Raw genomic sequence first — 54,856 nt, 5'->3', positions numbered from 1 at the left:
GATCACCAGGCCGAGGACGACGCCGAGGAGGAAGGTCAGCCGCCAGCCGACGTTCATCGCGAACAGGTCGGTGTCCAGCGCGACGATCGACAGGAGCGAACCGGCGATCGCGCCCAGCCAGAAGCTGCCGTTGATGATCAGGTCGACGCGGCCGCGGTACTTGGACGGGATCAGCTCGTCGATCGCCGAGTTGATGGCCGCGTACTCACCGCCGATGCCGAAGCCGGTCAGGAAGCGGAAGAGGAAGAACCACCAGGTGGAGAACGAGAACGCCGTCATGGCGGTCGCCGCCAGATACACGGCCAAGGTGACCATGAACAGTTTGCGGCGGCCGAAGATGTCCGTGAGGCGGCCGAAGAACAGGGCGCCCGCGCACGCTCCGGCCACATAGAGCGCCGCCGCCATCCCGGTGACCTGCGCGGCCGAGATCGGCAGACCGCTGCCCGACTCGGAGAGCCGGCCGGCGATGTTGCCGACGACGGTGACCTCCAGACCGTCCAGGATCCAGACGGTGCCGAGACCGATGACGATGGTCCAGTGCCAGCGGGACCAGGGCAGCCGGTCCAGCCGGGCGGGCACGGCGGTGGTGACGGCTCCGCTGCCCGCGGATCCAACGTCGGTCACTGCCATGGCGCCCTCCTGCGGCTCGGGGATACCTGCCCGAGTTCCCCGAAGCGCCCCCCTCTCACCTGCCACTTCTCCCGCCGGCGGGCGCCCCTTCGGTGCGCGCTCACGCCCCCAGTGCCTGCGACACCGTATAGATCAGCAGGCCCACCAGCGAGCCGACGACCGTGCCGTTGATCCGGATGAACTGCAGGTCGCGGCCGATGTGCGCCTCGATCTTCTTCGAGGTGTGCTCGGCGTCCCAGCCGGCGACGGTATCGGTGATCAGGGAGGTGATCTCGTCCCGGTACGTCGTCACGACGTACACCGCGGCGCCCTCCACCCAGCCGTCCACCTTGGCCTGGAGCCGCTGGTCGGTGGCCATCCGCGCGCCGAGCGACAGCAGCGAGGCCCGCACGCGCAGCCGCAGCTCGCTGCGCTCGTCCTCCGCGGCGGACACGATCATCTGCCGTACGGAGGACCAGGCGGACGCGATCAGGTCCTGGACCTCACCGCGGCCGAGGACCTCCCGCTTGAGGTTCTCCACCCGCGCCCGGGTGTCGGTGTCGGACTGGAGATCGGAGGCGAAGTCGGTGAGGAAGCGGTCGAGGGCGCCGCGCGCCGGGTGGGCGGGCATGTCACGCATCTCGGTGACGAAGCGCAGCAGCTCCTTGTAGACGCGCTCGCCGACCTTCTTGTCGACGAAGCGCGGGGTCCAGCCGGGGGCGCCGCCCTGCACGGCGTCCATCACCTGTTCGTTGTGCAGGACGAGCCAGTCGTGGGCGCGGACGCACACCAGGTCGACGACGCGCCGGTGGCCGCCGTCCGCGACGACCTTCTCCAGCGTCTTCCCTATGCCGGGGGCGATCTCCGCGGCGTCGGCCCGCCGGTTGATGGCCTCGCCGACGACGGCCTGCACGTCCGAGTCGCGGAGCACCGCGAGGGCGCCGCGCAGCGCGGTGGCCAGTTCCGCGGTCACCCGGTCGGCGTGCTCGGGGTCGGCCAGCCAGGTGCCGAGCCGGCTGCCGATGCCGACGGAGCGCAGCCGCTGCCGTACGACGTCCTGGGAGAGGAAGTTCTCCCCGACGAACTCGCCCAGGGAGATCCCGAGCTGGTCCTTCTTGGTCGGAATGATCGCGGTGTGCGGGATGGGCAGGCCCAGGGGCCGGCGGAAGAGCGCGGTGACGGCGAACCAGTCGGCCATCGCGCCGACCATGCCGGCCTCGGCGGCGGCGGCCACGTACCCCGTCCAGCCGCCCGCGCCGGAGTTCCCGGCCCACTTGGCGAGTACGTAGACGACGGCGACCAGGAGCAGCAGGCCGGTGGCCGTGAGCTTCATCCGGCGGACCCCCCGGATCTTCTCCTCGTCGGCGGGGCTGAACGAGTTCATCGCCCGGTTCGGCGCGGCGCGGTCGGCCCCCGCGGAGCCCTTGGACCCCCCGGAGCCCGACGACCCACCGGAGCCCGGCGACCCCGTGGAACCCGGTGGCTCCGCGGAACCGGGTGATTCCGCGGAGCTCTTCGGCCCCGTGGTGTTCGCCACACCGTCAGGGCGGGAAGGCTGGCCTTCCGGGCCCTTTTTCCCAGGTTCATCCTGTTTCGTGCGTTCCATCCACTCCATCCGTTCCCGGTCCCCCATAACGCATTGTCCCAACCTGACCGACTCCTGGAACGGAACAGGAGTTCCCGGCGTCTGTCCGGGCGGGGAGTTTCAGCGGGGCCGTCGAGGCCCCGCGGACCCCGGCGGGACCTTGGGGGGTCCTGTCGGGTTCCTTCCACGCCATGCCTCATCATGGGGTGATCACATCGGAGCCATGGGCTCCCACTTTTTCCGAGGAGACACGCACCGCATGACCAAGCGTCACGGTTATGCCTTGCTGGCCGCGATCGTCGCAGTGATCGTCGTCATCTCAGCCGCCATATACGTCGGAGTCGCCGCCGACGACGGCGGGGAACCCACCGTGGCCGGTGGCCGCGGCACGAACAACGCGGCGGCCCCCGCCTCCGCCGGCACCTGGGTGGGCGCCTGGTCGGCGTCCCCGGCCGGACCGGAGCCGGGCACCGAGGTGAACGGCATGGCGGGCCGTTCGGTACGCAACGTGGTGCACGTGGGGATCGGCGGCACCTCGGCCCGGATCACCCTCTCCAACCTGTACGGACAGCAGCCGCTCACCATCACGCACGCCTCCGTCGCCCTCGCGGCCGGCGCGGACGAGGCCGCCGCGGCCACCGGCACCATGCGGCGCCTCACCTTCGGCGGCCGCCCCTCGGTGGTGGTGCCCGCCGGACAGCAGGTGATCAGCGACGCCGTACGGCTGCTGGTCCCGCACGACACGGACGTCCTCGTGACGACGTACTCGCCGATCCCGTCCGGGCCCGTCACCTACCACCCGCAGGCACGGCAGATCTCGTACACCGCGGAAGGCGACCGCACGCAGGACGTCAGCGGTGTCGCCTACACCGGGCAGACGCCCTACTGGCGCTATGTGACCGCGGTGGACGTGCTGAGCAACGAGGCACACGGCACGGTCGTCGTCATCGGCGACTCGCTCACCGACGGAAGCACCTCGTCCGTCGGCGAGAACCGGCGCTGGACGGACGTCCTCTCCGACCGGCTGCGCGCCCGCGACTCGGACGGGCCCCGCTACAGCGTGGTCAACCAGGGGATCAGCGGCAACCGGGTCCTGACCAGCGGACTCGGCCGCCCCGCCGAGAACCCGAGCGGGCTGGTCCGCTTCGACCGTGACGTGCTCGGCCGCACCAACGTCAAGGCCGTCGTGATCGCCCTCGGCGTCAACGACATCCTGCGCACGCCCCACGAGACCGACGCGGGCCGGATCACCGCCGGGCTGCGCGAACTGCGGCGGCTGGCCCACGCCCGGGGTCTCCGGGTCGTCGGTGTCACGCTGATGCCCTTCCAGGGGCATCGCGGCTACCGGCCCCACCTGGAGGAGACCCGCCAGGCCGTCAACGCCCGGATCCGCTCCGGCGGGGTCTTCGACGCCTACGCCGACTTCGACAAGGCGCTCCGCGATCCGTACAACCCGCGGCGGCTGCGCTCGCACTACGACTCGGGTGATCACCTCCACCCGAGCGACAAGGGGTACGAGCGTATGGCCGACGTCTTCGACCTCGAGTCCCTGAAGGGGGCGGCTCCGGCCCAGTTGTAGGGGGTCCTGCGGCCCGATGGGGGGCGGGCCGCGCAGTTCCTGGCGGCCCTGAGGGGGAGCAAAGGATTGCGCCGTTCCCCGCGCCCCCAAGAGCGAAAGACTGCGCCGTTCCCCGCGCCCCTGAAGGGGCACAAGATTGCGCCGTTTCCCGCGCACCTGAAGGGGGCGTTGTCCGTGCCCCTGGAGACGAAGAGGGCGGGCTCTCAGTCTCGGCGCGGGTTCAGTTCTCCTCGTCGTGCGGCTCGGCGGGCCTCCTTCAGGCGGTGTCGCTCCGCACGGGAGACCTTGCGCTCGATGCCCACCCCGCCCCAGAAGGCGAAGCCGGTCACCACGACCCGCGGAGCGCCCGGCTCACCGGGCACCCCCTCCTGCCCGTGGTCGAACCCGCCCATGATCCCGATCCCCCGGACGACGACCTCGACACCCGGCGGCACGATCACGTTCACCCCGCCCATGATCGCGAAGCAGTTGACGACCACCTCGCCCGCCGCGAAGTTCGCCTCACGCAGGTCGATGACACACCCGCCCCAGAAGGCGACGGAGTTGAACCTGCGCGGCGCCGTCCAGTGCCCCTTGCGCTCGAACCCCGACATGACCGCCACGCCCCACTGGGCCGGCGCCGAGGGGCCCGCGTCACCGACGATCCGGCTCGCCCAGTCCCCCGCCGCCGGCGGCCGCTTCACCATCGACACGGCCGGCGCGGGAGCGGCGACGCCCGGCGCGGGCAGATCCCGCGTGATCGGCTCCAACTCCCCGTACGTACGCGCCTTGTACGTCGCCTCCAGCCGTTCCCCGAACTCGTCCATGTCCAGGCGGCCCTCGGCGACGGCCTCCCTCAACACCTCGGCGACCTGTTCACGGTCGGCGTCGGAGGCACGCAGCTCGGGCAGCCCGCCAGGAGGTGGTCCGCCGACAGGTGGTCCGCCGGGGCGTCCGCCCGGGAGTTCGTCCGTCATGGCAGAAGCCTACGAGGTCGCCTTCGCCGCGGGTAAGGCTACGAGGCCGCCTTCTCCGCGTACATACGGCTGATGACCGCCTCGATGTCGGGTTCCCGTACCGACAGGTCCACCAGCGGGTACTCGGCCGCGATCCGCGCCACCAGCGGCGCCGCCGACTGCGCCGCCGGGAACGCGAGCCACTGCCGCGGCCCCTCCACCTTCACCACCCGCGCCGACCCCACGTCGATGGGCGGCAGTTCGCGCTCCAGGTCCACGACGAGCGTCCGCTCGCTCTCCCCTATCTCGTGCAGCCCGGTCAGCGGCCCGTCGTACATCAGGCGCCCGTGGTCGATGACCATCACACGCCGGCACAACTGCTCGATGTCGGACAGGTCGTGGGTCGTCAGGAGGACCGTCGTGCCCCGGTCCGCGTTGAGGTCCCGCAGGAACTCCCGCACCCGCACCTTGCTGACCACGTCGAGCCCGATCGTCGGCTCGTCCAGGTACAGCACCTCGGGGTCGTGCAGCAGCGCCGCCGCGATGTCCCCGCGCATCCGCTGCCCGAGCGAGAGCTGCCGCACGGGCACGTCCAGCAGGGCACCCAGCTCCAGCAGTTCCACGCACCGGTCGAGGTTCTCGGCGTACCGCGCGTCGGGGATCCGGTACATCCGGTGCATCAGCCGGTACGAGTCGATCAGCGGGAGGTCCCACCACAGGGTGGTGCGCTGCCCGAACACCACCCCGATGCGCTGTGCGAGCCGGGTGCGTTCGCGGGACGGGTCGATGCCCGCGACCCGCAGGCGCCCGCCGCTCGGCGTGAGGATGCCGGTGAGCATCTTGATGGTGGTGGACTTCCCCGCCCCGTTCGGCCCGATGTAGCCGACCATCTCGCCGCGCGACACGGTGAAGGAGATCGAGTCGACCGCCCGCACCTCCCGTCGCTCACTGCGCAGGAAACCGGTCTTCTTGCGTACGTCGAAGACCTTCTCGACGCGGTCGAGGTGGATGAAGCCGGTGTCGGGATGGGATGAGTGAGTACTGACGTCGGTGTCCACGAACTAGCTCCCCGTGCTCCGGTACGAACGAAGGCCCGCCCGCCAGGCGACACCCGACAGCAGGCAGCAGGCGGTGGCCACGAGCGGCGGCAGGAACGCCACCCACTGCGGCAGGTCGAGCGGATACGGCAGCCCCAGCACGTACAGCGCGGGCAGCCAGTTGACGAAGGCCAGCGGCAGCACGAAGGTCACCCCGCGCACCAGGTCCTTCGCGAAGACGGACGGCGGATACTGCAGCAGTGTGGTGCCGCCGTACGTGAACGCGTTCTGCACCTGGGACGCGTCCTGCGCGACGAACTGGAAGGCCCCGCCCGCCACGAACACCGCCCCGAAGATCGCGGCCCCGCTGACCACCATCACCGGCATCAGCAGCAGCTTCACCGGGGTCCACGCGATGTCGACCACCGTGAGCGCGTACCCGAGGACCAGCAGCCCCTGCGTGATCCGGCCCAGGCGGCGCAGCGCGAACCGGTCCGCGGCGACCTGCGCGAGCACCGGCGCGGGGCGGACGAGCAGCGTGTCGAGCGTGCCGTCGCGCACCCGCTGCCCCAGCCGGTCCATCGACCCGAGCGTCAGGTCGGCGAGGCCGAACGCGGCGCTGGACAGCCCGTACAGGAACGCCACCTCGCCCAGCGAGTAGCCGCCCAGCTCGTCGACCCGCGAGAACATCAGCAGGATCGCCACGAAGTCGAGCACGGTCCCCGCGAAGTTGCCGAAGAGGGTCATCGCGAAGGACGCGCGGTACGCCATCGTCGAGCGGATCCACATCCACGCGATCAGCCGGTAGGCGCGCAGCCCGCCCACCAGACGCGCGTGCCACTCCTGGCGTTCCTCCAGGTCAGCCACCCTGGACCACCACCCTGCGCGTCGCCGCCGACTGGACCAGCCGTCCCACCGCGAGCAGCGCGGCCGCCCAGGCGGCCTGGAAGGCGTACGTACGCACCAGCGCCCACCCCGTGCGCTCACCGAGGAACACGTCCGCGGGCGCCTGCAACAGCGCCGACCAGGGCAGCACACGGGCCACCTCACCGAGCGCGCCCGGGAACACGTTCAACGGCAGCGTCATCCCGGAGAAGAACAGCCCCGCCAGCACGGCCAGCTGCTGCACACCCACCCCGTCCATGAACCAGAACGCCGCCAGCGCCACCAGATAGCGGATCGCGTAACTCACCAGGACCCCGAGCACCACGGCGACGAGGAACGCCACCCAGGTCCCGGCACCGGCCGGCAGCGCGAGCGGGAAGACGAGCGCGCCGAACACCATCGGCACCACCCCACGCCCCAGCAACTGGAACGCGGCCCGCCCCGCGTCGGCCGCCAGCCACCACGACTGGAGGTCGACCGGCCGGTAGAGGTCGATCGCGATGTCACCCGTACGGATTCTCTCGATCAGCTCGTCCTCGAAGCCGCCGCCCATCACCGCGACCACCGACAGCAGCCCCTGCCCCACCCACACGTACGTCACCGCCTGGGACTGGTCGTACCCGCCCAGACCCGGCCTCTCGTCCCACAGCGCGATGTACGTGTACGCCAGGATCAGGCCGAAAACCGTGTTCGTGAACACTCCCGCGGCGGTGGCCACCCGGTAGGTCGCGTACCGTCGGAAGCCACCCGCCGCGACGGCCGCGTACAGCCTCCAAGCCCGCACCACTTGCCCTCTCCAGCCGTTCCGAGCCAAAGCGCTGGAGCCTAGTGGCGGGACCGGACCGCGCGCCACGCATTTTCTTCGCGCCCCCGCTCACGACGCGTGCCACGTGCCGGGAACGAATCGCCGGATGCGACAGTCTTCAAAGGGAGGGCGCACCAGGCGTACGAGGGCGTACCAGACGTACGACGTGAAACAGGAGCACGGCACACGATGAACGACCAGCCGCAGCCGCAGCAGCCGAGCGAGGGCTGGGCACCGAGGGACCCCGACAACGCCTCCGCGGCGGCACCGGGCACACCCGGCGGAGCACCACCGGACACACCCGGCTCCGATACCGGTTCCGACAGCGGTCCCCTTTCCGGTTCCGGTTCCGGTTCCGATCCCGGTTCCGATCCCGGTTCCGGCAAGAAACCGAAGCGACCCAAGCGCACGGGATGGAAGCGCGTGATCCCGACCTGGCGGATCGTGCTCGGCACGTTCGTCATCGGCATCCTGCTGCTCGTCGGCGTGTTCGCGCTCGGCTACCAGCTGGTGAAGATCCCGTCGGCGAACGCCACCGCGACCAAGCAGAGCAACGTCTACCTGTACGCGGACGGCAGCCAGCTCGCCCGCGACGGCGAGGTGAACCGGGAGAACGTGAACCTGGCGCTGATCTCCAAGGACGCCCAGCACGCGGTCCTGGCCGCCGAGGACCGCGACTTCTACACCGAGTCGGCCGTCGATCCCAAGGCGATGATCCGCGCCGGCTGGAACACCGCCACCGGCAAGGGCAAGCAGTCCGGGTCGACGATCACCCAGCAGTACGTGAAGAACTACTACCTGGCACAGGAGCAGACGGTCACGCGGAAGGTGAAGGAGTTCTTCATCTCGATCAAGCTGGACCGTGAGAAGAGCAAGGACGACATCCTCGAGGGCTACCTCAACACCAGCTACTTCGGCCGCAACGCCTACGGCATCCAGGCCGCCGCGCAGGCGTACTACGGCGTCGACGCCAAGGCCCTGACGGTCGGTCAGGGCGCCTACCTCGCGGCGCTCCTGAACGCGCCGAGCGAGTACGACGTCGTCGCGCACCCCGAGAACAAGCCGTCGGCCCTGGCCCGCTGGAACTACGTCCTCGACGGCATGGTCAAGAAGAAGTGGATCAGCGGGTCGAAGCGCGCGGCCGTCACGTTCCCCGCGCCCAAGGAGACGGTGATCGCGGCCGGGATGTCCGGCCAGCGCGGCTACATCGTCAAGGCCGTCAACGACTACCTCGCCGACCACAAGATCCTCGACGAGGACACCCTGAACGCGGGCGGCTACCGCATCACGACCACCCTGCAGAAGCCGAAGCAGGACGCCTTCGTGAAGGCCGTCGACGACCAGGTGATGGACGAACTCGACAAGAAGAACCGCAAGGTCGACAACTACGTCCGCGCGGGCGGCGCCTCCATCGACCCGAAGACCGGCAAGGTCGTCGCGATGTACGGCGGCATCGACTACACGAAGCAGTACTACAACAACGCGACGCGCCGCGACTACCAGGTCGGCTCCATCTTCAAGCCGTTCGTGTTCACCTCGGCCGTGCAGAACGACTCGGTCACGCAGGACGGCCGCACCATCACCCCGAACACGGTCTACGACGGCACGAACGAACGCCCCGTGGAGGGCTGGGACGGCGGCCGGTACGCACCCGAGAACGAGGACCAGGTCTCGTACGGCCAGATCCCCGTCCGCACCGCCACCGACAAGTCCGTCAACTCCGTGTACGCGCAGATGGCGGTGGACGTCGGCTCCGCGAAGGTCGAGCAGACCGCCGTGGACCTGGGTGTCCCGGCCGACACCCCCGACCTGAACGCGTCCCCGTCCATCGCCCTCGGGACGGCCACCGCCAGCGTCCTCGACATGGCGGAGGCGTACGCGACACTCGCCAACCACGGCAAGCACGGCACGTACACCATGATCGAAAAGATCACGAAGGACGGCTCGGAGGATGTGAGACTGCCCGGCAGGAAGACCAGGCAGGCCGTGAGCCGGGAAGCCGCCGACACCACGACCTCCGTCCTGCAGAGCGTCGTCGAGGGCGGCACCGGCACGGCCGCGCAGGCCGCCGGACGGCCCGTGGCGGGCAAGACCGGCACCGCGGAGGAGGACAAGGCGGCCTGGTTCGCCGGCTACACCCCGAACCTCGCCACCGTCGTCGCCGTGATGGGCCAGGACCCCGACACGGGCGAACACAAGGCGCTGTACGGGGCGCTCGGGCAGCAGCGCATCAACGGCGGCGGCTACCCGGCGCAGATCTGGGCCCAGTACACGAAGGCCGCGCTCAAGGGCGTGGCGGTCCAGGACTTCGACCTGGAGCTCCAGTCGGGCGCCGGGCAGCAGGAGCTCCCGCCGGCCGACCCCGGCGACGAGGAGACCGGCACGGGGGGCACCACCGGGGACGGCGGGACGACCACCGGCGGCGAGGAGACCCCGGACACCCAGGGCCAGGACAACGGCGGCACCACGACCGACGGCGGCACCACCGGAGACGGCGGGACCCCGACGGACGGCGGCACGACCGGCGACGGCGGCACGGGCGGCACCACCGGAGACGGCGGCACGACGACCGACGGCGGCACCACCGGCGACGGCGACACGGGCGGCACCACCGGAGACGGCGGCACGACGACCGACGGCGGCACCACCGGCGACGGCGCGGACGGAGGCACGGGGACGACGTTCGGGGGCTTCCCGTAGCCCCGGGCAGCCCAGCCGGCCCTGCTGGTGGCGAGAGGTCGCCCTCAGCCCGCCGCTGGTGGCCGGTGGTCGCCTTCAGGCCGCCGCTAGTGGCCGGAGGTCGCCTTCAGGCCGATGACGGCCACCAGCAGCAGGCAGACGAAGAAGATCCGGGCGGCGGTCGCCGGTTCACCGAGCACCGCCATGCCGTAGACCGCCGCCCCGGCCGCCCCGATGCCCACCCAGACGCCGTACGCGGTACCGATGGGCAGTGTCTTCGCCGCGTACGACAGCAGAAGCATGCTGGCGACGATGCCGGCACCGGTGAGCACGCTGGGCACAAGCCGCGTGAACCCCTCGGTGTACTTCATACCGACCGACCAGCCGACCTCCAGCAGACCGGCGACGACAAGCAGGACCCAGGCCATCAGGCACCTCCGTGAAGGAATCAACAGGGGTGCGTCGTCTTTGCCTGTCCCGGTACGGCGCGTCTCGTCGGGTACCTCAACGGTAGCAACGGGGAGCGGGAGACAGCCGGAAGGGGCTGGTGACAACGGTCATCAGCCCCTTCCGCACGCCGGGTACGCGCTGCGTGGCCGCGCGGGTCCGCGCTGCTCGGTGCGCGGTGTGCGCCGGTCTCTCAGAGATACAGCCCCGTGGAGTCCTCGGATCCCTCGAACCGGTCCGCCGCCACGGCGTGCAGGTCCCGCTCGCGCATCAGCACGTACGCGGTGCCGCGCACCTCCACCTCGGCACGGTCCTCCGGGTCGTACAGCACCCGGTCGCCCGGCTCCACCGTCCGCACGTTCTGCCCGACCGCGACGACCTCGGCCCACGCGAGCCGCCGGCCGACCGCCGCGGTCGCGGGAATGAGGATGCCGCCACCGGACCGGCGCTCGCCCTCGGCGGCGTCCTGCCGCACCAGCACACGGTCGTGCAGCATCCGGATGGGCAGCTTGTCGTCCTGGCTGCTGTGCTCAGTCCTCTTGGCGCTCACAGTCCGAACTTACCTGCCTTCGCGCCGCCCGTACGCAGGCGGGGTACGGGTACGTAGGTACGGTACGGCCGGGTGCACGGGTGGTTGCACTGGCGGGTGCACGGATGGGTTCGGCTGGGTTCAGCGCCTGCGGCGCCTGGTGCTCAGGGTCAGCAGGCCCACGACGCCGACCACCACGAGGGCCACCGGCACGATGCGGTCCAGCCGCGGCGCCCCGTCCTCCGTGACGAACCGCCCCTTCACATCACCGACGACGCGGTTGACGCCGACGTAGGCCCGTCCGAGGGTGTGGTCGACGCTGGACGCCATCTTGGCCTTGGCGTCCCCGACGATGGTCTTCGGGTGCACCCGCACACCGATCTCGTCGAGCGTCTCGGCGAGGTTGTCGCGACGGCGTTTGATGTCCGCCTCGATCTGCGCCGGAGTCCTGGTGTCCGGCGTGCTCGACGTGTCCGACACGCGCTGCCTCCGTAGTCGTGGTCGTTCCTTCTCGTGGCCTGTTCCCGTCGGCCCCGTCATTAATCGACGATCGACAGTCTGTCAGCTTCACCCCGCCGCGCACCGCCCGGCACCCCCATTACGCTCGGTTCCGTATCCACGACCTCGCAAGGAGACCGAACCGAGATGAGCGAGCGACTCCAGCCCGGCGACACCGCCCCCGCCTTCACCCTGCCCGACGCCGACGGCAACGAGGTGTCCCTTGCCGACCACAAGGGCCGCAAGGTCATCGTCTACTTCTACCCGGCCGCTCTGACACCGGGCTGCACGAAGCAGGCATGCGACTTCACGGACAACCTGGACCTGCTCGCGGCCGCCGGCTACGACGTCATCGGCGTCTCCCCCGACCAGCCCGAGAAGCTCGCCAAGTTCCGCGAGAAGGAGAACCTCAAGGTCACGCTGGTCGGCGACCCGGACAAGAAGGTGCTGGACGCGTACGGCGCCTTCGGCGAGAAGAAGAACTACGGCAAGACGTACATGGGTGTGATCCGCTCCACGATCGTGGTGGACGAGGAGGGCAAGGTCGAACACGCCCTTTACAACGTCCGGGCCACCGGCCACGTAGCCAAGATCATCAAGGACCTGGGAGTCTGAGCCCGGCGTCTCCTCGGCTCTCGCCCCCCTCCCGTCCCGGCCCCGGCCCGCCCCGCTTTCGCGGTGCGGGCCGCTCCTCATTCCGGACGTGACCATCCGATAACCGGTTCGTTACTCCGTACGAGGCGGCGAACACGCGGCCGGAACGGAGGGGGCCATGCCGGTCAGCCCGTACACGAGGACCCGACTGCACGAGGCAGCAAGCTCGTCACGAACACTGTCGGAGGCACTGGGGAAGCTGGGGGTGGATCCGAAGAGCCCGACGCGCGATTACCTTCGGGGACGCATGAAGAAGATGGGAGTGGACACTTCGCACTTCGAGCCGGAGGGAGCGAAGTGGACCAAGGAGATCCTCGAACCGGTGGTCGCCGCCTCCAGGAGTGTCAGCGAGGTGGTGCGGCGAATCGGGCTCGACTCCGTGGGCGGCCATCACACCAACATCGCTCGGCGCATCAAGGCGTACGGACTGGACATCTCGCACTTCACCAGGGTCGTCCGCACCGAGAAGATGCGCCACAACCAGCGCCGCAGGACAGCCGAGGAGATCCTTGTCGAGGACTCCTCCCCGCAGGCGACGCGTACGCCCGGCAGTCGGCTCAAGAGGGCGATGCGCGAGCTGGGTATCGAGGAACGATGCGCCTTGTGTTCGATCCACCCGGTATGGCTGGGCGAGCCTTTACCGCTCGAGGTCGACCACATCGACGGGAACTGGCGAAACAACCGGGCCGAGAACCTGCGCTTCCTCTGCCCGAATTGCCACTCCACTACGGACACCTATCGCGGCCGGGCCAAAGGGCGCACCCGGGGCAAAGCCGCATGAGCGACGGCGCCCACTACATCGATGGACAGGTGGGCTTTCGCCCTGGCCGCAGCCATCCCGAGCACGGGGCCAGACCCACACCCGACGATCTGCGCAGGGCGGTGACCGAAGCTGCCTCCATCGCAGAAGTGCTTCGTCGTCTCAACCGGCCGGACAACGGCGCACAGCGCCGGCTGCTGCACCGATGGATCACCGAGGAACAGCTCACCACGTCCCATTTCCTGGGCCGGAGACACAACCGTGGAAAGCCGGGCACGACCCCGGCCCGATCAGCGGATGCCGTACTGACCAGACACAGCGGAGAACGCCGGACGGCAACGAAGGTCCTCCGGCGGGCCCTTGCCGAGATCGGTGTGCCTGAGCGATGCGCCCGGTGCGATACCCCACCGGAGTGGCTCGGCAGGCCGATGACACTGGAGGTGGACCACATCAACGGAGACCGGTTCGACAACCGCCCCGAAAACCTGCGGCTGCTGTGCCCCAACTGTCATGCGCTCACCAGGACCTGGTGCCGAGGGAGCAGCGGAAGCCGACGATCGGCGTGACACGAACTCGCACCTCCGGGCGGCCGGACGACCGGTACGATGTCAAGCGACTGGCGGCGGTGGCGCAGAGGTGACGCAGCAGACTTAGGATCTGTGGCCCGTGAAACGGCTTGAGGGTTCGAATCCCTTCCGCCGCACAGCAGCGGCCTGCGAATCAACCATCGATTCGCAGGCCGTTTTTGGATCTCCGCCCCGAGACGGTCGGACCCATCATTCGGCCGGCAGCGCGAACCACCGCAGCAGCACCGGCTTCGCGTCCGGCGGAGCGTCCTCCGGCCCCCGGGCGAACCGGGCCAGGAGCTCCAGGTACGCGTCGTGGAACTCGGTCACCTCGCCCTTCGTGAGGTGGCTGAGGCTTCGGGAACCACGCATCCACCCCCCGGACTCCGCCCGCCCCTCCGTGAACCGCTCGGCCAGCGCGATGTCCTCGTCGAGCCGCATCCGGTCCAGGGCGCCCGCCACCGCCCGCTCCCCCTCGGTCATCTCGTCCTGCGCCGGCCTGCGTACGTCCAGTCCGCGTACCGCCCGCCACCAGCGCTCACGACTGTTGGGCCGCTCCGGTACGTCTTCGATGAAGCCGCCGCGCTCCAGGCGGCGCAGGTGGTAGCTGAGGGTTCCGGTGTTCTCCCCGAGGGCGCCGGCGAGGGTCGTGGAGGTCGCCGGGCCGGAGACCGCGAGGTGACGGAGGATCCTCAACCGCAGCGGGTGGGCGAGGGCTTTGAGAGCCGCCGGGTCACTGACCGTGCGCCGCTGGCCGCCCCCGTTCACATCCGGGCCCGTAGCGGGGTCCGGGGCCGTGACGGGGCCCGGGTCCGGGTCCGGGTCCGGGTCCGGGTCCGCAACAGGTTCCGCATCCGTGGCGGGGGTCGGCGCGGGCTGGAGCTCGCCTTCATCGCTCATGCCGGCAGCCTACCGTTCGGCACAGCCGAAGCTCTGCAGAGTGAATTCTGCAGAAGTTTCTCTGCAGATCTTCCCTTGCAGAGGAAACGCTGCAATCGTTGAGGCAGGCGGACGCTTCTGCCCGACTCGTCGTCACACATCACTCACGCGTCACTTGTCACGCATCGCCCGTCACACCACAGGAGGCCCTCATGTTCCGTGCCCGACGTCGTCTCGTCATGGCGTTGTCCGCCGTCGCCCTCGCCACCGCGAGTGTGAGCGCGGCGACAGCGGCGCCCGCACACGCCGGTGCCAGTGCCGACGCCAGTGCCGGCGCGGACGCGCAGGAGCGGGCCTTCCAGGACTGCCCCGCCCTCGCCGAGCTGCCCGACGGCGCCCGACCGGCGGACTGGCGCTGCGAGGCGATGACCGCCGTCGGGCATCTCACCCTCGGCCGGGTCGAGGTGCCCATCGACGAGCCCTTGGCGATCACCTTCGCGGAGGGCACGGTCGACGGCGAGTTCCGTCAGGTGTTCGGCGCGATGGCCGCCACTCCCCTACGAGTTCGGGGAACACCTCTGTCGATCACGCCCCGGTACGGCGGGTACTCCGACTTCGAGAGCAACGACGAGCGGCGGGGCGAGCTGGATCTGACGTTCGGGATAACCGGGCCCGGCCTGCCGTCCGGTTGTTCCATAGGCAGCACGACGGCCCCGGTCCACCTGGTGCTGCTGGAGACGGACCCGCCGAAGGTCGTCACGCCGGATCCGCTGGTCGTCACTTTCGGGGTCGAGGACAACCGCTTCGCGATACCCAGGACTTCGGGCTGCGGCCTACTGGGCCCCGTGCTCGACAAGGCGCTGCGGCTTCCGGCACCGGCGGGGGTGAACAGCATCGACCTGGACGCCCGAGTGACGATGCGCTCGTACAGCGAGAGCTAGGAGGAGCGGTCGGGGACGCATCCCCGGGGCGCGGCCCGGCCCGACGCCTGCCCGGCCCGACGCCTGCCCGGCCCGGTGACGCCTCAGCCCAGCCGTTCCTCAGCCCTGTGGCCCCTCAGCCCAGTAGTTCCTGCACCACCGGGACCAGTTCGCGGAACGCCTTGCCGCGGTGGCTGATCGCGTTCTTCTCGTCGGGGGACAGTTCCGCGCAGGTGCGGGTGTCGCCGTCGGGCTGGAGGATCGGGTCGTACCCGAAGCCGTTGGCGCCGGCGGGCTCGTGGCGGAGCGTGCCCCGCAGGCGGCCTTCCACCACGCGTTCGGTGCCGTCGGGCAGGGCGAGGGCGGCGGCGCAGGCGAAGTGGGCGGCGCGGTGTCCGTCGGCGATGTCGCCGAGTTGGGCGAGGAGGAGCCTGAGGTTGGCCTGGTCGTCGCCGTGGGTGCCGGACCAGCGGGCGGAGAAGATGCCGGGGGCGCCGCCGAGCACGTCGACGCAGAGGCCGGAGTCGTCGGCGACGGCGGGAAGGCCGGTGGCGCGGGCGAGGGCGTGGGCTTTGAGGAGGGCGTTCTCGGCGAAGGTGACGCCGGTTTCCTTCACGTCGGGGATCTCCGGGTAGGCGTCCGCGCCGACGAGGTCGTGCTGCAGACCTGCGGCGGCGAGGATCGCCCTCAGCTCGGTGATCTTTCCGGGGTTGCGGGTGGCGAGGATCAGGCGGCTCATGGTGCTCACCCTAGCCAGGTGGGCGGTGTCGCCGGGGTGCCGCCCGTCACCGTCCACCCGCCGCCCACGGGCGGTCGAGGTCATCGCCGCCGGTGACGTCACCGCCGGCCGGTCGAGGTCACCGCGGACGGTCGACGTCACCACCGGCCACCGGTGTGACCGCCGGCCGATGCTGTCCCGGGCCGTTCGCGCCGCCCGGTGCCTTACGGGGTGCAGACCTTGGTCAGCTCGCCGGCCGCGTCGGTGACGGAGCCGATGTCCGGGGTCGGGTCGCCGTCCCTGATGGCGGTCCGGACGTCAGTGACCGCAGCCTGGAGGTCGTCCACGGCCTTGTTGATGTCGGTGTCGTCGGTCTTGTCGCCGATGGTGTCGAGGTTCTTGTCGATCGAGTCGAGTGCCTCGTCCGCCTGGGTCGGGTCGTTCGAGGCGTTCTCCACGGCCTGCTGGAGGTCGGTGACGCTGTCGGCGATCGTGTCGGCGGTCTGGACGCAGTCGAGGGCCTTGTTGACGGCATCGCAGCCGGTGGTCAGTCCGGCGGTCAGTGCGACGGCTGCCACGGCCGCGGCGACGGCGGTGATGCGGCGGGGTCGGCGGCGGCTCGCGGCCATGGAACGGTCCTCCCGTTGGTCAGGCCCGCGGAGGGCCCCCGGTTCGGTACTGGCCGGGCGGCACTCGTGTGCCGTGCGCCCGCATCTGTAGGGACGCGGCGGCCGGTGCCGTGGTTGCCCGCGACCTCCGGCCGACTTGGTACGTCCTTTACCTTTCGAGGACGGTATCAAGTGCCGTGCGCTGGGCGACAGCGAGTTCCGTGCAGCCGAGGACGGCGAGGTCGAGAAGGGAGTTGAGCTCGTCGCGGGCGAACGGCTCGGCCTCGGCGGTGCCCTGGACCTCGACGAAGCGGCCGTCGCCGGTGCAGACGACGTTCATGTCGGTGTCGGCGCGGACGTCCTCCTCGTAGCAGAGGTCGAGGAGGGGGATGCCGCCGACGATGCCGACGGAGACGGCGCTGACCGTGCCGGTGAGGGGCTGGCGGTTGGCCTTGATGAGCTTCTTGCCCTGCGCCCAGGAGACGGCGTCCGCGAGGGCGACGTAGGCGCCGGTGATGGCGGCGGTGCGGGTGCCTCCGTCGGCCTGGAGGACGTCGCAGTCCAGGACGATGGTGTTCTCGCCGAGTGCCTTGTAGTCGATGACGGCGCGCAGGGAGCGGCCGATGAGCCGGCTGATCTCGTGGGTGCGGCCGCCGATCTTGCCGCGGACGGATTCGCGGTCGCCGCGGGTGTTCGTGGCGCGGGGAAGCATGGAGTACTCGGCGGTCACCCAGCCCTCGCCGCTGCCCTTGCGCCAGCGCGGGACGCCTTCGGTGACGGAGGCGGTGCAGAAGACCTTCGTGTCACCGAAGGAGACGAGGACGGAGCCCTCGGCGTGCTTGCTCCAGCCGCGTTCGATGGTGATCGGGCGGAGCTGTTCGGGCGTGCGGCCGTCGATGCGAGACATGGCGTCGAGCCTAGTCGTTCACGGGTGAGGGGCCGCCCCCGAGAGTGGAAGCGGCCCTTCGAGGGTGAGGGTGGGGTTACATCATGTCTTCGATGTCCGCGGCGATCGGGTCCGCGTCCGTGCCGATGACGACCTGGATGGCCGTGCCCATCCTGACGACGCCGTGGGCGCCCGCGGCCTTCAGGGCGGTCTCGTCGACCTTGCTCGGGTCGACGACCTCGGTGCGCAGCCGGGTGATGCAGCCCTCGACCTCTTCGATGTTGTCGATGCCACCGAGCCCGGCGACGATCTTCTCAGCCTTGCTGGCCATGTCCTACTCCCTGATCCGAACCGCTTTGTCGCAGCGCTTTGTCGCAGTAACCCACAGTTGGCCCATCTTCGCGAGCGGTTCCGTCGCGCCTGCCGAAGGATGGCGATCACGACAGCGCAACCCGTTCGCAAACCGTTCGCCGACTGGTCTACACCAGTTTTCGACGGCCGCCAAACCCGCCCTGTTCCCGGGCTGCGGAGGGCGCGCCGGAGGGACGCAGGAGGACAGCCATGAGTGCCGACAGTGCGGCCGTGCCCGCGCGTTCCCGCTGGAGCGATCTGTTCCAGGGCCTGCAGAAGATGGGGCGCAGTCTGCAGCTGCCGATCGCCGTGCTGCCGGCGGCGGGCATCCTCAACCGTCTGGGGCAGCCGGATGTGTTCGGCGCCGACGGCCTCGGCTGGACGAACGTCTCCAAGGTGATGGCGGGTGCGGGGAGCGCGCTGCTGGACGGTTCGCTCGGTCTGCCGCTGCTGTTCTGTATCGGTGTGGCCATCGGGATGGCGAAGAAGGCGGACGGTTCGACGGCCCTGGCGGCGGTGGCCGGTTTCCTCGTCTACTACAACGTGCTGCGGCAGTTTCCCGAGGACTGTGCGGACCAGGCGAAGGCGGTGGCCGCGGGCTGTCAGGCGGAGGACGGCACGGTGGCGGCCTTCACGTACCAGAATCCGGGTGTCTTCGGTGGCATCGTCATCGGTCTGCTGGCGGCGTTCTTCTGGCAGCGGTACCACCGCACCAGACTCGTGGACTGGCTCGGTTTCTTCAACGGGCGGCGGCTGGTGCCGATCATCATGGCGTTCGTGGCGATCGCGTTCGCCGCGCTCTGTCTGTGGGTGTGGCCGCCGATCGGCCGGGGCCTGGAGGACTTCAGCGACTGGCTGGTCAGTCTGGGCGCGTGGGGTGCGGGCGTGTTCGGTGTCGCCAACCGGGCGTTGCTGGTGATCGGGCTGCACCAGTTCCTGAACGTGCCCATCTGGTTCCAGTTCGGCAGCTACACGAAACCGGACGGGTCGGTGGTCCACGGTGACATCAACATGTTCCTGGCGGGTGATCCGGACGCAGGTCAGTTCACGTCGGGGTTCTTCCCCATCATGATGTTCGCGCTGCCGGCGGCGTGTCTGGCGATGACGCACTGCGCGAAGCCCCATCGCCGCAAGGAGATCGGTGGGCTCATGCTGTCGATCGCGCTGACCTCGTTCGTCACGGGCATCACGGAACCGATCGAGTACTCGTTCGTGTTCATCGCTCCGGCGCTGTACGCGGTGCACGCGGTGCTCACCGGTGTGTCCATGGCGGTGACGTGGGGTCTGGGCGTGCATGACGGCTTCAGTTTCTCGGCGGGTCTGATCGACTACGTCATCAACTGGAACCTCGCCACGAGACCCTGGGCGATCATTCCGATCGGCCTGTGTTTCGCGGTCGTCTACTACGTGATCTTCCGTTTCGCGATCACGAAGTTCGATCTGCGGACTCCGGGGCGGGAGCCGGAGGACGAGGTCGAGGACGTGACGAAGGCGTAGGGCGCGGGAGGTAACGCGCCGAGGGGCTACCGGACTTGTCGGTCCTGGGGCCCTTCGGCGCGTAGTTCTGTCGCCTTCACCCGGACATGCCGGGACTTCCGCCGCTATGGTCCAGGCCACAGAAATCACGGGTTCCTTATCTCACCTTCACCGTGCTACAACAGGTCTACACCACTGAGTGGTGTAGACCACGCGGTCGCTGACCGCGTTCCCCCGAAGACGCCGCCGTCTCCCTTTTGCCTGTCCCCAGGCGGCGCTTCGCCCTCCCCCGGCCGCCTCGCCGGGGGGACACCCAGGAGGAAGTTGTGTCCACGGCCAGCGCCGCTCCCGCGGCTGCGAAGAAGAAGGGCTCCGGCGCGATGGCTGTCTTGCAGCGCATCGGCCGCAGCCTCATGCTCCCCGTCGCCGTCCTGCCCGCGGCCGCGCTCCTGGTGCGTCTCGGCAACACCGACATGCTGGGCCGCGAGTCGTTCCCGGCGTTCATCACGAAGATCGCCGGCTTCATGGCGGCGGGCGGCAACGCGATCCTCGACAACATGGCGCTGCTGTTCGCCGTGGGCATCGCGATCGGCTTCGCCAAGAAGTCGGACGGCTCCACCGCCCTCGCGGCCGTCACGGGCTACCTGGTCTTCAAGAACGTGCTGGCCACGTTCACCGACAAGAACCTGCCGCAGGTCGCCAAGGCGGTCGACGGCAAGGTCGTCATGGTCGACGCGCCCGTGGACGCCAAGGTCCTCGGCGGTGTGGTCATGGGCATCGTGGTCGCGCTGCTCTACCAGCGCTTCCACCGCACCAAGCTGCCCGACTGGGCGGGCTTCTTCAGCGGCCGCCGCCTGGTCCCGATCCTGTCCGCCTTCGCGGGTCTGCTGCTCGGTATCGTCTTCGGCTACATCTGGCCGGTCCTCGGCACGGGTCTGCACAACTTCGGTGAGTGGCTGGTCGGTTCGGGCGCCGTCGGCGCCGGTATCTTCGGTGTCGCCAACCGCGCGCTGATCCCGATCGGCATGCACCACCTGCTGAACTCCTTCCCGTGGTTCCAGGCCGGTGAGTACGAGGGCAAGAGCGGTGACATCTCCCGCTTCCTGGCCGGCGACCCGACCGCCGGACAGTTCATGACCGGCTTCTTCCCGATCATGATGTTCGCGCTGCCCGCGGCCTGCCTCGCGATCGTCCACTGCGCCCGTCCGGAGCGTCGCAAGGTCGTCGGCGGCATGATGTTCTCGCTGGCGCTGACCTCGTTCGTCACGGGTGTGACCGAGCCGATCGAGTTCACCTTCATGTTCATCGCGCCGGTCCTGTACGGGATCCACGCGGTCCTCACCGGTGTGTCCATGGCACTGACCTGGGCGCTCGGTATGAAGGACGGGTTCGGGTTCTCGGCCGGGGCGGTCGACTTCGGCCTGAACCTGGGCATCGCGACGAACCCGTGGGGCCTCGTCCTGGTGGGTCTGTGCTTCGCGGTCGTCTACTACGCGGTCTTCCGCTTCGCGATCACCAAGTTCAACCTGCCGACTCCGGGCCGCGAGTCGGACGAGGAACTCGCCGAGCTGCAGAAGGCGGAGGCCAAGTAGCCCCCGCCGTCTCCTCGAACGTCCGGGATGCCCCGGACCGCCCGCGGGCGGTCCGGGGCATCCCGCGTTCAGATCTCGTACGTCGCCCTCGGCGCCGCCAGCTCCACCGGTCCTGCGAACACCTCGCGGGCGTCCACCAGGTTGGCCTGGGGGTCCGTCCACGGCGGGATGTGGGTGAGGACGAGGCGGCGGGCCCCGGCGCGGGCCGCGGTCTGGCCGGCCTCGCGGCCGTTGAGGTGGAGGTCCGGGATGCTCTCCTTGCCGTGCGTGAACGCGGCCTCGCAGAGGAACAGGTCGGTGTCGCGGGCCAGTTCGTCGAGCGAGTCGCACACGCCCGTGTCCCCGGAGTACGTCAGCGACCGCCCGCCGTGCTCCACGCGGATGCCGTACGCCTCCACGGGATGGCTGACCTTCTCGGTGTGCACCGAGAAGGGCCCGATCTCGAACGAGCCCGGCTTGACGGTGTGGAAGTCGAAGACCTCGCTCATGGAGGAGGCGGAGGGGGTGTCCGCGTACGCGGTGGTCAGGCGCTGCTCCGTGCCCTCGGGTCCGTAGACCGGGATCGGATCGCAGCGGCCGCCCTCGTGGCGGTAGTAGCGCGCGACGAAGTACGCGCACATGTCGATGCAGTGGTCGGCGTGCAGATGGCTGAGGAAGATCGCATCCAGGTCGTAGAGACCGCAGTGGCGCTGCAGCTCGCCAAGGGCACCGTTGCCCATGTCGAGAAGCAGCCGGAAGCCGTCGGCCTCGACGAGGTAGCTCGAGCAGGCCGATTCCGCGGACGGGAACGACCCCGAGCAGCCGACGACGGTGAGCTTCATAGAGCAGAAACCTCCGCTGGCGGGGAGAGAGACGGGGGTCGTGACGGGGGTCGTGCGGTCCGTCGAGCGTAAGGCGCGAAAGGGCGGGTCGCTCCTCCGTCGAGGGCTGTTGTGGGGGAACTCACCTGCGGTGTCACCGGTTCGGGGGCCTGCGGGAGCGGGCAGGCGTGCGGTGGGGCACGCCGGGTACCGTCGTACGCATGAACACGTCGTGGTGGTTCGCGCTGGCGGCCGTCGTGCTGCTCGCGGGCGTCGCGACGTTCGTGGACGGGTGGGGGCGCGGGCGCAGGCCCTCCCGCAAGCCGCCTCGCGGGCCGTCCGCCGGGCCGCCGGGGCGGTCCGACCGGGTCCGTGGCCCGTCCCGGCCCCGGCCGGCGGAGATCTGGTGGGCGAACGTGCCGTACGAGGACGGGGACGGGGCGAAGGACCGGCCCTGTCTCGTGTTGTCCGTGCGGGGGCGCGGGGCCGTGGTCGCCAAGATCACCACGAAGCGTCACGACGAGCGGGGCGGGGTCATTCCGCTGCCCGCGGGGGCCGTGGGGGATGCCCACGGGCGGGCGAGCTTCCTGGAGACGGAGGAGTTGCGGCGGGTGCCTGTGCGGGAGTTCCGGCGGCGGGTCGGCGAGGTGGACCCCCGGGTCTGGGCCCAGGTCCGCCACCTGTCCCGGTAGAACGTTCCTCGCCCCCGCCGCCCCCACCCTTCCCGTCCCTGGGGGCTGCGCCCCCAGACCCCCCTGTCGCGCTGCGCGCTCGTCCTCAATCGCCGGACGGGCTGGATTTTCCAGCCCGTCCGGCGTTTGAGGACCGGGGGTTCGGGGGCGGAGCCCCACGGGCTAAGCCCAGAGCTGGCCCTGCAGCGTCGCGATCGCTTCCTCCGTCGTCGCCGCCGTGTAGACCCCCGTCGACAGGTACTTCCATCCGCCGTCGGCCACGACGAAGACGATGTCGGCGGGCTCGCCCGCCTGCACGGCCTTGCGGCCGACCCCGATCGCGGCGTGCAGCGCGGCCCCGGTGGACACCCCGGCGAAGATGCCCTCCTGCTGGAGCAGCTCCCGCGTACGGGTCACCGCGTCGGCGGACCCGACCGAGAAGCGGGTCGTCAGCACCGACGCGTCGTACAGCTCCGGTACGAAGCCCTCGTCGAGGTTGCGCAGGCCGTAGACGAGGTCGTCGTAGCGCGGCTCGGCCGCGACGATCCTGACGTCCGGCTTGTGCTCGCGCAGGAACCGGCCGACGCCCATCAGCGTCCCCGTGGTGCCGAGCCCGGCGACGAAGTGCGTGACGGAGGGCAGGTCGGCGAGGATCTCGGGGCCGGTGGTCGCGTAGTGCGCGCCCGCGTTGTCGGGGTTGCCGTACTGGTAGAGCATCACCCAGTCGGGGTGCTCGGCGGAGAGCTCCTTCGCCACGCGCACCGCTGTGTTCGAGCCGCCGGCCGCCGGGGAGGGGATGATCTCGGCGCCCCACATGCCGAGCAGTTCGCGCCGTTCCTGCGAGGTGTTCTCGGGCATGACGCACACCATGCGGTAGCCCTTGAGCTTGGCGGCCATGGCGAGCGAGATGCCGGTGTTGCCGGACGTCGGTTCGAGGATGGTGCAGCCGGGGGTGAGCCGACCGTCCTTCTCGGCCTGTTCGATCATGTGGAGCGCGGGGCGGTCCTTGACCGAGCCGGTCGGGTTGCGGTCCTCGAGCTTCGCCCAGATGCGGACGTCGGCGGACGGCGAGAGCCGCGGCAGGCGCACCAGAGGGGTGTTGCCCACCGCGGCCAGCGGGGAGTCGTAGCGCATCAGCGATCAGAGCCCGGCAGGCCGGTCAGACCATGCCGCCGGCGACGGCCGGCAGGATGGTGACGCTGTCGCCGTCGGTGAGCTTGGTGTTGATGCCGTCGAGGAAGCGGACGTCCTCGTCGTTGAGGTAGACGTTCACGAAGCGGCGCAGCTCACCGCCGTCCACGATGCGGGCCTGGATGCCCGTGTGGCGGCTCTCCAGGTCGGTGAGGAGCTCGGCGAGGGTCTCCCCGCCGCCCTCGACCGCCTTCTGGCCGTCGGTGTAGGTGCGGAGGATGGTGGGGATGCGGACCTCGATGGCCATGGTTGCGGGCTCCTGTCGGAAAGGGGAGGGCGGGTCGTCTCTGGGCGCCCGCGGCAGCGCGGGAAGGGCACCGGGAAGGGCAGGGGGCACGCCGGTCGCGGCCCCGCCGAGCCGTGTCTCACGGCTGTACGGCGGCAGGGATCAGCGCGTACAGATGGCGCTCTGCAGCCTGCACAGGTCGACGTGCAGCCGCGCCACGAGCAGCATGCCCGGCGTCTTGTCGCTCACGTCGTGGGAAACCATGGGCTCATCGTACCGATTCCCTGTCCGGGTCCCGGAATGTGATCTCAGATGGTGGATGAATTCTGACCGAAGGATGGGATTCGCCGGGTTCAGTACGTCTCCACCACGGTGACGTCCTCCTCCGTGACCTCGCCGTCGACGATCCGGAACGAGCGGAACTGGAAGTCGCCGAGCCCGTCGGTGTCCGCGGTGGAGACGAGGACGTAGTGGGCGTTCGGCTCGCCTGCGAGGGAGACGTCGGTGCGGGAGGGGTATGCCTCGGTCGACGTGTGGGAGTGGTAGACGACCACGGGTTCCTCGTCGCGGTCGTCCATCTCGCGGTACAGCTTGAGCAGGTCCCCGGAGTCGAACTCGTAGAACGTGGGTGACATGGCCGCGTTCAGCATGGGGACGAAGCGCTCGGGGCGGCCGGTGCCCTCCGGGCCCGCGATCACTCCGCACGCCTCGTCGGGGTGGTCCCGGCGCGCGTGCGCGACGATCTGGTCGACGAGGGCCTGGGTGATGGTCAGCATGGGGTCAGGATAGGCAGACGGCGGCCCCGTACCGAAGAGTGGTACGGGGCCGCCCACATGCTGGGCCACGGGCCGGGCACGCCTGGCGTGGCACGGGACCGGACTCCGTCAGTTGACCTGCTCGAACTCCGGCTCGCGGCGCTCGGTGACCTCCGGGTTCCGCGACTTCAGCACGGCCCAGCCGACGCCGAGCGCGGCCGCCCAGCCGGCCATCACGTACAGGCAGACGCGGGAGTCGGCGTCGTAGGCGATGAGGCCGGTGACGAACAGCAGGAACGCGACCGCGACCCAGCTGAACTTCGCACCGCCGGGCGCCGGGAAGGGCGAGGCGGGCAGCCGGCCGGCGTCGACGGCGCGACGGTACAGGATGTGGCTGATGAGGATCATGAGCCAGGTCCAGATGCCGGCCGCCGTGGCCACCGAGACGACGTAGCCGAAGGCTTTCTCCGGGACGATGTAGTTCAGGACGACGCCGATGCCCATGAAGAGCATGGAGACGGTGATGCCGAAGGCGGGCGTCCGGGTGGCGGACAGCTTGGTGAAGATCTTCGGGGCCTCGCCGTTGTCCGCCAGGGTGCGCAGCATGCGGCCCGTGGAGTACATGCCGGAGTTGCAGGAGGACAGGGCCGCCGTCAGGACGACGAAGTTGACGATGCCCGCGCCCGCCGGGATGCCGATCTTCGCGAAGGCCGCGACGAAGGGGCTGACGCCCGGCGCGAACTCCGTCCACTTCACGACGCAGAGGATGACCGTGAGGGCGCCGACGTAGAAGAGGGCGATGCGCCAGGGCAGGGTGTTGATCGCCTTGGGGAGGGTCTTCTCCGGGTTCTCGGACTCCCCGGCGGTGACGCCGACCAGTTCGACGGCGAGGTAGGCGAACATCACGCCCTGGAGGGTCATCAGGGACGAGCCGATGCCCTTGGGGAAGAAGCCGTCGAAGGCCCAGAGGTTGGACACGGCGGCGGTGTCGCCCGCGGAGCTGAAGCCGAAGGTGAGCACGCCGAGCCCGATCACGATCATGCCGATGAGGGCGGTGACCTTGACCATCGAGAACCAGAACTCGATCTCGCCGAAGAGCTTGACGGAGATCAGGTTCGCCACGAAGAGCACCAGCAGGAAGACCAGGGCCGTGACCCACTGCGGGATCTGCGGGAACCAGTAGTTGACGTAGATCGCGGCGGCGGTGAGTTCCGCCATGCCGGTGACGACCCACATCAGCCAGTACGTCCAGCCGGTGAAGTAGCCGAAGAACGGGCCGAGGAACTCGCGGGAGTACTCCGCGAAGGAGCCCGAGACCGGGCGGTAGAGCAGGAGCTCTCCGAGGGCCCGCATGATGAAGAAGATGATGACGCCTGCGAGGGCGTACATCAGGATGAGGCTGGGGCCCGCCTTGGCGATGTTGGCCCCGGCGCCCAGGAAGAGGCCGACGCCGATCGCGCCGCCGATCGCGATCATCTGGACCTGACGGCTGCCGAGCCCGCGCTCGTACCCCTCTCCGGGAGCGCCCTCTCCGGAGACGCCCCCTTCGGAGGCACCGTTTGCGGAAGCACCCTTGCCGCCGCGCTCGTCGTCGTGCTTGCCGACCTGCACCGAGGTCATGTCTCGTGCGCCTTTCTCCACGCCGGTCCGAGCCGTCGTCGGCTTCGGACCGAGTTCCGATCCCCCCGGATTCCTGGAGCGGAGCGGTCTCTGGGAGACCGCTCGTGCCTGGCCGGCGGTCGCCGGCTCGGTGGCGCACCCGGCTGGACGCGGGTGGTGTCCCGCCGGGCGATCGTGAAGATTTATCACGCCTGCAACGTCGGCCGCCCGTGCTTCCTGTAGCGCACGCCACAGGAAGAAGCGGACATAGAACGCCCGGGCCCGCATAGCAGGCCCGGGCGTTTACATGATCGTTATCCGGATTTGAGCGTCCGCTGAGCGAACGTCTCCTGTCAGGTCATCAACGTCTCGACCAACGTCTCCTGCAGTCCGCCGAGCCACAGGTACGCCATCACCATCGGCTTGCGCGGGTCCTCGTCCGGCAGCCGGTACAGGAGGTCCGTGTCCTCCTCGTCGACGACGTCCAGCCGGGAGCCGATCGCCAGGCGCAGGTCGTTGAGGGAGCTGAGCCACTGCTTCGACTCCTCGGGGGTCAGCTTCAGGACCGCGCCCCCCTCCCCCGTGGCCGCGACGGAGTCCAGGGAGCGGATCACCACGAGCGCGTTCTCCCGCTTGCCGGCCCTCAGGTCGTTCTCGGTGAAGCGGCGGAACTCCGCGGAGTACGCGCGCTGCTCCTCGGCCTGCTCGGGTGAGGCCGCCTCGACGTCCGGACCGCTGTAGGCGTCCGGGAAGAGCCGCCTGAGCACCGGGTCGGCGGGGGGCTCACTGGGCCCCTCCGCGAACAGCTCGGCGAGCGGGTCGTCTGAGACGTCGCCGCCCGGGCCCGGTCCGATGAGCTCCAGGAGCTGTACGGCGAGGGAGCGGATGATGGAGATCTCGACCTCGTCGAGCGCGACGGCCGCGCCGCCGCCGGGGAGCGGTTCGAAGTGTCCTGGCATCAGGTTGCGTCGCTACTTCCAGTGCTGCGCGGATGTCGGGCGGGTGCGGGGGCGGAAGCCGGCGGGGCCGTGGCCGGCCGGGTCAGTTCCGGTCGTGCTGGAGCGTGGCCCACAGGCCGTAGCCGTGCATCGCCTGCACATCGCGCTCCATCTCCTCACGGGTGCCGCTGGAGACGACGGCCCGGCCCTTGTGGTGGACGTCCATCATCAGCTTGGTGGCCTTGTCCTTCGAGTACCCGAAGTACGACTGGAAGACGTAGGTCACGTAGCTCATCAGGTTGACCGGATCGTTGTGGACGATGGTCACCCAGGGGACGTCGGGCTCGGGTACGGCGAAGACCTCCTCCGCCGACTCGGTCTTCTCGGTCTCTAGGGGTGCGGGAGCCGTCACACGGCCCATGCTGCCACTTCGAGCGGGTGCCCGGCCAAACGAGCCCGACAAATCGCGGGCCCTACAAATCGTCAGAGTGACGAGATAGGGGGTAGCATCTCCTGCCATGAACACTGCGGACCTAGGGCTGCCGGTGGACGTCCCGTCGACCGCGCTCTTCACGGACCACTACGAGCTGACCATGCTGCAGGCCGCCCTCAAGGGCGGTACGGCCGACCGGCGTTCCGTCTTCGAGGTCTTCACCCGCCGCCTGCCCGAGGGCCGCCGCTACGGCGTCGTCGCCGGCACCGGCCGGGTCCTGGACGCGGTGGAGAACTTCCGCTTCGACGCCGACGTCCTCAATTTCCTGCGCGAGCGCGGCGTGGTGGACGAACCGACCCTGGAGTGGCTGGCCTCGTACCGCTTCGGCGGTGACGTCTGGGGCTACCCGGAGGGCGAGGTGTACTTCCCCGGCTCACCGATCCTGCGGGTCGAGGGCTCCTTCGCGGAGTGCGTGCTCCTGGAGACCGTGATCCTCTCCATCCTCAACCACGACTCGGCCATCGCCGCCGCCGCGTCCCGGATGGCCTCGGCCGCCGGCGACCGCCCGCTGATCGAGATGGGCGCCCGGCGCACCCACGAACTGGCCGCGGTGGCGGCGTCCCGCGCGGCGTACGTCGGCGGCTTCACGACCACCTCGGACCTGGCCGCCGGCTTCCGTTACGGCATCCCGACGGTCGGCACGTCCGCCCACGCCTTCACCCTCGTGCACGACACCGAGCGGGACGCCTTCCGCGCCCAGGTGGACTCGCTCGGCCGGGGCACCACGCTGCTGGTGGACACGTACGACGTCGCGGAGGCCGTCCGGCTGGCCGTCGAGGTGGCCGGACCCGAGCTGGGAGCCGTCCGCATCGACTCCGGCGACCTGCTGCTCGTGGCGCACCGGGTGCGCCAGCAGCTGGACGAGCTGGGCGCCACGGGGGCCCGGATCATCGTGACCTCGGACCTGGACGAGTACGCGATCGCGTCGCTGGCCGCGGCGCCCGTGGACGCGTACGGCGTCGGCACCCAGCTGGTGACGGGTTCCGGCCATCCCACCGCCTCGATGGTCTACAAGCTCGTCGCGCGTGCCGAGTCGGCGGACCCGAAGGCTCCGCTCGTGCCGGTGGCCAAGAAGTCCTCGGGCGGCAAGACGTCCATCGGCGGGCGCAAGTGGGCCGCGCGCCGGCTCGACGGGTCCGGTGCCGCCGAGACCGAGGTGATCGGCACGGGCGCCGTCCCCGCCGAGCTCGGCGACAGCCTGCTCCAGGTGCAGCTCGTCAAGGGCGGCCAGGTCGTCGCCCGCGAGCCGCTGGACGTCGTACGCGAACGGCACGCGCGGGCCCGCGCGAACCTGCCCCTCTCGGCGACCCAGCTGTCGCGGGGGGAAGCCGTCATTCCGACCGAGTACGTGTGAGACACGTGAGCCCCGGGCCGCGACGGCCCGGGCTCACATCCGTGGCCGACGCCCTTCCCCCGTACGCCCGTACGGGAGTGAACGGGCGGTGAGCCGGGAAGGGGCAACGGCAACGACCGCACGCCCCGCCCCGCCCGCCCGCGCCCGTGAGGGGGCTCGGGACCCTGCCGACCTGCGCCTGTCTGCCAAGCCGAAGGACACCGACCATGCGCCGCGCCCTGATCGTCGTAGACGTCCAGAACGACTTCTGCGAGGGAGGCAGCCTCGCGGTGTCCGGCGGTGCGGATGTCGCCGCCGCGATCACGGAGCTGATCGGGCAGGCCCCGGCCGGCTACCGCCACGTGGTGGCCACCCGCGACCACCACATCGCGCCCGGCGGCCACTTCGCCGACAACCCCGACTACGTCCACTCCTGGCCCGCGCACTGCGTGGCCGGCACCGAGGGCGTGGGCTTCCACCCGAACTTCGCTCCGGCGGTCGCCTCCGGCGCGATCGACGCCGTCTTCGACAAGGGGGCGTACTCGGCGGCGTACAGCGGCTTCGAGGGCGCCGACGAGAACGGCGTCGCGCTGGCCGACTGGCTGCGCACCCGGGAGATCACCGAGGTCGACGTCGTGGGTATCGCCACCGACCACTGCGTGAAGGCCACGGCTCTGGACGCCGCCCGTGAGGGCTTCCGCACCCAGGTCCTGCTGGACCTGACGGCGGGCGTCGCCCCGGACACCACGGCCCAGGCCCTGGAGGACCTGCGCGAAGCGGGCATCGAACTGAGCGGCAAGCCGGTCGTCTGACTCGCCACCTCAGTGACACCGCGCGCATGCCGGCCGCGACCCGGCGAGGGCTGAGCGCGCAGTTCCCCGCGCCCCTGAAGGGGCGCCCCTGGCGGGGCTTACAAGGGGGCGGCCGGTCGTCGCATCAGTGTGCGGATCGGGTGCCAGAGTTCCGCGGCGACCGCGTCCGCGCCGGGCGCCGTACGCCATATGAGCCCGTCAGGATGGTGCAGCACCGCGGTGATCTCGTCCGGCGTCGGCGGCTCGCCGTTGCCCCGCAGATACACCGCCCGCAGCCCCAGGTTCCGCAGCCGCGTCAGCGCGCGGGCGCGGTTCTGGGCATGCACCAGAACCCGGACCGGACCGCTGCCCGCGGCGAGCGGTCGGGGCAGGTTCAACGCCACCACGACGGTGCCGTTCGGCAGTCTGCTGAAACCTCCTGCGGCCATGCGGTCATACCCCCGTGCGATCCGGTGTCAATAAGAGAGTCACAGGACGCACCTAAACACGATCGGCCGCAACCCGCCAGAGGGTTGCGGCCGATCATGGTTTGACCTGGGAAAACGTCTCCCACTACTTCGCGGCGGAGACCTTCACCGTGATCGTCGAGCCGTCACGGGGCTCCTTGACGATCGCGATCTTGGTGTTGGTGTCAGTGATCTTGACACCCCCGGTCGGGTTGGCCGTGTCGTAGTAGGTGTTCGTGCGGTCGTTGAAGATCCGGTTGCCCGGCTGCGACGCGATCTTCGTCGCGACGTCCGCCTTGTGCAGCGTCAGGCCGTCCGTCCGGTACGAGCTGAACGGCGAGTCGTAGGACTGGATGCGGTTGCGCATCAGCGTCCCGTCCGACCACTTCAGCGCCTTCGGGTGGGCGTCCACCGGCAGCAGCAGCCCGGTGCCCGGGTGCTCGCTGACGTTGTTGTCCCGCTGGGAGGTGTCCCACTTCCAGATCAGCAGACCGTTCTGGTACGGGAAGTGCTCCACCCAGGACGGACGCGTGGACGCGAAGCCGAAGTTGTACGGGCCGACCTTCAGGGTCTTGTCGTACGACACGTACTGGCGGTTCTCGGCGATGTAGTACTGCGCGTAGTCCTTGGTGAAGGACGCGCCGATACGGGAGAAGCCGGTGGCCTTCCACGCGGCGTCGGCGCTCTCGGCGTTGTCCGAGAAGAGCGCGGAGCCGTCGGCGGTGACGGTGATCCGGTCCGCCGCGAAGCCCTTCTGGGCCACGCCGCCGTCGGTGGAGTAGCGGAAGCGCAGGTCGATCTTCTGGCCCGCGTAGGCGTCCAGCGGGTACGACAGCTTCTTGTACGCGTCCACCGTGCCGGTCAGCGCGGGGCTGCCGCTGGCGTCACGCGGGATCGGCGTACCGTCGACCGTTCCGTCGACAGCGGTCCACTTGGTGCCGCCGTCGGTGGAGACCTCGGTGTAGAGGTAGTCGAAGTCCGTCTCGATGTCGTAGAAGCCGTCGAGGGACAGCGTGGCCGAGGACTTGCCGGTGAGGTCCACGGAACGGGTCAGCGTGTTCTTGAGGTTGTTCGCGCTGCCGCTCCACCACTGGGTGGCGCCCTCGGCCGGGGCGACGACCTCGGTCTTCACTGCCTTCTTCGGCAGTTCGACCACCAGCGCCTGGGCCTTCCTGGTGTTGTACTCGGCCACGCCCAGCGTGTGGGTGGAGCGCGTCGCGGCCTTGGCCGTGTCGTACTTCAGCCAGCCGAGCTGCAGCTTGTCCCAGGCGGTCATGTCGCCGGGCAGGTCGCCGATGGCGTCCTTGCCGGTGCCGAGCCAGGAGCCGGAGGACATGAGCGTCCAGAACGCGGTGGAGTTCTCCGCGGTGTTGGTCGTGTCGTAGTGGTCCGGCAGACCCAGGTCGTGGCCGTACTCGTGGGCGAAGACACCGAGTCCGCCGTTCTCCGGTTGGATCGTGTAGTCGCCGACCCAGATGCCGGAGTCGCCGATCTGCGCGCCGCCCATCTTGTTGTTCTCGGGGCCGGTGGCGCCGGCGTCGGTGCCGAACGCGTACCAGCGGTGGGCCCAGATGGCGTCCTCGCCCTGGGCGCCGCCGCCCGCGGACTCGTCCTCGCCGGCGTGCACGATCTGGAAGTGGTCGATGTAGCCGTCGGACTCGTTGAAGTCGCCGTCGCCGTCGAAGTCGTTGCGGTCCCACTTGTCGTAGGCGGACAGCTCGGACTTGATGTCGGCGTCGGACTTGCCGGCCGCCTTCTGGGCGTCGACCCAGGCGGTGACACCGTCGGCGACGGCGTTCCACGCGCAGGTGTCGGGGTCGCACTTGTTGGAGCCGTAGCGGGCCTCGTTGTAGGGCACCTTGACCCAGTCGGAGACCGTGCCGTCGATGGAGTAGCGGCCCGAGGACTGCTTCTCGTAGTACTTCTTCATCGACTCGACACCCTTGCCGGTGCCGAAGTACAGGTCCTCGTAGTGCTTCTTGTTGTAGTCCGCCTTCCAGTCCGTGCTGTTGTCCTCGGCACGGTCGGGCTTGGCTATCTGGTTGTGCAGCGGGCCTGGGGTGCCGCCGTAGCGGCTGTCCACCTTGTCGCCGAACTCCACCAGGACGGTGAAGATCTCGTCGGTCTTCTCCCGGCCGAGCTCCACGTACTTGCCGTTCTGGAGCTTGACGACCTGCGAACCGCCGCGCTTCGCGACCTTCGCGTCACCGGAGAGGACCTTCTTGAGGGCCTCTTCACGCTGGGCTTCCTGACGGTCGGTCAGCGGGCCCTTCAGGTCGTGCTCGCGCTCGGCGCCGTGCCCGGCGCGTGCCGGGTCCTGCCGGTTCGCTGCCGCGGCCGGCCGGTCGCCGGAGTCGGCCTGCGCCACGGCGAAGGTCGAGAACGTGGCGGCGGCCGCCGTCATCGCCACACCCACGGCGGCTGCTCTGAACGTCCATGGTCTGCTGGTCACTTGATGCAGTCCTCCCTTGCGCCCGGGCGCGCGGAAGGAGGGTGTCCAGGTCATGGAGTCCGCGCGCGCTCTATGCGCGTCACAAGTGACGACATTCGATCGGAGTTGAAGGAGAAAAGACAGACCTTGACTTGCACAGGTCAAGTGGGTTATGCGCCGTCGATCGCGCGTCACGCACCGGCATCCGCCCGTTCACGGTTCATCCGTATACCGCTCAACAGGCGCGCCCGCAGGCAGGGTTGTCGGACGTCATGACTCCGTGCGCCCCCCGTGCACCGGCACCGTGGGTTAGCTCACGCTTACTGCTCGTTCCGCTCGGGCAGACAGGCGAATAGAGTCGTTTGGCGGCTCGCCGGATTTCCGGTGATTTGCCGAGCGACACCGTTGTCGCACCCGTGATTCCCATCCACCACCTCCCCCGTCGCGAGAGGCACCCGGGGGGAGACCCCACCCCGAGGACGGAACTGCCATGCCTCGTCCGACCGCCGCACAGCTCGCCTACGGTTCCTGCACCGTGATCCTCTCGACGCTCGCCATGCTGCTGCTGTCACAGACGAGTTCGGGCCCCGGAGTCGTGGTCATCGCGCTCTCCGCCCTCGTGCTCGGCCTCCTCGTGGCCATGACGGTTCCCGTTCCGAAGCCGTCCGCGTCCGCCGCGTCCGCCGCCCCCGTGGCGTCCGCCGCCCGCCCCTCGCCCGTCGCCGTCCCGGAACAGCGCGTTCCGGAACAGCGCGTCTCTGAACAGCATGTTCCGGTTCAGCGCGAGACCGTCTCCGCCGCCGCCCGCGCGCCCGAGCCGGTACGCGAACGCGCCTGAGGCCGGGTCCGGCCGGGCGCCGGCCCCGCGACCGTCCGTCGACCGCGCACCCGTGACACCGCGCATCCGTGACACCGCGAAACCGGCGGACCCGTACCCCACGGGTCCGCCGGTTTCGCGTGTGCCGGTTCAGCCGGTGCTGACCACCACCGTCTTCGCCGCCTTGTCGTGCAGGCCCTGCTTGTACGGCTTGTCGAAGAAGCTCCAGCCGCCCGTGATCGCGGTCCAGACGCAGGCGCAGCAGAACGCGAACGGCACCCACAGCACCAGGGCGCGCACCAGATTGGTCTGCACGGAGGGCGTGGAGCCGTTGTCGAGATTCGCCACCCGCAGGTGCAGCCACTTCTTGCCGAGGGTCTGTCCCGACCTGCTGGTCATGAAGGTGTCGTAACCGACGTAGAGCAGTAGGGCGATCAGGGACTGCCCGAAGGACTTGCCGTACTGGATCCGGTCCGCGTCCACGTCGTACTCGTTGACGCCGAAGCCCCACGTCAGCAGCCACACCACGATGACGACGAGGATCATGTCGATGATCCGCGCGAGCACGCGTCTGCCGCTGTCGGCGAGCGGCGGCATCCCGGCGAGCGGGTCGTTGGCGTACGGGCCGCCGCCGTAAGGGTCACCGCCTCCGAAGGCGTTACCGCCGCCGGAGGGGTCACCGCCCCCGAAGGCGTCTGCGCCTCCGTGGGGCGGCGGGGTGGCGCCGTACGGGGAGCCGGCGCCGTGTCCTTCGGGCGGCGGCTGCTTCTTGAACGGGTCCTCGCCCGGGGGCCTGCGGTACGGATCGTCGTCCGGAGGGGGCGGCGGCTCGGTGGTCATGTCCCGAGTCGACCGTGAACCCTCCGCCTGTGCAATGGGGGACGGCCGTCCGGGCTACCCGTCGGCCGTCCCGAAGGCACTCCTCGGGAGCAGTCCCGAAGGCACTCCGCACGCGTTCCCCGGCCGTCCGTCACCCGGCGACGAACGTATGGGCCGCCTTGTCGTGCCAGCACTGGCGCCACGGGCGGTCGAACAGCCCCCACACGACACCCACGACACCGATCACGAGGACGCCCGGAACGCTGTAGACGAGCCAGCGGCGCAGGGCCGGGCCGAACGACGGCGGGTCGCCGCCCTCGATGTCCCGGACCTGGAGGCCGAACAGCTTCTTCCCGAGGGTGCGGCCCCACTTGGCGGTGGGCAGTGCCTCGTAGAGGACTCCGAACAGGACGAGGACGGCGAGGACGACGCCGAGGTACAGCGCGGTCGTGCCGTCCAGGAGCCAGACCGTGACCGTCTGTCCGGAGAGCTTGGCCGCGTCGATCTTGTCGTTGACGTGGTCGACCGCCTTGATGCCCAGCGGCACGGCGGCCGCACCGGTCACCGCGGCCAGCACCAGCGTGTCCACCAGGCGGGCGGCGAACCGCTTGCCCAGCCCCGCCGGACGCGCGTTCGCCTGCGAGCTGGCGGCCGCCTGGAACGGGTCCTCCCGTACCGGCTTCCACGGCACGACGGGCTGGTCCTCGTCCGGCCCGGCCAGCCGGTGCACCTGCTGGGCCCAGGAGGGCTGTCCGCCCCCGGGGCCCGCGCTCATCGGCGCCTGGGCGTCCTGCGCGCCCAGGACACCGGGGGCACCTTGGACAGCTTGAGCACCTTGGACACCGGACTGCGGAGGCACGGTGGGGGTGGCGGAGGCCGCGGGTACCGCCGGGGTGGCCGGCGCGGCGGGTGCCGCCGGGGAGGTGAACGGGGACGACTGGGCGGGCGACGGTGCCGGAACACCGGACTCCGGGACCAGCCCCCGGGCCTGGGCCGCGGTGCGCGGCTGTCCCCCTCGCGGCGGCCTGGTCCTGAAGGTCATCGTGCCCTCGGAGGCGAGGGGTTCGCGGGAGCCGGGGACACCGGGCAGAGCGGGACCGGCCGCGGCCGCCGCGTCCGTGGAGTCCGCGGTGTCCTTGGCCGGCTGCCGGGTGCGCCCCGCGCCGGCACCGGACGTGCCCGCGACGTGCGCGCGCCCGGCGCCCATCGCACCGGCCGACCCCGCGGCCGCCGCCGGGCGTACGGGTCCCGTGGGCCTGCGGAACACCACGGTGCCGCCGGAGGGAGGAGGCGTCGGCGCCCCGGAGTCCTCTTCGGAACCGGACGGGTGGAACGTGGCCGTGCCGTCCGTGTGGTCCGACCTGCCGTCCGGCTGTGGGTGTGCCTGCGGCTGCGGCTGCGCGGGATGCACCGGCTGCCCCTGCTGGACGGGTTGCGCGGGTTGCGCGTTCGGTACCGGCTGGGCAGGCGGTGACTGCTGCGGTACGCGCGGGTCCGGCGAGCCCCAGCGGACCCTGCGGTCCGGGTCGCCTCCGAAGCCGGTCTGCCGGGAGCGGTCGGCGCCCCACGCGGTGGCCGGCTCGGGGCGGCTGCCGTGCTGCGCGTCGGCGGGCGAAGGGCCCGCGGGCGGCGGGTCCTCGTCGAAGAAGTGCGGGCCCGTCTCCTCCGTGGACACGGGCGCGGGCTGCGCCGCCGCGGGCGACGGGATCGCTTCGCCGCCGGCCGGCGCCGGCCGGCTGGTGCCCGGCACCCAGGAGGAGCCGTTCCAGTACCGGACGTATCCGGGAATGGACGGGTCCGGGTAGTACCCCTCACGGGGCTTGTCGTCGCCGGGGGCCGGGGTTGGGGCGCTCATGTCCGTCGTCCCGTATCTGCTCGGGGGTCGTGTTGGGCGTCCACATCTATCAGACCGGCGCGGGCGCCACTGCCGCTCCGGGCGTACCTCCCCCCTTCGAGCAAGGTTCCCGCACGTTTTGCGGACGGAGGAATTTCCCCGAACCGGCGTAATGCTGCGGGCTCCGCGCTCTCTCCACTCGTACGGGCCCGCCCACAGGGGCCCTTGACGCGGACACGAAGGGAACCGGACGACATGGACAACGACAAGGACACCGGCGAGAACGACGGCATGCACACCGTGGTGGAGCGCGAACTCGAACTCGAACTGGTCCTGTCCCCCGAGTGCAGCATCCCGGTCGCGGCCCTGCTGAGCTACCGCACCGACGACCCGTACGCCGTCCACGTCACCTTCCACACCGGTACCGATCACCCCGTGAACTGGACGTTCGCACGCGAACTGCTCGTCGAAGGGGTGTTCCGGCCGTGCGGGCACGGGGATGTGCGGGTGTGGCCCACGAAGGTCGCCGGACGCGGTGTCGTCCTGATGGCGCTCAGCTCACCCGACGGGGACGCCCTGCTCCAGGCGCCCGCCGCGCAGGTGTCGGCGTGGCTGGAGCGGACCCTGGTGGCGGTCCCGCCGGGTACCGAGTTCGGGCGGCTCGGTATCGACGACGGTCTCGCCGAGCTGCTCGCGCCCACCCCCGCCGACGACCTGTGGCTGGGCGACCCGTGGCTCCCGGACGACTTCACGGACGGGGAGTGAGGGGGGGAGGGTTCGTGGGGGGCTTTCTCAGAAGAGCTTGCCCGGGTTGAGGATGCCCAGCGGGTCGAAGGTGGCCTTGACCGCCTGGTGCATCTCCACCCCGACCGGGCCGATCTCCCGTGCCAGCCACTCCTTCTTGAGGACCCCCACGCCGTGCTCGCCGGTGATCGTGCCGCCCAGTTCCAGGCCGAGGGCCATGATCTCGTCGAAGGACTCGCGGGCGCGCCGGGACTCGTCGGGGTCGCCCGCGTCGAAGCAGACCGTCGGGTGCGTGTTGCCGTCGCCCGCGTGGGCGACGACCCCGATGGTCAGCCGGTGCTTCTCGGCGATCCGGTCGACCCCTTCGAGCAGCTCGGCGAGCCGGGAGCGGGGCACGCACACGTCGTCGATCATCGTCGTGCCCTTGACCGCCTCAAGGCCCGGGAGGGACAGCCGGCGGGCCTGCAGGAGCAGTTCCGACTCCGCCGCGTCCTCCGCCGGTACGACCTGGGTGGCGCCGGCCGCCTCGCACAGGGCGCCCACCGCGGCGAGGTCCGCGGCCGGGTCCGGCGTGTCGAAGGCGGCGAGCAGCAGGGCCTCGGTGCTCTCGGGGAGCCCCATGTTCGCCATGTCGTTGACGGCCTTCACCGTCGTACGGTCCATCAGTTCGAGGAGGGACGGCACATGGCCGCCCTCCATGATCCGGCAGACCGCGTCGCAGGCCGCCGTCCCCGACGCGAACTCGGCGGCCAGCACCAGCTGCTGGGGCGGCTGCGGCTTCAGGGCCAGGGTGGCCCGTACGACGATGCCGAGGGAGCCCTCCGAGCCGACGAAGAGGCGCGTCAGGTCGTACCCGGCGACGCCCTTCGCGGTGCGGCGGCCGGTCGACAGCAGGCGTCCGTCGGCCAGGACGACGTCCAGGCCGAGGACGTACTCGGCCGTCACTCCGTACTTCACGCAGCACAGGCCGCCGGAGGCCGTGCCGATGTTGCCGCCGATGGTGCACATCTCCCAGCTGGAGGGGTCCGGCGGGTAGCAGAGGCCGTGTTCGTTCACGGCGCGGGAGAGCGTGGCGTTGATGACGCCCGGTTCGACCACCGCGATCCGGTCGACCGGGCTGATCTCCAGGATCCGGTCCATCTTGACGAGGGACAGCACGACGCAGCCCTCGGAGGCGTTGGCGGCCCCCGACAGGCCGGTACGGGCGCCCTGCGGGACGACCGGTACGCGGAGTTCGGTGGCGACGCGCATGACGTGCTGGACCTGTTCGACGGTGCGCGGCAGCACGACGACGGCGGGGGTGCCGGCCTCGCAGAAACTGGCCATGTCGTTGGCGTACGAGCTGGTGACGTCCGGGTCGGTGAGGACGGCCTCGGCCGGCAGGCCCGCCAGGAGACGCTCGGCGAGGCCGTCCGGCGCCACCGTCGCCGCCGCCACGGTGTCTTCGTCGGGTCGGGCTTCGATACGGCTCATGATCACAGCGTCGCACTCGGGGCCATCGGTGTGAACCCCGCCCGCGTGAGGCTTTGCGTGCCGGGGTGGTGGGCGGATGTGCTCTTCGTATTGACGCACAGTGAGCGGCATGGAGAGCGGCGCGGGAAACGGCGTGCGGAACGGGCTGGAGAGTGGCCTGGGTGACGGCCCCTGTGACGGCCGTGGTGAGGGCCCGGGGGCCGGTCCGGGGGCCGGTCCGGTGGGCGGTCCGGTGGGCGGTCCGGTGGGCGGTCCGGTGGGCGGTCGGGGGGACGGCCCCGGGGACGGCCCGGTTCCCTTTCGGCGGGCTGTCGTCGGGGCCGTCGTGGGCTGTCTTCTGCTGGGGAGCGCGCTGGTGGCGATGCCCGACAAGTCGCACCGGGCGCCGCCCTCCCCCGGGCCCGTCGCGCGCGCCGCCACCGCGGTCGGGGCCGGGGCGCCCGCCTCGCTGCCCGACCTGGTCGCGCTGATCCGTGACCGCGAGGCGCATCTGCGGGGCCATCCGGGTGATGCGCGATCCTGGGCGGAGCTCGGCGCGGCGTATGTGGAGCGGGGCGAGCGGACCGCGGAGCCGCGGTACTTCCCGAAGGCCGAGGCCGCGTTGCGTACGTCCCTGAAGAGGGCCCCGAAGAAGAACACCGAGGCGTTGCGGGGGCTTGCCTCGCTCGCCAACGCCCGGCACGACTACCGGGCCGCGCGGAAGTGGGGCGAGGCCGCGGTGGCCGGTTCACCCAAGCGGTGGACGGCGTATCCGGCGTTGATCGACGCCTACCGGGGGGTCGGCGACCACAAGGCCGCCCGCAAGGCGCTGGACCGGCTGGTCGCGCTTCCTTCGGGCAGTCCGGCGGCGCGGGTGCGGGTGCTGACCGCTGCCGGGGCGGTCTACCGGGACCGGGGGTGGCGGGAGGACGCCGCTGCCGCGTTGTCCGACGCCGCGGCACTGGCCTCCGCACCGGCGGAGCGGGCCGACTGTCTCGTGCGGATCGGGGAGCTGGCCGGGGAGCGCGGCGAGCCGGCCGAGGCGTTGCGCGCCTACGAGGCGGCGTTGCGGGCGGAGCCCGGCGAGCACGCGGCGCGGGCCGGGCAGGGACGGGCGCTGGCCGCGTTGGGGCGGCACTCGGAGGCGCTGCGGGCGTACCAGGCCGCGCTGGCCACGCGGCCGTTGCCGCAGTACGCGTTGGAGCTGGGCGAGTTGTACGAGTCGCTGGGGCTGGACGGGGCTGCGCGGGCTCAGTACGACGTGGTGCGGGCGCGGGTGCGGGAGGGGGGTGCGGGGGGTGTTGGCGAGGAGCTGGTGCTCGGGGTGTTCGAGGCGGATCACGGCGATGCGGGGGCCGCCGTCCGGCGGTTGCGGAGGGAGTGGGCGCGGCATCCTTCGGCGGCTGTGGCGGATGCGTTGGGGTGGGCGTTGCATCGGGCCGGGCAGGACAAGGAGGCGCTCGTCTTCGCCACGCGGGCTACCGATCGGGTGCGTGGGGGTTCGGCTCGGGTTGCTCTGTACTCGTTTCACCGGGGGGTGATCGAGCGGGAGGTGGGGGACGTGGGGGGTGCTCGGCGGCATCTTGGGGAGGCGTTGCGGATCGATCCCTTCTTCTCGCCGCTTTTCGTGCCGGTCGCTCTGGAGGCGTTGGAGGGGGTGGGGGGTACCGCCGGGGTGTGACGGGGGCTCGGGTGTGTGGTCGGGGGCGCGGGCCGTGCCGGTACGTCGAGTCCGTCGCCTTCCGGGTGTACTGCCCCAAGGAGGAAAGGGGCGGGTTTTTTGCAGGAGCCCTACGCGACGGACTGCGACGTACCGGCACGGCCCGCTCCCGTCGTACGTCGGGTGTCTCGCCGTGGTGGTCTGTCGTGGGTGCGGCCCCGCGGTGGGGGCGCGGGGCCGCTGGGGGTTCGGTCAGAGGTTGCCTCGGCGTTCCTGCTCTCGTTCGATTGCCTCGAAGAGGGCCTTGAAGTTGCCCTTGCCGAAGCCCATCGAGCCGTGGCGTTCGATCATCTCGAAGAAGACGGTCGGGCGGTCCTGGACCGGCTTCGTGAAGATCTGGAGCAGGTAGCCGTCCTCGTCGCGGTCCACGAGGATCTTCAGTTCGCGCAGGGTCTCTACGGGGACGCGGGTCTCGCCCGCCCACTCGCCGAGGGTGTCGTAGTAGGAGTCGGGGGTGTCCAGGAACTGGACGCCCGCGGCGCGCATCGCGCGGACCGTGGCGACGATGTCGTTGGTGTTCAGGGCGATGTGCTGGACGCCCGCGCCGCCGTAGAACTCCAGGTACTCGTCGATCTGGGACTTCTTCTTGGCGATGGCGGGCTCGTTGATCGGGAACTTGACCTTGAGCGTGCCGTCGGCGACGACCTTCGACATGAGGGCGCTGTACTCGGTGGCGATGTCGTCGCCCACGAACTCCTTCATGTTCGTGAAGCCCATGACCTTGTTGTAGAAGCCGACCCACTCGTTCATCCGGCCCAGTTCGACGTTGCCCACGCAGTGGTCGATGGCCTGGAAGGTGCGCTTCGAGGGGGGCTCGACGATCGGGGCGGCGGCCGTGTAGCCGGGGAGGTACGGGCCCTCGTAGCCCTTGCGCTCGACCAGGGTGTGGCGGGTCTTGCCGTACGTGGCGATCGCGGCGAGGACGACCGTGCCGTGCTCGTCCTTCACCTCGTGCGGCTCGGTGAGGGGGCGGGCGCCGTGCTCCACGGCGTACGCGAAGGCGGCGCGGGCGTCCGGGACCTCGATGGCGAGGTCGACGACGCCGTCGCCGTGCTCGGCCACGTGCTCGGCGAGGAAGTTTCCCCAGGGGGTGGCGGGCTTGATGACCGAGGTGAGGACGAACCGGGCGGAGCCGTTCTCCAGGACGTAGCTCGCGGTCTCCCGGCTGCCGTTCTCCGGTCCGGAGTACGCGACGAGCTGCATGCCGAAGGCCGTGGAGTAGTAGTGCGCCGCCTGCTTGGCGTTGCCCACGGCGAAGACGACCGCGTCCATTCCCTTGACCGGGAAGGGGTCTGCCTGCCGCGCGGTGTCCGGGGTGTGGTGGGTTGTCTGAGTCATGGCCGCAGGTTCTCTCCGTTCCGCAGAGTGCGCAATAGTTTGCGTGTTCACTGGGCAATCTGTTCAGTGGATGGCGGCTTTCGGGTGGCGTTGTGTGCAGGGTGACCATCGGGGAGGGTCTGTGGGGATCGACCGGCTGGACGGGCGGCTTCTGGTGTTGCTCGCCGAGGAGCCGCGGATCGGGGTGCTGGAGATGTCCCGGCGGCTGGGGGTCGCGCGCGGGACCGTGCAGGCGCGGCTCGACCGGCTTCAGTCGAATGGCGTCATCCGGGGGTTCGGGCCCCAGGTGGATCCCGCGGCCCTCGGATATCCCGTCACCGCCTTCGCGACCCTGGAGATCCGGCAGGGGCAAGGCGCCGACGTACGCGCGCACTTGGCGACCGTGCCCGAGGTGCTGGAACTGCACACGACCACGGGTGGCGGGGACATGCTGTGCCGGCTCGTGGCCCGCTCCAACGCCGATCTCCAGCGGGTGATCGATCGGGTTGTCGGTTTTGATGGCATCGTCCGGGCCTCCACGGCGATCGTCATGGAGAACCCGGTTCCGCTGCGGATCATCCCGCTGGTGGAGCAGGCGGCGAGGGACCACGACTGAGCGAGGGAGTGGGGTGACTGCGGGTGAACTTCTGGGACTACCTCGGCAGTCGTCATCAGCAGCTTCTCGCCGACGCCTTTCAGCATGCCAGTGCCGTGTTCCAGTGCATGGTCGCCGCGACCTTGATGGGGGTCTTCATCGGGGTCGTCACCTACCGCAGCGACTGGGCGGGGAATCTGGCCACCACGACGACCGCGACCCTGCTGACCATTCCCTCGCTCGCCATGATCGGTCTGCTGATCCCGGTGGTCGGGCTCGGGGTCCCGCCCACTGTCATCGCCCTGACGCTGTACGGGCTGCTGCCCGTCGTCCGTAACTCGATCGTCGGGCTGCGCGGGGTCGATCCGTCGCTGGTGGACGCCGCCACGGGTATCGGGATGTCGCGGCTCGCCCGGCTCGTACGGGTCGAGCTGCCGCTGGCGTGGCCGCCGATCCTGACCGGGATCCGGGTCTCCACGCAGATGCTGATGGGCATCGCCGCGATCGCCGCCTACGCCTCCGGGCCCGGGCTCGGCAATGAGATCTTCCGCGGTATCGCCTCCCTGGGCAGCAAGAACGCGCTCAACCAGGTGCTCGCGGGCACGCTCGGGATCATCGTCCTCGCGTTGCTGTTCGACGCCGCGTACGTCGCTGTCGGGCGCCTGACCATCCCGAGGGGGATCCGTGTCTGAGACACCGGCGGTGCCGGACGAGCGTGTCGGTGGCGGCAAGCCCGCCGCCACCGGAGCCACCATCCGGTTGGAGAACCTCACCAAGCGGTACGCGGGAAGCGCCGATCCCGCCGTCGACAGCGTCAACATGGAGATCAACGCCGGTGAGCTGGTCGTCTTCGTGGGGCCCTCCGGGTGCGGGAAGTCCACCACCCTGAAGATGATCAACCGGCTGATCGAGCCCTCCGGCGGGCGGATCCGCATCGGCGGCGAGGACGTCACCCACATGGACCCCGTGAAACTGCGCCGCAAGATCGGGTACGCCATCCAGTCCTCGGGGCTCTTCCCGCACATGACCGTCGCCCAGAACATCGGGCTCGTGCCGAAGATGGTCGGCTGGTCGAAGGCGCGGGTCGCGGACCGGATCGAGGAGATGCTGGATCTGGTGGGGCTCGACGCGGGCGAGTTCCACGGCCGGTATCCGCGGCAGCTGTCCGGTGGGCAGCAGCAGCGGGTGGGGGTGGCTCGGGCGTTGGCCGCCGATCCGCCCGTGTTGTTGATGGACGAGCCGTTCGGTGCCGTCGATCCCATCACGCGTGATCATCTGCAGGACGAGCTGATCCGGCTGCAGCACGAGTTGCACAAGACCATCGTCTTCGTCACGCACGACTTCGACGAGGCCATCAAGCTCGGCGACCGGATCGCGGTACTGCGGGAGCGGTCGCACATCGCGCAGTTCGACACCCCGGAGGCCATCCTCACCAACCCCGCCGACGACTTCGTGTCCGGGTTCGTGGGCGCCGGCGCCGCCCTGAAGCGGCTGAACCTGACGCGCGTACGGGATGTGGAGATCACCGACTACCCGACCGTGACCGTCGACGATCCGCTGCAGGAGATCTTCAACAAGATCAGGGCGAGCGGTACCAACGAGATCCTGCTGCTCGACCGGCGGGGGCGGCCCTACAAGTGGCTGCGCCGCGGGGATCTGATGCGCGCCCGGGGCTCGCTGGCCAGGGCCGGCACGTTGGTGAACGACACCGTGACCCGGGACGCAACACTGCGGGACGCGCTGGAGGCCGTGCTCACGGACAACGCGGGGCGGGTCGTGGTGACCGGGCGGCGCGGCGAGTACACCGGCGTGGTGGACATGGAGACGCTGATGAACTCCGTGCACGAGATGCTGGAGGCCGACCGGCTCGACGCGATGGAGCACCAGCACGAGCTGGAGGAGGCACGCACCGAGCAGACCCGGCATGAGCAGGAGGGGGAGGAGAAGGGGAAGGGGGCTGCGGGTGGCGGTCGCGGTGCTGCGGCGGGCGGCCGCGGTGGGGAGGGGAAGGCGTGAGCACTCCCGGCTCCGGCTTCCGCTCCGGCCCCGGCCCTGGCCCCGGCTCGGGCTCGGGCTCCGGGAACCGACGTAATGGCGACGGGGGCGGCCGTAAGGGCGGCGGCGGTGGTGACCGCGCGGATGTCCGGCGCGTGCGTACGGGGTCCGAAGGCGACGCCCGCGGCTCCGCCGATGCCGGTCCCGAGGCCGGGCGGGAGGCCGCTTTCGAAGGGGACCTCGCCTCAGCCGCCGCCCCGCCGCGGGCGCCCAGGTTCGGCTGGCGGAAGCTGACCTTCCTGCCTGCTGTGCTCGTCGTCGGGCTGCTCGCCACCTGGGTCTGGTTCCAGCAGGCGGACCTGGACCCGCTCTCCGAGAACGCCCTCTCGAACGGGCAGGTGTGGAAGGCGCTGCGGCAGCACGTGGAGCTGACCGTGATCTCCACGTTCTTCGTGCTCGTCATCGCGATCCCGCTGGGTGTCGTGCTGACCCGCGGCGCCTTCCGCAGAGCCACCCCGATCGTCATGACCTTCGCCAACATGGGGCAGGCGACGCCCGCGATCGGCCTGCTGGCCCTGCTGGTGATCTGGCTGGGCATCGGGCGCCGGGCGGCGCTGATCGGCATCATCGCGTACGCCGTCCTGCCGGTCCTGTCGAACACGATCGCGGGGCTGAAGGCGAACGACCCGACGCTCCTGGAGGCGGCCCGGGGCATCGGCATGTCACCGCTGGGCGTACTGGGCCGCGTCGAACTCCCCCTCGCCGTACCGCTCATCCTCGCGGGCGTCCGTACCGCGCTCGTCCTGAACGTGGGTACGGCGACGCTCGCCACGTTCGGCGGGGGCGGCGGCCTCGGGGTACTGATCACGACCGGGATCACCAACCAGCGGATGCCGGTACTGGTCCTCGGGTCGATCCTGACCGTCGCGCTGGCGCTGCTCGTCGACTGGCTGGCGTCACTGGCCGAGCTGTTGCTCAGTCCGCGTGGGCTGGAGGCGGGCTCATGAGACGACGGATTACGGGTCCGCCGGCGGTGCTGGCCCTGCTGGTGGTGGTCTCCGGGTGCGGGCTGACCAGCGGGTCGCCCATGGTCGACGACGTGAAGCCGGGATCGGTCGGGCAGGGGCGGCCGCTCGAGGGCGCCGATCTCACCGTGACCTCCAAGGAGTTCACCGAGCAGCTCGTCCTCGGCGCGATCATGGGCATCGCCTTCCAGGCGGCCGGCGCCGAGGTTCTCGACCGCACGGGCATCCAGGGGTCCATCGGCTCCCGGGAAGCGGTCAAGAACGGGGACGCGGACGCCGGTTACGAGTACACGGGCACCGCCTGGATCACCTACCTGGGCAACAGCGAGCCCATTGCGGACCCGAAGAAGCAGTGGGAGGCCGTGCGCGACGCCGACCGGAAGAACGGGCTGACCTGGCTGGCGCCGTCGAAGCTGAACAACACCTACGCGCTCGCCATGAACCAGGCCAACTTCAAGAAGCACGGCACGAGGACGCTCTCCGACGTGGCCGCCCTCGCGAAGAAGGACCCGAGGGCCGTCACGGTCTGCCTGGAGAGCGAGTTCGCCAACCGGGCGGACGGGATGCCGGGCATGGAGAGGGCGTACGGGATGGAACTGCCCGCCGGGAACATCACGCAGATGGACACCGGGATCATCTACACCCAGGTGTCCAAGGGGAGTTGCACCTACGGGGAGGTCTTCACCACCGACGGACGCATCAAGTCCATGAACCTCGCGGTGATGGCGGACGACAAGAAGTTCTTCCCCAACTACAACGCGGCTCCCCAGATCAACACGGAGACCCTGAAGAAGTATCCGGCGATCGCCGGCGTCCTGGCCCCGATCACCGAGCGGCTGGACAACGAGGTGGCCCAGGAGCTGAACGCCCGGGTCGACGTCGACGGCGAGGATCCGCACGCGGTGGCACTGGACTGGATGAAGGAGGAGGGGTTCGTGAAGGAGGGCTGAGCTTCCGGCGGCAGGACCGAGCTCAGCAGGAGGGGACCGGCCCCTTGCCCTTCTCCAGCGCCACCAACGAGCTGACCGCGCCCTTCAGGGTCGTCACCGGGATGAGGCGGAGCCCTTTCGGCAGCTCCGACTGCGCGTCCGCGCACTCCGCCTTCGGGACCAGGAAGACCGTCGCGCCGTCGCGGCGGGCGGCCTGGGTCTTGAGGGCCACTCCCCCGACCGCGCCGACCTTCCCGTCGGCGTCGATCGTTCCCGTGCCCGCGATGACTTTGCCGCCCGTGAGATCACCGCCGCTGCCGTCGCCGTCCAGCTTGTCGACGATGCCGAGGGAGAAGAGGAGCCCGGCGCTCGGACCGCCCACGTCGGCGAGTTTCAGGGAGACCTCGATGCCGTCCGACTGCTCGCCGAGGTGGTTCAGGGCCGCCGCGGTGGCGGTGTCCTGGGACTTCCTCATCTCCTCGGCGTTGTACTTCTCGATCTCCTTGACGCTGTCCCCGTTGGGGTAGACCGAGTCGCGCGGCATCACCGCACGGTCCGTACGGAACCAGCCGTCGAGCACGTCACCGAGGCCGACGTCCGCGTCCGGTCCGGTCGCCTCGATGGTCGTCATCCGCAACTGCCCGCTCGTCTCCCGGGCCTTCGCACCGGAGATCGTGATCACCGGGTCGCCCCTGTTCTCCCCGAGGACGTCCGCGGTCATCCCGGGCTGAGCCAACGAGAACGGCAACGGCACGAACACCGCCACGGCGAGCAGCGCCACGACGGGCAGCGCGCAGCCGGCAACGGCCTGAGACCGCGAGAGACGAGAGAACCAAGAGAACACGAGTTCAATCTAACGCCCACCCACCCCACTCCAAGCACCAGCCCTTTCAAGGCGCACGGGGAACGGCACAGTCTTTCCCTTCAGGGGCACGGGGAACGGCACAGCTTTTGAGGGGCGCGGGGAACGGCGCAGTCCCCTAGGGGCGCGGGGAACTGCGCAATCCTTCAGGGGCGCGGGGAACGGCGCGACCAGTCGACCGAGGTCACCGCAACGCGTCGGCAACCTCCCGCGCCGCGTCAACGACCCGCGGCCCCACCCGCTCCGGCACAGCATCCGCCAGCATCACCACCCCCACACTCCCCTCCACCCCGGTCACCCCGACCAACGCCGCCGCGGCCCCACTCGCCCCGGCCTCCAGCTCCCCGTGCGTAAGGGTGTACCCGGGCCCGTCCGGGGCCCCGGCCCGCGCGGCAAGGATCGCCTTGCCCGCCGCCCCCCGTTCCAGCGGGTGCCGGAACCCGGCGCGATAGGCCACGTGGTAGTCCGTCCACGTCGGCTCGACCACGGCGACGGCGAGCGCCTCCGTACCGTCGACCAGGGTGAGATGGGCGGTCGCCCCGATGTCCTCGGCCAGCGACCGCAGCGCGGGCAGCGCGGCCTCGCGGACCAGCGGATGCACCTGGCGGCCGAGCCGCAGCACCCCCAGCCCGACCCGGGCACGGCCGCCGAGGTCACGGCGGACGAGGGCGTGCTGCTCCAGCGTGGCGAGCAACCGGTACACGACGGTCCGGTTGACTCCGAGTTTGTTGGACAGCTCGGTGACGGTCAGACCGTGGTCGGTGTCGGCGAGCAGCTTGAGGACGCGCAGTCCCCGGTCGAGCGTCTGAGAGGTCTCCGCGGTCACGACGCCCACTCCTTAGTGGTGAGAGTCGGCGGCCCCCTACGCGGCGGATACGTCACCGGTCCCGTCGGCGACGCGCGTCAGAGGCCGCCGGTCGGCAGCGTCCCGGGCACTCCCGGGCGGGCACCGGCTGCGCTCCGCGGCGGCGCTGCCACGGGGCGTGTGCGTAGCGGGACAGTAGCGAGCCGGTTCGCTCAGCGGAAGGCTCCGTCCAGAATCCGGTCATGAGCAGGTACGGACCGCTTCCGGTTACCCAGGGTTTGATCCACCTTTGGCCGGAAGTGCGCGGCGCGGCCGTCCGGCGTGCACCACACCGGTACGGAGCGCGCACACACGCGAGCGCCGGTACCGCGACGGCACCGGCGCTCGGAAGGGGGCGTCCCCGCGGGAGACGGGCGGACGTCACCGCATGCGGGTGGCCCACTCCTGGACCTTCTCGATCCGCTGGCGCAGCTGCCCGGCGGTCGCCTCCGCACTCGGCGGTCCTCCGCACACGCGCCGCAGCTCGGTGTGGATCACGCCGTGCGGCTTGCCGCTCTGGTGGACGTACGCGCCGACCATGGTGTTGAGCTTCTTGCGCAGTTCCATCATCTCCTTGTGGGAGACCACGGGACGGCGCTCGGCGGGCAGTTCGAGCAGGTCGGCCTCGTCGTCCGGCTTCTTGCGGCTGTGCGCGATCTGCCGGGCCTGCCGCTTCTGGAGCAGGAGCTGGACCTGGTCGGGTTCGAGGAGCCCCGGGATGCCGAGGTAGTCCTGCTCCTCCTCGCTCCCCGGGTGGGCCTGCATGCCGAACTCGGCGCCGTCGTAGAGGACCCGGTCGAAGACGGCCTCGGACTCGAGCGCCTCGAAGGAGAACTGCTCCTGCTCGCCGGTGTCCTCGTCCTGCTCCTTGTTCGCCTCCTCCATCTCCTTCTCGGATTCGGCGTACGGGTCCTCCTCGCCCTGCTTCTTGGGCTTGTCGAGGGCGTGGTCGCGCTCGACCTCCATCTCGTTGGCGAAGGTGAGGAGGTCGGGGACGGTCGGCAGGAAGACGGAGGCGGTCTCGCCACGTCGCCGGGACCGTACGAAACGGCCGACGGCCTGCGCGAAGAAGAGCGGGGTCGAGATGGTGGTCGCGTACACGCCCACCGCGAGGCGGGGCACGTCGACGCCTTCGGACACCATGCGGACGGCGACCATCCAGCGGTCGTCGCTGTGGCTGAACTCGTCGATCCGCTGGGAGGCGCCCGTGTCGTCGGAGAGGACGAGGGTGGCCTTGGTGCCGGTGATCTCACGGATGAGCTTGGCGTAGGCGCGGGCCGAGTCCTGGTCGGAGGCGATGACGAGGGCACCCGCGTCCGGGATGCCCTTGCGCACCTCGGTGAGCCGCCGGTCCGCGGCCCGCAGCACGCTGGGCATCCACTCGCCGCGCGGGTCGAGGGCGGTACGCCATGCCTGGCTGACGGCGTCCTTGGTCATCGGCTCGCCGAGGCGGGCGGCGATCTCGTCCCCCGCCTTCGTACGCCACCGCATGTTGCCGCTGTAGGAGAGGAAGATGACGGGCCGCACGACACCGTCGCCGAGGGCGGAGCCGTAGCCGTAGGTGTAGTCGGCGGCGGACCGGCGGATCCCGTCGTTGCCCTCCTCGTACGCGACGAAGGGGATGGGGTTGGTGTCGGAGCGGAACGGCGTCCCGGTGAGGGCGAGTCGGCGGGTGGCGGGCTCGAACGCCTCCAGGCACGCCTCGCCCCAGGACTTGGAGTCACCGGCGTGGTGGATCTCGTCGAGGATGACGAGGGTCTTGCGCTGTTCGGAGCGGTTGCGGTGCAGCATGGGCCGCACGCCGACGCCGGCGTAGGTCACGGCGACGCCCTGATACTCCTTGCTGAGCGGGCCCGCGCTGTACTCGGGGTCCAGCTTGATGCCTATCCGCGCGGCCGCCTCCGCCCACTGCTTCTTCAGGTGCTCGGTCGGTGCGACGACGGTCACCTGCTGCACGACGTGGTGGTGCAGCAGCCACGAGGCGAGGGTCAGCGCGAAGGTCGTCTTGCCGGCGCCGGGCGTGGCGACGGCGAGGAAGTCACGCGGCTGCTCCTGGAGGTACCGCTCCATCGCCCCCTGCTGCCAGGCACGCAGCTTGTTGGCGGTGCCCCAGGGGGCCCGCCCGGGAAACGCGGGCGACAGGTGGTGCGAGGAGGTGGCACCTGCGACGGGGGAGGCGGGCACGAGGGGCCCTCCAGTGGCGGTGGCGGTGGGCGACGGGCGGGCGGTAGTCACGGTCTCCGGGGGTGGTCGAGCGGCTCGGCTACGTATGACGTGTCGGCTGGGTATGACAACCGGGCCACCCTACCGGCGCCCCACGAACGTCAACGCGCGGACGACGCGGGGCCGACACCGGATGGGACTCAGCTCACATCGCCGAGTGCAGCCCTCGCAGGCGCAGCGCGATCATCCGCACGTCCTCCAGGTCGCCGGAGGCCACCTCGATGACGAGCTTGTACGCCTCGTCCTGGTCGACGTCGAGCATCTCGGTGCCGTTGAAGTCGAGGAAGACGACCGTCGACATCCACGCCGTACGCTTGTTGCCGTCCACCAGAGGACGGTTCACGGCAAGCGACTGAAGAAGTGCCGCCGCCTTTTCGAAGAGGTCCGTGTACGCCTCGACACCGAACATCTGCGACCGGGGGCGGTGAACGGCCGAGCTGAGCAGACCCAGGTCACGCACGGCAACCTGCGTCTGCTCCCCGCACGCCAGCTCCGCCAGGTCCAGGACCTCCTGGACCGTGAGGTACTTCATCTACTCCCCCAGCCTCCGCAACAGGTCGGCGTGACCTGCCGCGTATCTGGCCCCCAGACGGCGCACGGTCGCCCGGTCCGCCTCCTGCTCCAGATACCGGTCGATCGCCTGAAGCACTATGGCGTGCATGCTGCGCCCCTCCTCTTCGGCACGCAGCTTGAGCGCCTCCTGCTGGTCGTCGCGCAGACGAAGGTTCATAGCCATACCACCATGGTACCGAAACGGGGGCCATGGTGGTACCGAAGACATCAGGCGGGTCGCAGCCGCGTGGTCACCCACGCCCCCGCCAGCGCCACCCCCGACATCGGCAGGAACACCGCCACGAAGGCGGCCGGGTGGCCGCCGGACGCCTGCGTGGCCGCATGGGCGACCGTGCCGCCGCCCAGCGCCGCGAAGGCCGCCCCGCCCGCGGCGAGCAGGACGACGTTGGAGAGGCCGTCGGATATCTGGAGGGCGGCGGAGTTGTTGCCGGCCTGGCCCGGCGCGGAGAGCTTGAGCAGCAGGACGCTGCTGGAGGAGATCACCAGGCCCATCCCGAAGCAGCCGAACGCCCAGGCCACCGCCACCGTCCACACCGGCACCCCGTCGATCAGCACGCTCGGCGCGGCGGCTATGGCGGCCGCGGTCAGCACCATGCCCAGCATCATCAGCCGCTCCCGGTACGGCTCCACGCGCGCCCTCGCCTGCACGAAGGAGCCCAGCGCCCAGGTGGCCCCGCCCGCCGCCAGCGAGAACCCGGCCATCGTCGGGGACAGCCCGCGCTCGGTGACCAGCATCAGCGGCACGAACGACTCCGCGGCGATGAAGGATCCGGCGGCCACACCGCGCAGCAGCACCACGGACGGCAGCCCGCGCGCCGCCAGGTAGGTGCCGCGCGGCAGCAGCCCGAGCACCGCCGGGACGAGCAGCGCCGCCCCCGCCACGCCCGGGACCAGGGACAGCCACCGCAGGTCCTGGGCGGCGTACTGCAGGAGGCCCGCGCCCGCGGAGATGCCGAGGGCCAGCCGGATGCGCCGCCGGTCGAAGGGCGCGGCGAGGGTCCCGTCCTCCGGTCCGGACGCCCGCCGCCGTATCTGCGGGAGCGCGAGGGCCAGCGGCAGGACGACCAGCACGGGTACGCCGACGAAGACCCAGCGCCAGCCGAGGTGCTCGGTCACCGCGCCGGCGGCGAGGGGACCGACGACGGACGGGACCACCCAGCTCGCCGCGAACGCCGCCATGATCGCCGGCCGCAGCCGTTCCGGATAGGCGCGTCCCACGACCACGTACAGCGCGACGATCACCAGGCCGCCGCCGAGACCCTGGACGGCCCGGCCCAGGATGAACAGCCACATGGTCCCGGCCGTCCCGGAGAGCAGCAGCCCCGCCGCGAACGCCCCCATCCCCGCGGTGAGCGAGCCCAGCGGGCCCGCCCGGTCCGACCACTGCCCGGCGAGGACCATGCCGAACAGGCTGGTCGTGAAGTACCCGGAGAAGGCGAACGCGTACAGCGAAATCCCGTCGAGCTCCCGCGCCGCGACGGGCATGGCCGTCCCGACGGCCGTCGCCTCGAAGGCGATCAGCAGCACGACGGAGACGATGCCGATGCTCAGCGCCCGGTGGGAACGGCTGAGGACGCCGTCCGGCGCGACGGCCCCGCCCGGTGCGCCGGGGGTGGCGGAGACACCGGTGTCGCCCGGTTCAAGGGAGGTCATTCCGCCAGCGTAAGGGGCACGACCCTCGATGACCCCTGTCGGGAGACGGTCCAGGACTGAGACCTTGGTCGTACGACCATCGCCCCTCCCCCTTCCTTTGTGAACGCGGTATGGCAGTCCCGTTGCATCCCACGCGGCCCCCTTGGCCCCGCCCTGCCCGCCCCCTACGGTCGACACATCGAGTCCGGAACACCGGACCGAGTTCGGCCGTGTGCCCGAGTGGCTTAGGGACTCGCCTGCAAAGCGAGGCACGTGGGTTCGATTCCCGCCACGGCCTCTGTCCGGATCGGGGTCGGTCGCCTTTCGGTGGCCGGCCCCGCGTCGTGGGACGGGCGGGCCGGGGTCAGAGCACGCCGCCCGCCTCGTCCTGGAACATCTGGGTCCAGTAGTGCCATTCGCCCCGCGGGGTGCTGACCGTCGGGTCGACCGTCGCCAGGGTCTGCGTCATCGTCGTGGCCAGGTGGTCGTAGGCGTCCTCGGTCAGTTCGTGGGAGAGGGACTCGTCGATCGTTCTCTCGCGGTGGAGCAGCCACAGGGTGAAGGCCAGGGTGGAGACGTCCGTGTTGAGGGCGTACAGCGTGGCGTCGGGCTCTCTCCAGTCGAGGATCGCGCCCGTCGTCCCGTCGACGACCAGGCTGTTGTCCTCGATCAGGTGGCCGAGGCGGATCAGGCGGTCGCTGTGCGCGGGCAGTTGGTCGGCCGTGAACACGTCCGGGCGCTCGTCCTCGTAGTACTCGGCGAGTGTCGGCAGCGGTACGTCCGTGTCCAGGTGGAACAGGACGCCGTCCTCGGGCAGGCCCGTCTCGCGCAGGAAGCGCCGGGTCGGCTCGTGCGCCAGCGCCGCGGGGAAGTCGACGTCCTCGAAGCGCACGACACGGCCCTGCCCGAACTCCTCGTCCAGCAGGCGGCCCGGCAGGTCGAGGGCCAGCGCCGCGTCGGCGGGCGGGCCCGCGACGAGGGCCAGCGGGCGGATCAGCGCGGCCATCCGCCAGAACGGCGGAACCTCGCCGTCGGCGCCCTCCTCGAACAGCGCGAGCAGGTGCCGCGTCATCCCCTTGACCGCCTTCGGCCCGAACCGGCCCTCGTAGGACGCGAACCGGCCGCGCCTGGCGGCCATCTCCTCCGTCGCGGCCGCGAAGTCCGTGAGCGCCGCGAGCGAGGGTGCGAGCGGGAGGCGCTCCATCAGGTCGGGGCGGTCGTCGAAGAGGCAGGACGTGGACACCTCGCCCGTCGCTCCGTCGAGCAGGATCGACTCCGTCTCCAGGCCGGCGGGGTCCCGCAGCGCGCCGATCACCAGGTGGTCGCGCAGGTCCGCGGCGAGGCCGGCCGGGTTCCCGGTCGATGCCGCCACCGTGCGCGGCCCGACCCCGTGCCCGTCCTCCCGCAGCGCCTCGAAGGTGAACAGGCCGCTGTCTGTGGGCAGTCCGGGGCCCGTCAGCCAGTGCCGGGTCGGTGGGTGCGTGACGTACGGATCCAGGGCTTCCCCGGGCAGAGTGATCGTCTTGGTGCCGGTGTCCGTCGTGCTCATCGTTCCCCCGCGCGTCGTCGTCCGCAGTCCCCCGGCAGGACCGGGCCGGGCGGCACGCACACGCCGACGTCCGGACACGCGCAGAACGGATACGCGCAGAACACCGGAAACCGGCCCGCCGCCCAGCGGTCCTCCCCCACTGCCGAGAACACTACCCGGCACCACTGACAACGCCCCGAGACCGCCCTGACCTGCGGGTTCTCAGCGGATCCGGGCCCGTTCCCGGCCCGCCAGGACGGCGTCCACCGTCCGGTCCACGGTCAGCTCGGAGGTGTCCAGCCACAGCCCGAGGCGTGGGGTGCCGGCACGCAGGCCGCCGTCGAGTTGCTCGACCGTCCACGCGCCGTACCCCGTCTTGTCCCGTCCGGCCTCCCGCTGCGCCACCGCGCCCGCGCTGGGCGCCAGCACGACGACGTACAGGGGCCGGGTCCGTACGAGTTCGGTGTACGCCGTCAGGTTCTCGCCCAGGACCACGTCCTGCACGACCGCCGTGAAGCCGGCCTGCGCGTACGCGTCCGCCGTCGCCGCCGACAGGCGGTACCGCAGCCGAAGCTGCGTCTCCGCGTCGCTCTGCGGGCCGGCTCCGGGCTCGTACTCCGCGCGGCCGCTGACGATCATCCGGCGGAACACGTCACCCCGTACGTGCGCCGCCCGCGGGAGCCGCTCGGCGAGCGCCTGCGCCACCGTGGACTTCCCGGCGGCCATGATGCCGGTGATCAGGACCACGCCGTCAAGCATCGCGGCGCGTCACTGTGTCGCCGTCACCACGGCCGCCTGCGGCCTTATCGGCAGCCTGTTGACCGGGCGCCCCGTCGCCGCCCGTACCGCGGACGCGACCGCCGCGGGGGACGTGACGACCGGCACCGCGCTGACGGCCTTGGCTCCGAAGGGCGCGACCACGTCGCGCTCCTCGACGAGCTTGACGATGCGGATGTCGGGGGCGTCGAGGGCGGTCGGCAGCGAGTACCCGGTGAGGTCCGGGTGGCGCACCAGTCCGCGCGCGGTGCGCAGGTTCTCCGTGAGGGCGGCGCCGATGCCCTGCGTGACACCGGCCTCGATCCGGGCGGTGATCTGCGCGGGGTTCAGCACGCGGCCCACGTCCTGGGCGAGCGCCAGTTCCACCACGCGTACCGAGCCGAGCTCGATGTCGACGTCGACGACCGCGCGGATCGCGCAGAAGGCCAGCCCCACGAAGGCGTCGCCCTGGCCGGCGCCGTCCAGCGGCTCGGTCGG

56 protein-coding genes, 2 tRNA genes and 1 riboswitch (2 of these 59 cut by a window edge) are annotated in these 54,856 nt (G+C 70.6%); of the genes, 21 read left to right on the top strand and 37 right to left on the bottom strand.

Annotation, left to right across the window (positions count from 1 at the left end):
* Both ACFYXC_RS00720 and ACFYXC_RS00715 read right to left on the bottom strand, forming a co-directional pair.
* Nucleotides 1-630, bottom strand: the beginning of a protein-coding gene (locus ACFYXC_RS00720; protein ID WP_388916667.1) for an MFS transporter. It extends 891 nt beyond the left edge of the window; the window shows 630 of its 1,521 coding nt (coding positions 1-630); it begins with the start codon at nt 628-630; the stop codon falls past the left edge of the window.
* Between the two features lie 100 nt (nt 631-730).
* On the bottom strand, nt 731-2,224 hold the full coding sequence (locus tag ACFYXC_RS00715) for a DUF445 domain-containing protein (RefSeq protein WP_389545227.1): 1,494 nt from the start codon (nt 2,222-2,224) through the stop codon (nt 731-733).
* 229 nt (nt 2,225-2,453) lie between these two features.
* Between ACFYXC_RS00715 and ACFYXC_RS00710 the strand changes: the two genes are divergently transcribed.
* Nucleotides 2,454-3,773, top strand: coding sequence for an SGNH/GDSL hydrolase family protein (locus tag ACFYXC_RS00710; RefSeq protein ID WP_389545224.1), 1,320 nt, complete (start codon nt 2,454-2,456; stop codon nt 3,771-3,773).
* Nucleotides 3,774-3,976: 203 nt separating this feature from the next.
* On the opposite strand, the gene ACFYXC_RS00705 is transcribed toward ACFYXC_RS00710, so the two are convergent.
* From ACFYXC_RS00705 to ACFYXC_RS00690, 4 genes are all read right to left on the bottom strand, one after another.
* Complete coding sequence (locus ACFYXC_RS00705) at nt 3,977-4,663, bottom strand: DUF1707 domain-containing protein (protein WP_389546705.1); 687 nt, start codon at nt 4,661-4,663, stop codon at nt 3,977-3,979.
* Nucleotides 4,664-4,767: 104 nt separating this feature from the next.
* Nucleotides 4,768-5,766 (bottom strand): ATP-binding cassette domain-containing protein, encoded by a 999-nt coding sequence (locus ACFYXC_RS00700; RefSeq protein WP_388916676.1) that lies wholly within the window; start codon nt 5,764-5,766, stop codon nt 4,768-4,770.
* Nucleotides 5,767-5,769: 3 nt separating this feature from the next.
* Entirely contained in the window at nt 5,770-6,612 is an 843-nt protein-coding gene (locus tag ACFYXC_RS00695; RefSeq protein WP_389545220.1) for an ABC transporter permease, read from the bottom strand.
* Nucleotides 6,605-7,414, bottom strand: coding sequence for an ABC transporter permease (locus tag ACFYXC_RS00690; RefSeq protein ID WP_388916682.1), 810 nt, complete (start codon nt 7,412-7,414; stop codon nt 6,605-6,607). The genes ACFYXC_RS00695 and ACFYXC_RS00690 overlap by 8 nt, the downstream gene beginning before the upstream one ends.
* A gap of 210 nt (nt 7,415-7,624) precedes the next feature.
* Between ACFYXC_RS00690 and ACFYXC_RS00685 the strand changes: the two genes are divergently transcribed.
* Nucleotides 7,625-10,135, top strand: coding sequence for a transglycosylase domain-containing protein (locus ACFYXC_RS00685; RefSeq protein ID WP_389545217.1), 2,511 nt, complete (start codon nt 7,625-7,627; stop codon nt 10,133-10,135).
* An 86-nt stretch (nt 10,136-10,221) separates the two neighbouring features.
* Here ACFYXC_RS00685 and sugE read toward each other — a convergent pair whose 3' ends face one another.
* The 3 genes from sugE to ACFYXC_RS00670 all read right to left on the bottom strand — a co-directional run bounded on the left by sugE (nt 10,222) and on the right by ACFYXC_RS00670 (nt 11,570).
* Nucleotides 10,222-10,542, bottom strand: coding sequence for a quaternary ammonium compound efflux SMR transporter SugE (gene sugE, locus ACFYXC_RS00680; RefSeq protein ID WP_388916690.1), 321 nt, complete (start codon nt 10,540-10,542; stop codon nt 10,222-10,224).
* Between the two features lie 28 nt (nt 10,543-10,570).
* Nucleotides 10,571-10,632, bottom strand: a riboswitch (guanidine-III (ykkC-III) riboswitch).
* 122 nt (nt 10,633-10,754) lie between these two features.
* The gene (locus ACFYXC_RS00675) at nt 10,755-11,111 is read right to left on the bottom strand and encodes a GroES family chaperonin (protein WP_388916694.1); all 357 of its coding nucleotides are present in this window, start codon (nt 11,109-11,111) and stop codon (nt 10,755-10,757) included.
* A gap of 120 nt (nt 11,112-11,231) precedes the next feature.
* A complete protein-coding gene (locus tag ACFYXC_RS00670; protein WP_388916697.1) occupies nt 11,232-11,570 on the bottom strand; it encodes a DUF3618 domain-containing protein in 339 nt (112 codons plus the stop codon).
* 165 nt (nt 11,571-11,735) lie between these two features.
* On the opposite strand from ACFYXC_RS00670, the gene bcp reads away from it, so the two are divergent.
* From bcp to ACFYXC_RS00650, 4 genes are all read left to right on the top strand, one after another.
* Entirely contained in the window at nt 11,736-12,203 is a 468-nt protein-coding gene (gene bcp, locus ACFYXC_RS00665; protein ID WP_388916700.1) for a thioredoxin-dependent thiol peroxidase, read from the top strand.
* A 157-nt stretch (nt 12,204-12,360) separates the two neighbouring features.
* Nucleotides 12,361-13,023, top strand: coding sequence for an HNH endonuclease signature motif containing protein (locus ACFYXC_RS00660; protein ID WP_389545212.1), 663 nt, complete (start codon nt 12,361-12,363; stop codon nt 13,021-13,023).
* Nucleotides 13,020-13,568, top strand: a complete 549-nt coding sequence (locus tag ACFYXC_RS00655) for an HNH endonuclease (RefSeq protein ID WP_389545209.1) — start codon at nt 13,020-13,022, stop codon at nt 13,566-13,568. The genes ACFYXC_RS00660 and ACFYXC_RS00655 overlap by 4 nt, the downstream gene beginning before the upstream one ends.
* 53 nt (nt 13,569-13,621) lie before the next feature.
* Nucleotides 13,622-13,705 (top strand) — tRNA-Leu (locus ACFYXC_RS00650).
* Between the two features lie 73 nt (nt 13,706-13,778).
* On the opposite strand, the gene ACFYXC_RS00645 is transcribed toward ACFYXC_RS00650, so the two are convergent.
* A complete protein-coding gene (locus ACFYXC_RS00645) occupies nt 13,779-14,468 on the bottom strand; it encodes an ArsR/SmtB family transcription factor (RefSeq protein ID WP_389545206.1) in 690 nt (229 codons plus the stop codon).
* A gap of 191 nt (nt 14,469-14,659) precedes the next feature.
* Between ACFYXC_RS00645 and ACFYXC_RS00640 the strand changes: the two genes are divergently transcribed.
* Nucleotides 14,660-15,388: a hypothetical protein gene (locus tag ACFYXC_RS00640; RefSeq protein WP_389545204.1), complete on the top strand. Its 729-nt coding sequence runs from the start codon at nt 14,660-14,662 to the stop codon at nt 15,386-15,388.
* A 115-nt stretch (nt 15,389-15,503) separates the two neighbouring features.
* Here ACFYXC_RS00640 and rdgB read toward each other — a convergent pair whose 3' ends face one another.
* The 4 genes from rdgB to ACFYXC_RS00620 form a co-directional block, all read right to left on the bottom strand.
* Entirely contained in the window at nt 15,504-16,106 is a 603-nt protein-coding gene (gene rdgB, locus ACFYXC_RS00635) for an RdgB/HAM1 family non-canonical purine NTP pyrophosphatase (RefSeq protein WP_389546702.1), read from the bottom strand.
* 203 nt (nt 16,107-16,309) lie between these two features.
* Complete coding sequence (locus ACFYXC_RS00630) at nt 16,310-16,714, bottom strand: hypothetical protein (RefSeq protein ID WP_388916712.1); 405 nt, start codon at nt 16,712-16,714, stop codon at nt 16,310-16,312.
* 148 nt (nt 16,715-16,862) lie between these two features.
* Nucleotides 16,863-17,600, bottom strand: a complete 738-nt coding sequence (gene rph / locus ACFYXC_RS00625) for a ribonuclease PH (protein ID WP_388916715.1) — start codon at nt 17,598-17,600, stop codon at nt 16,863-16,865.
* A 76-nt stretch (nt 17,601-17,676) separates the two neighbouring features.
* Nucleotides 17,677-17,910, bottom strand: a complete 234-nt coding sequence (locus tag ACFYXC_RS00620) for a glucose PTS transporter subunit EIIB (RefSeq protein ID WP_389545202.1) — start codon at nt 17,908-17,910, stop codon at nt 17,677-17,679.
* 230 nt (nt 17,911-18,140) lie between these two features.
* Between ACFYXC_RS00620 and ACFYXC_RS00615 the strand changes: the two genes are divergently transcribed.
* Nucleotides 18,141-19,427 carry a PTS transporter subunit EIIC gene (locus ACFYXC_RS00615; protein WP_388916719.1) on the top strand — a complete coding sequence of 429 codons (1,287 nt, stop codon included), beginning with the start codon at nt 18,141-18,143 and terminating at the stop codon, nt 19,425-19,427.
* A 305-nt stretch (nt 19,428-19,732) separates the two neighbouring features.
* Nucleotides 19,733-20,998 (top strand): PTS transporter subunit EIIC, encoded by a 1,266-nt coding sequence (locus tag ACFYXC_RS00610; protein ID WP_388916722.1) that lies wholly within the window; start codon nt 19,733-19,735, stop codon nt 20,996-20,998.
* 68 nt (nt 20,999-21,066) lie between these two features.
* Here ACFYXC_RS00610 and ACFYXC_RS00605 read toward each other — a convergent pair whose 3' ends face one another.
* Nucleotides 21,067-21,819 carry an MBL fold metallo-hydrolase gene (locus ACFYXC_RS00605; protein WP_389545198.1) on the bottom strand — a complete coding sequence of 251 codons (753 nt, stop codon included), beginning with the start codon at nt 21,817-21,819 and terminating at the stop codon, nt 21,067-21,069.
* A gap of 200 nt (nt 21,820-22,019) precedes the next feature.
* Here ACFYXC_RS00605 and ACFYXC_RS00600 point away from each other — a divergent pair, with 200 nt between their 5' ends.
* Nucleotides 22,020-22,490 carry a type II toxin-antitoxin system PemK/MazF family toxin gene (locus ACFYXC_RS00600; RefSeq protein WP_389545195.1) on the top strand — a complete coding sequence of 157 codons (471 nt, stop codon included), beginning with the start codon at nt 22,020-22,022 and terminating at the stop codon, nt 22,488-22,490.
* A gap of 162 nt (nt 22,491-22,652) precedes the next feature.
* On the opposite strand, the gene ACFYXC_RS00595 is transcribed toward ACFYXC_RS00600, so the two are convergent.
* From ACFYXC_RS00595 to clpS, 7 genes are all read right to left on the bottom strand, one after another.
* Nucleotides 22,653-23,603: a PLP-dependent cysteine synthase family protein gene (locus ACFYXC_RS00595; RefSeq protein WP_388916732.1), complete on the bottom strand. Its 951-nt coding sequence runs from the start codon at nt 23,601-23,603 to the stop codon at nt 22,653-22,655.
* 25 nt (nt 23,604-23,628) lie between these two features.
* On the bottom strand, nt 23,629-23,907 hold the full coding sequence (locus ACFYXC_RS00590) for a MoaD/ThiS family protein (RefSeq protein ID WP_362772538.1): 279 nt from the start codon (nt 23,905-23,907) through the stop codon (nt 23,629-23,631).
* A gap of 141 nt (nt 23,908-24,048) precedes the next feature.
* Complete coding sequence (locus ACFYXC_RS00585) at nt 24,049-24,150, bottom strand: putative leader peptide (RefSeq protein ID WP_313904860.1); 102 nt, start codon at nt 24,148-24,150, stop codon at nt 24,049-24,051.
* A gap of 89 nt (nt 24,151-24,239) precedes the next feature.
* Complete coding sequence (locus ACFYXC_RS00580) at nt 24,240-24,662, bottom strand: Mov34/MPN/PAD-1 family protein (protein ID WP_389545191.1); 423 nt, start codon at nt 24,660-24,662, stop codon at nt 24,240-24,242.
* Between the two features lie 108 nt (nt 24,663-24,770).
* Entirely contained in the window at nt 24,771-26,261 is a 1,491-nt protein-coding gene (locus ACFYXC_RS00575) for an amino acid permease (protein ID WP_388916738.1), read from the bottom strand.
* Between the two features lie 332 nt (nt 26,262-26,593).
* Entirely contained in the window at nt 26,594-27,199 is a 606-nt protein-coding gene (locus tag ACFYXC_RS00570) for a DUF2017 domain-containing protein (protein WP_389545188.1), read from the bottom strand.
* 82 nt (nt 27,200-27,281) lie between these two features.
* Nucleotides 27,282-27,599 (bottom strand): ATP-dependent Clp protease adapter ClpS, encoded by a 318-nt coding sequence (clpS, locus tag ACFYXC_RS00565; protein WP_055507800.1) that lies wholly within the window; start codon nt 27,597-27,599, stop codon nt 27,282-27,284.
* Between the two features lie 97 nt (nt 27,600-27,696).
* Between clpS and ACFYXC_RS00560 the strand changes: the two genes are divergently transcribed.
* Both ACFYXC_RS00560 and ACFYXC_RS00555 read left to right on the top strand, forming a co-directional pair.
* Nucleotides 27,697-29,025 (top strand): nicotinate phosphoribosyltransferase, encoded by a 1,329-nt coding sequence (locus ACFYXC_RS00560; protein WP_388916745.1) that lies wholly within the window; start codon nt 27,697-27,699, stop codon nt 29,023-29,025.
* 206 nt (nt 29,026-29,231) lie between these two features.
* Nucleotides 29,232-29,816, top strand: coding sequence for a nicotinamidase (locus ACFYXC_RS00555; protein WP_389545184.1), 585 nt, complete (start codon nt 29,232-29,234; stop codon nt 29,814-29,816).
* Between the two features lie 98 nt (nt 29,817-29,914).
* Here the strand turns inward: ACFYXC_RS00555 and ACFYXC_RS00550 are convergent, their stop codons facing one another.
* Nucleotides 29,915-30,244: a hypothetical protein gene (locus tag ACFYXC_RS00550; protein WP_388916751.1), complete on the bottom strand. Its 330-nt coding sequence runs from the start codon at nt 30,242-30,244 to the stop codon at nt 29,915-29,917.
* A 124-nt stretch (nt 30,245-30,368) separates the two neighbouring features.
* A complete protein-coding gene (locus tag ACFYXC_RS00545) occupies nt 30,369-32,714 on the bottom strand; it encodes an immune inhibitor A domain-containing protein (protein ID WP_389545181.1) in 2,346 nt (781 codons plus the stop codon).
* Nucleotides 32,715-33,183: 469 nt separating this feature from the next.
* Here ACFYXC_RS00545 and ACFYXC_RS00540 point away from each other — a divergent pair, with 469 nt between their 5' ends.
* A complete protein-coding gene (locus ACFYXC_RS00540) occupies nt 33,184-33,531 on the top strand; it encodes a hypothetical protein (RefSeq protein WP_388916756.1) in 348 nt (115 codons plus the stop codon).
* 129 nt (nt 33,532-33,660) lie between these two features.
* Here ACFYXC_RS00540 and ACFYXC_RS00535 read toward each other — a convergent pair whose 3' ends face one another.
* Nucleotides 33,661-34,350: an RDD family protein gene (locus tag ACFYXC_RS00535; protein WP_388916757.1), complete on the bottom strand. Its 690-nt coding sequence runs from the start codon at nt 34,348-34,350 to the stop codon at nt 33,661-33,663.
* 130 nt (nt 34,351-34,480) lie between these two features.
* Nucleotides 34,481-36,184: an RDD family protein gene (locus ACFYXC_RS00530; protein ID WP_389545177.1), complete on the bottom strand. Its 1,704-nt coding sequence runs from the start codon at nt 36,182-36,184 to the stop codon at nt 34,481-34,483.
* Nucleotides 36,185-36,454: 270 nt separating this feature from the next.
* On the opposite strand from ACFYXC_RS00530, the gene ACFYXC_RS00525 reads away from it, so the two are divergent.
* On the top strand, nt 36,455-36,928 hold the full coding sequence (locus tag ACFYXC_RS00525) for an SsgA family sporulation/cell division regulator (protein ID WP_389546699.1): 474 nt from the start codon (nt 36,455-36,457) through the stop codon (nt 36,926-36,928).
* A gap of 27 nt (nt 36,929-36,955) precedes the next feature.
* On the opposite strand, the gene ACFYXC_RS00520 is transcribed toward ACFYXC_RS00525, so the two are convergent.
* Nucleotides 36,956-38,386 carry an FAD-binding oxidoreductase gene (locus tag ACFYXC_RS00520; RefSeq protein WP_389545174.1) on the bottom strand — a complete coding sequence of 477 codons (1,431 nt, stop codon included), beginning with the start codon at nt 38,384-38,386 and terminating at the stop codon, nt 36,956-36,958.
* 355 nt (nt 38,387-38,741) lie between these two features.
* Here ACFYXC_RS00520 and ACFYXC_RS00515 point away from each other — a divergent pair, with 355 nt between their 5' ends.
* Complete coding sequence (locus tag ACFYXC_RS00515; protein ID WP_389546697.1) at nt 38,742-40,040, top strand: tetratricopeptide repeat protein; 1,299 nt, start codon at nt 38,742-38,744, stop codon at nt 40,038-40,040.
* A 231-nt stretch (nt 40,041-40,271) separates the two neighbouring features.
* Here ACFYXC_RS00515 and hppD read toward each other — a convergent pair whose 3' ends face one another.
* Nucleotides 40,272-41,417: a 4-hydroxyphenylpyruvate dioxygenase gene (gene hppD, locus ACFYXC_RS00510; protein WP_389545171.1), complete on the bottom strand. Its 1,146-nt coding sequence runs from the start codon at nt 41,415-41,417 to the stop codon at nt 40,272-40,274.
* Between the two features lie 121 nt (nt 41,418-41,538).
* Here hppD and ACFYXC_RS00505 point away from each other — a divergent pair, with 121 nt between their 5' ends.
* The 5 genes from ACFYXC_RS00505 (at nt 41,539) to ACFYXC_RS00485 (ending at nt 45,961) form a co-directional block, all read left to right on the top strand.
* Nucleotides 41,539-42,012 carry an Lrp/AsnC family transcriptional regulator gene (locus ACFYXC_RS00505; RefSeq protein WP_388921990.1) on the top strand — a complete coding sequence of 158 codons (474 nt, stop codon included), beginning with the start codon at nt 41,539-41,541 and terminating at the stop codon, nt 42,010-42,012.
* Nucleotides 42,013-42,035: 23 nt separating this feature from the next.
* Nucleotides 42,036-42,683, top strand: coding sequence for an ABC transporter permease (locus tag ACFYXC_RS00500; protein ID WP_389545167.1), 648 nt, complete (start codon nt 42,036-42,038; stop codon nt 42,681-42,683).
* On the top strand, nt 42,676-44,007 hold the full coding sequence (locus tag ACFYXC_RS00495; protein ID WP_389545164.1) for a betaine/proline/choline family ABC transporter ATP-binding protein: 1,332 nt from the start codon (nt 42,676-42,678) through the stop codon (nt 44,005-44,007). Before ACFYXC_RS00500 ends, ACFYXC_RS00495 begins: the two co-directional genes overlap by 8 nt.
* A 134-nt stretch (nt 44,008-44,141) precedes the next feature.
* On the top strand, nt 44,142-44,993 hold the full coding sequence (locus tag ACFYXC_RS00490) for an ABC transporter permease (RefSeq protein ID WP_389545161.1): 852 nt from the start codon (nt 44,142-44,144) through the stop codon (nt 44,991-44,993).
* A complete protein-coding gene (locus ACFYXC_RS00485) occupies nt 44,990-45,961 on the top strand; it encodes a glycine betaine ABC transporter substrate-binding protein (protein WP_389545159.1) in 972 nt (323 codons plus the stop codon). The genes ACFYXC_RS00490 and ACFYXC_RS00485 overlap by 4 nt, the downstream gene beginning before the upstream one ends.
* Before the next feature lie 22 nt (nt 45,962-45,983).
* Here the strand turns inward: ACFYXC_RS00485 and ACFYXC_RS00480 are convergent, their stop codons facing one another.
* From ACFYXC_RS00480 to ACFYXC_RS00455, 6 genes are all read right to left on the bottom strand, one after another.
* Nucleotides 45,984-46,784: a S16 family serine protease gene (locus ACFYXC_RS00480; protein ID WP_388922003.1), complete on the bottom strand. Its 801-nt coding sequence runs from the start codon at nt 46,782-46,784 to the stop codon at nt 45,984-45,986.
* Between the two features lie 202 nt (nt 46,785-46,986).
* Nucleotides 46,987-47,628 carry an IclR family transcriptional regulator gene (locus ACFYXC_RS00475; protein WP_388922006.1) on the bottom strand — a complete coding sequence of 214 codons (642 nt, stop codon included), beginning with the start codon at nt 47,626-47,628 and terminating at the stop codon, nt 46,987-46,989.
* A gap of 399 nt (nt 47,629-48,027) precedes the next feature.
* Complete coding sequence (locus ACFYXC_RS00470) at nt 48,028-49,830, bottom strand: DEAD/DEAH box helicase (protein WP_388922009.1); 1,803 nt, start codon at nt 49,828-49,830, stop codon at nt 48,028-48,030.
* 184 nt (nt 49,831-50,014) lie between these two features.
* Nucleotides 50,015-50,401 carry a type II toxin-antitoxin system death-on-curing family toxin gene (locus ACFYXC_RS00465; protein ID WP_389545154.1) on the bottom strand — a complete coding sequence of 129 codons (387 nt, stop codon included), beginning with the start codon at nt 50,399-50,401 and terminating at the stop codon, nt 50,015-50,017.
* A complete protein-coding gene (locus ACFYXC_RS00460; protein WP_389546694.1) occupies nt 50,402-50,599 on the bottom strand; it encodes an Arc family DNA-binding protein in 198 nt (65 codons plus the stop codon).
* A 50-nt stretch (nt 50,600-50,649) separates the two neighbouring features.
* Nucleotides 50,650-52,095, bottom strand: coding sequence for an MFS transporter (locus ACFYXC_RS00455; RefSeq protein ID WP_389545151.1), 1,446 nt, complete (start codon nt 52,093-52,095; stop codon nt 50,650-50,652).
* Between the two features lie 205 nt (nt 52,096-52,300).
* Between ACFYXC_RS00455 and ACFYXC_RS00450 the strand changes: the two genes are divergently transcribed.
* Nucleotides 52,301-52,372 (top strand) — tRNA-Cys (locus ACFYXC_RS00450).
* 66 nt (nt 52,373-52,438) lie between these two features.
* Here the strand turns inward: ACFYXC_RS00450 and ACFYXC_RS00445 are convergent.
* From ACFYXC_RS00445 to ACFYXC_RS00435, 3 genes are all read right to left on the bottom strand, one after another.
* Entirely contained in the window at nt 52,439-53,623 is a 1,185-nt protein-coding gene (locus ACFYXC_RS00445) for an SUKH-4 family immunity protein (RefSeq protein WP_389545148.1), read from the bottom strand.
* Between the two features lie 201 nt (nt 53,624-53,824).
* Nucleotides 53,825-54,361 (bottom strand): AAA family ATPase, encoded by a 537-nt coding sequence (locus ACFYXC_RS00440; RefSeq protein ID WP_389545145.1) that lies wholly within the window; start codon nt 54,359-54,361, stop codon nt 53,825-53,827.
* 9 nt (nt 54,362-54,370) lie between these two features.
* Nucleotides 54,371-54,856: the end of a xanthine dehydrogenase family protein molybdopterin-binding subunit gene (locus ACFYXC_RS00435; RefSeq protein WP_388922024.1), read on the bottom strand. It continues 1,824 nt past the right edge of the window; 486 of the gene's 2,310 nt are visible here — the last part of the coding sequence; its start codon lies off the right edge, out of view; the stop codon is at nt 54,371-54,373.

It is taken from the genome of Streptomyces sp. NPDC002701, assembly GCF_042889045.1.
Lineage (GTDB): Bacteria > Actinomycetota > Actinomycetes > Streptomycetales > Streptomycetaceae > Streptomyces.
This window is presented reverse-complemented; position numbering and strand designations above follow the sequence as displayed.

Excerpts from the sequence above, each read along its gene's own strand:
- ACFYXC_RS00715 (WP_389545227.1), bottom strand. The coding sequence starts at position 2,224 with ATGGAGTGGATGGAACGCACGAAACAGGATGAACCTGGGAAAAAGGGC.
- ACFYXC_RS00710 (WP_389545224.1), top strand. The coding sequence starts at position 2,454 with ATGACCAAGCGTCACGGTTATGCCTTGCTGGCCGCGATCGTCGCAGTG.
- ACFYXC_RS00685 (WP_389545217.1), top strand. The coding sequence starts at position 7,625 with ATGAACGACCAGCCGCAGCCGCAGCAGCCGAGCGAGGGCTGGGCACCG.
- sugE (WP_388916690.1), bottom strand. The coding sequence starts at position 10,542 with ATGGCCTGGGTCCTGCTTGTCGTCGCCGGTCTGCTGGAGGTCGGCTGG.
- bcp (WP_388916700.1), top strand. The coding sequence starts at position 11,736 with ATGAGCGAGCGACTCCAGCCCGGCGACACCGCCCCCGCCTTCACCCTG.
- ACFYXC_RS00660 (WP_389545212.1), top strand. The coding sequence starts at position 12,361 with ATGCCGGTCAGCCCGTACACGAGGACCCGACTGCACGAGGCAGCAAGC.
- ACFYXC_RS00655 (WP_389545209.1), top strand. The coding sequence starts at position 13,020 with ATGAGCGACGGCGCCCACTACATCGATGGACAGGTGGGCTTTCGCCCT.
- ACFYXC_RS00645 (WP_389545206.1), bottom strand. The coding sequence starts at position 14,468 with ATGAGCGATGAAGGCGAGCTCCAGCCCGCGCCGACCCCCGCCACGGAT.
- ACFYXC_RS00640 (WP_389545204.1), top strand. The coding sequence starts at position 14,660 with ATGTTCCGTGCCCGACGTCGTCTCGTCATGGCGTTGTCCGCCGTCGCC.
- rdgB (WP_389546702.1), bottom strand. The coding sequence starts at position 16,106 with ATGAGCCGCCTGATCCTCGCCACCCGCAACCCCGGAAAGATCACCGAG.
- ACFYXC_RS00630 (WP_388916712.1), bottom strand. The coding sequence starts at position 16,714 with ATGGCCGCGAGCCGCCGCCGACCCCGCCGCATCACCGCCGTCGCCGCG.
- rph (WP_388916715.1), bottom strand. The coding sequence starts at position 17,600 with ATGTCTCGCATCGACGGCCGCACGCCCGAACAGCTCCGCCCGATCACC.
- ACFYXC_RS00620 (WP_389545202.1), bottom strand. The coding sequence starts at position 17,910 with ATGGCCAGCAAGGCTGAGAAGATCGTCGCCGGGCTCGGTGGCATCGAC.
- ACFYXC_RS00615 (WP_388916719.1), top strand. The coding sequence starts at position 18,141 with ATGAGTGCCGACAGTGCGGCCGTGCCCGCGCGTTCCCGCTGGAGCGAT.
- ACFYXC_RS00605 (WP_389545198.1), bottom strand. The coding sequence starts at position 21,819 with ATGAAGCTCACCGTCGTCGGCTGCTCGGGGTCGTTCCCGTCCGCGGAA.
- ACFYXC_RS00600 (WP_389545195.1), top strand. The coding sequence starts at position 22,020 with ATGAACACGTCGTGGTGGTTCGCGCTGGCGGCCGTCGTGCTGCTCGCG.
- ACFYXC_RS00595 (WP_388916732.1), bottom strand. The coding sequence starts at position 23,603 with ATGCGCTACGACTCCCCGCTGGCCGCGGTGGGCAACACCCCTCTGGTG.
- ACFYXC_RS00590 (WP_362772538.1), bottom strand. The coding sequence starts at position 23,907 with ATGGCCATCGAGGTCCGCATCCCCACCATCCTCCGCACCTACACCGAC.
- ACFYXC_RS00585 (WP_313904860.1), bottom strand. The coding sequence starts at position 24,150 with ATGGTTTCCCACGACGTGAGCGACAAGACGCCGGGCATGCTGCTCGTG.
- ACFYXC_RS00580 (WP_389545191.1), bottom strand. The coding sequence starts at position 24,662 with ATGCTGACCATCACCCAGGCCCTCGTCGACCAGATCGTCGCGCACGCG.
- ACFYXC_RS00575 (WP_388916738.1), bottom strand. The coding sequence starts at position 26,261 with ATGACCTCGGTGCAGGTCGGCAAGCACGACGACGAGCGCGGCGGCAAG.
- ACFYXC_RS00570 (WP_389545188.1), bottom strand. The coding sequence starts at position 27,199 with ATGCCAGGACACTTCGAACCGCTCCCCGGCGGCGGCGCGGCCGTCGCG.
- clpS (WP_055507800.1), bottom strand. The coding sequence starts at position 27,599 with ATGGGCCGTGTGACGGCTCCCGCACCCCTAGAGACCGAGAAGACCGAG.
- ACFYXC_RS00560 (WP_388916745.1), top strand. The coding sequence starts at position 27,697 with ATGAACACTGCGGACCTAGGGCTGCCGGTGGACGTCCCGTCGACCGCG.
- ACFYXC_RS00555 (WP_389545184.1), top strand. The coding sequence starts at position 29,232 with ATGCGCCGCGCCCTGATCGTCGTAGACGTCCAGAACGACTTCTGCGAG.
- ACFYXC_RS00550 (WP_388916751.1), bottom strand. The coding sequence starts at position 30,244 with ATGGCCGCAGGAGGTTTCAGCAGACTGCCGAACGGCACCGTCGTGGTG.
- ACFYXC_RS00540 (WP_388916756.1), top strand. The coding sequence starts at position 33,184 with ATGCCTCGTCCGACCGCCGCACAGCTCGCCTACGGTTCCTGCACCGTG.
- ACFYXC_RS00535 (WP_388916757.1), bottom strand. The coding sequence starts at position 34,350 with ATGACCACCGAGCCGCCGCCCCCTCCGGACGACGATCCGTACCGCAGG.
- ACFYXC_RS00530 (WP_389545177.1), bottom strand. The coding sequence starts at position 36,184 with ATGAGCGCCCCAACCCCGGCCCCCGGCGACGACAAGCCCCGTGAGGGG.
- ACFYXC_RS00525 (WP_389546699.1), top strand. The coding sequence starts at position 36,455 with ATGCACACCGTGGTGGAGCGCGAACTCGAACTCGAACTGGTCCTGTCC.
- ACFYXC_RS00515 (WP_389546697.1), top strand. The coding sequence starts at position 38,742 with ATGCCCGACAAGTCGCACCGGGCGCCGCCCTCCCCCGGGCCCGTCGCG.
- hppD (WP_389545171.1), bottom strand. The coding sequence starts at position 41,417 with ATGACTCAGACAACCCACCACACCCCGGACACCGCGCGGCAGGCAGAC.
- ACFYXC_RS00485 (WP_389545159.1), top strand. The coding sequence starts at position 44,990 with ATGAGACGACGGATTACGGGTCCGCCGGCGGTGCTGGCCCTGCTGGTG.
- ACFYXC_RS00465 (WP_389545154.1), bottom strand. The coding sequence starts at position 50,401 with ATGAAGTACCTCACGGTCCAGGAGGTCCTGGACCTGGCGGAGCTGGCG.
- ACFYXC_RS00460 (WP_389546694.1), bottom strand. The coding sequence starts at position 50,599 with ATGAACCTTCGTCTGCGCGACGACCAGCAGGAGGCGCTCAAGCTGCGT.
- ACFYXC_RS00455 (WP_389545151.1), bottom strand. The coding sequence starts at position 52,095 with ATGACCTCCCTTGAACCGGGCGACACCGGTGTCTCCGCCACCCCCGGC.
- ACFYXC_RS00445 (WP_389545148.1), bottom strand. The coding sequence starts at position 53,623 with ATGAGCACGACGGACACCGGCACCAAGACGATCACTCTGCCCGGGGAA.
- ACFYXC_RS00440 (WP_389545145.1), bottom strand. The coding sequence starts at position 54,361 with ATGCTTGACGGCGTGGTCCTGATCACCGGCATCATGGCCGCCGGGAAG.